Annotated in this window: 44 protein-coding genes (1 of these 44 cut by a window edge); 10 read left to right on the top strand and 34 right to left on the bottom strand. The window is 66.6% G+C overall.

Annotation, left to right across the window (positions count from 1 at the left end):
• Positions 1 to 89: 89 nt before the first annotated feature.
• A complete protein-coding gene (locus ACQ3DC_RS17195; protein WP_259460236.1) occupies positions 90 to 1,343 on the top strand; it encodes an IS256 family transposase in 1,254 nt (417 codons plus the stop codon).
• 278 nt (positions 1,344 to 1,621) lie between these two features.
• Here ACQ3DC_RS17195 and ACQ3DC_RS17190 read toward each other — a convergent pair whose 3' ends face one another.
• The 12 genes from ACQ3DC_RS17190 to truB all read right to left on the bottom strand — a co-directional run bounded on the left by ACQ3DC_RS17190 (position 1,622) and on the right by truB (position 13,410).
• On the bottom strand, positions 1,622 to 2,134 hold the full coding sequence (locus ACQ3DC_RS17190) for a DUF1579 domain-containing protein (protein WP_323057605.1): 513 nt from the start codon (positions 2,132 to 2,134) through the stop codon (positions 1,622 to 1,624).
• Between the two features lie 63 nt (positions 2,135 to 2,197).
• Entirely contained in the window at positions 2,198 to 3,541 is a 1,344-nt protein-coding gene (locus ACQ3DC_RS17185) for a M16 family metallopeptidase (RefSeq protein ID WP_430752811.1), read from the bottom strand.
• Positions 3,542 to 3,760: 219 nt separating this feature from the next.
• A complete protein-coding gene (locus ACQ3DC_RS17180) occupies positions 3,761 to 6,019 on the bottom strand; it encodes a polyribonucleotide nucleotidyltransferase (RefSeq protein ID WP_157242566.1) in 2,259 nt (752 codons plus the stop codon).
• A 243-nt stretch (positions 6,020 to 6,262) separates the two neighbouring features.
• Positions 6,263 to 6,532 carry a 30S ribosomal protein S15 gene (gene rpsO, locus ACQ3DC_RS17175; protein WP_321215859.1) on the bottom strand — a complete coding sequence of 90 codons (270 nt, stop codon included), beginning with the start codon at positions 6,530 to 6,532 and terminating at the stop codon, positions 6,263 to 6,265.
• A 181-nt stretch (positions 6,533 to 6,713) separates the two neighbouring features.
• Positions 6,714 to 7,973, bottom strand: coding sequence for a kynureninase (gene kynU / locus ACQ3DC_RS17170; RefSeq protein WP_157238592.1), 1,260 nt, complete (start codon positions 7,971 to 7,973; stop codon positions 6,714 to 6,716).
• The gene (gene kynA, locus ACQ3DC_RS17165; protein WP_323057607.1) at positions 7,970 to 8,824 is read right to left on the bottom strand and encodes a tryptophan 2,3-dioxygenase; all 855 of its coding nucleotides are present in this window, start codon (positions 8,822 to 8,824) and stop codon (positions 7,970 to 7,972) included. The genes kynU and kynA overlap by 4 nt, the downstream gene beginning before the upstream one ends.
• Before the next feature lie 26 nt (positions 8,825 to 8,850).
• The gene (locus tag ACQ3DC_RS17160) at positions 8,851 to 9,834 is read right to left on the bottom strand and encodes a bifunctional riboflavin kinase/FAD synthetase (protein WP_157238593.1); all 984 of its coding nucleotides are present in this window, start codon (positions 9,832 to 9,834) and stop codon (positions 8,851 to 8,853) included.
• Between the two features lie 134 nt (positions 9,835 to 9,968).
• The gene (locus ACQ3DC_RS17155; RefSeq protein WP_157238594.1) at positions 9,969 to 10,340 is read right to left on the bottom strand and encodes a helix-turn-helix transcriptional regulator; all 372 of its coding nucleotides are present in this window, start codon (positions 10,338 to 10,340) and stop codon (positions 9,969 to 9,971) included.
• A 21-nt stretch (positions 10,341 to 10,361) separates the two neighbouring features.
• Positions 10,362 to 11,393: a TerC family protein gene (locus tag ACQ3DC_RS17150; RefSeq protein WP_430752810.1), complete on the bottom strand. Its 1,032-nt coding sequence runs from the start codon at positions 11,391 to 11,393 to the stop codon at positions 10,362 to 10,364.
• Positions 11,394 to 11,628: 235 nt separating this feature from the next.
• Entirely contained in the window at positions 11,629 to 12,096 is a 468-nt protein-coding gene (locus ACQ3DC_RS17145; protein WP_321215855.1) for a hypothetical protein, read from the bottom strand.
• 19 nt (positions 12,097 to 12,115) lie between these two features.
• A complete protein-coding gene (locus ACQ3DC_RS17140) occupies positions 12,116 to 12,469 on the bottom strand; it encodes a hypothetical protein (RefSeq protein ID WP_321215854.1) in 354 nt (117 codons plus the stop codon).
• A 2-nt stretch (positions 12,470 to 12,471) separates the two neighbouring features.
• Positions 12,472 to 13,410 carry a tRNA pseudouridine(55) synthase TruB gene (gene truB, locus ACQ3DC_RS17135; protein ID WP_430752809.1) on the bottom strand — a complete coding sequence of 313 codons (939 nt, stop codon included), beginning with the start codon at positions 13,408 to 13,410 and terminating at the stop codon, positions 12,472 to 12,474.
• An 88-nt stretch (positions 13,411 to 13,498) separates the two neighbouring features.
• Between truB and ACQ3DC_RS17130 the strand changes: the two genes are divergently transcribed.
• A complete protein-coding gene (locus ACQ3DC_RS17130) occupies positions 13,499 to 14,656 on the top strand; it encodes a pyridoxal phosphate-dependent aminotransferase (protein ID WP_430752808.1) in 1,158 nt (385 codons plus the stop codon).
• Positions 14,657 to 14,675: 19 nt separating this feature from the next.
• Here ACQ3DC_RS17130 and trxA read toward each other — a convergent pair whose 3' ends face one another.
• Together trxA and ACQ3DC_RS17120 are read right to left on the bottom strand one after the other, a co-directional pair.
• Positions 14,676 to 15,113, bottom strand: a complete 438-nt coding sequence (trxA, locus tag ACQ3DC_RS17125; protein WP_430752807.1) for a thioredoxin — start codon at positions 15,111 to 15,113, stop codon at positions 14,676 to 14,678.
• Positions 15,114 to 15,115: 2 nt separating this feature from the next.
• A complete protein-coding gene (locus ACQ3DC_RS17120; RefSeq protein ID WP_321215852.1) occupies positions 15,116 to 15,601 on the bottom strand; it encodes a nucleoside deaminase in 486 nt (161 codons plus the stop codon).
• Positions 15,602 to 15,783: 182 nt separating this feature from the next.
• Between ACQ3DC_RS17120 and ACQ3DC_RS17115 the strand changes: the two genes are divergently transcribed.
• Positions 15,784 to 16,917, top strand: a complete 1,134-nt coding sequence (locus ACQ3DC_RS17115; protein WP_323057612.1) for a ScyD/ScyE family protein — start codon at positions 15,784 to 15,786, stop codon at positions 16,915 to 16,917.
• A gap of 77 nt (positions 16,918 to 16,994) precedes the next feature.
• On the opposite strand, the gene rbfA is transcribed toward ACQ3DC_RS17115, so the two are convergent.
• The 5 genes from rbfA to rimP all read right to left on the bottom strand — a co-directional run bounded on the left by rbfA (position 16,995) and on the right by rimP (position 22,935).
• Complete coding sequence (gene rbfA, locus ACQ3DC_RS17110; RefSeq protein ID WP_157238601.1) at positions 16,995 to 17,504, bottom strand: 30S ribosome-binding factor RbfA; 510 nt, start codon at positions 17,502 to 17,504, stop codon at positions 16,995 to 16,997.
• 247 nt (positions 17,505 to 17,751) lie between these two features.
• Entirely contained in the window at positions 17,752 to 20,667 is a 2,916-nt protein-coding gene (gene infB, locus ACQ3DC_RS17105; RefSeq protein ID WP_321215850.1) for a translation initiation factor IF-2, read from the bottom strand.
• A gap of 152 nt (positions 20,668 to 20,819) precedes the next feature.
• Entirely contained in the window at positions 20,820 to 21,161 is a 342-nt protein-coding gene (locus ACQ3DC_RS17100; protein ID WP_430752806.1) for a YlxR family protein, read from the bottom strand.
• 179 nt (positions 21,162 to 21,340) lie between these two features.
• Positions 21,341 to 22,321, bottom strand: a complete 981-nt coding sequence (gene nusA / locus ACQ3DC_RS17095) for a transcription termination factor NusA (RefSeq protein ID WP_104997387.1) — start codon at positions 22,319 to 22,321, stop codon at positions 21,341 to 21,343.
• Entirely contained in the window at positions 22,321 to 22,935 is a 615-nt protein-coding gene (gene rimP, locus ACQ3DC_RS17090; protein ID WP_321215848.1) for a ribosome maturation factor RimP, read from the bottom strand. Before rimP ends, nusA begins: the two co-directional genes overlap by 1 nt.
• 134 nt (positions 22,936 to 23,069) lie before the next feature.
• Here rimP and ACQ3DC_RS17085 point away from each other — a divergent pair, with 134 nt between their 5' ends.
• The 3 genes from ACQ3DC_RS17085 to ACQ3DC_RS17075 all read left to right on the top strand — a co-directional run bounded on the left by ACQ3DC_RS17085 (position 23,070) and on the right by ACQ3DC_RS17075 (position 26,185).
• The gene (locus tag ACQ3DC_RS17085; protein ID WP_430752805.1) at positions 23,070 to 24,191 is read left to right on the top strand and encodes a DUF4439 domain-containing protein; all 1,122 of its coding nucleotides are present in this window, start codon (positions 23,070 to 23,072) and stop codon (positions 24,189 to 24,191) included.
• A gap of 133 nt (positions 24,192 to 24,324) precedes the next feature.
• Positions 24,325 to 25,092, top strand: a complete 768-nt coding sequence (locus tag ACQ3DC_RS17080; RefSeq protein WP_430752804.1) for a VIT1/CCC1 transporter family protein — start codon at positions 24,325 to 24,327, stop codon at positions 25,090 to 25,092.
• Between the two features lie 49 nt (positions 25,093 to 25,141).
• The gene (locus ACQ3DC_RS17075) at positions 25,142 to 26,185 is read left to right on the top strand and encodes an aminoglycoside phosphotransferase family protein (RefSeq protein ID WP_430752803.1); all 1,044 of its coding nucleotides are present in this window, start codon (positions 25,142 to 25,144) and stop codon (positions 26,183 to 26,185) included.
• A gap of 12 nt (positions 26,186 to 26,197) precedes the next feature.
• On the opposite strand, the gene ACQ3DC_RS17070 is transcribed toward ACQ3DC_RS17075, so the two are convergent.
• From ACQ3DC_RS17070 to ACQ3DC_RS17060, 3 genes are read right to left on the bottom strand one after another with little or no spacing between them, the layout of a single operon-like run.
• Positions 26,198 to 27,589 carry a pyridoxal phosphate-dependent decarboxylase family protein gene (locus ACQ3DC_RS17070; RefSeq protein WP_430752802.1) on the bottom strand — a complete coding sequence of 464 codons (1,392 nt, stop codon included), beginning with the start codon at positions 27,587 to 27,589 and terminating at the stop codon, positions 26,198 to 26,200.
• Positions 27,590 to 27,646: 57 nt separating this feature from the next.
• Positions 27,647 to 28,441 (bottom strand): sulfite exporter TauE/SafE family protein, encoded by a 795-nt coding sequence (locus ACQ3DC_RS17065; RefSeq protein ID WP_321215844.1) that lies wholly within the window; start codon positions 28,439 to 28,441, stop codon positions 27,647 to 27,649.
• 7 nt (positions 28,442 to 28,448) lie between these two features.
• On the bottom strand, positions 28,449 to 30,260 hold the full coding sequence (locus ACQ3DC_RS17060) for a proline--tRNA ligase (RefSeq protein WP_323057619.1): 1,812 nt from the start codon (positions 30,258 to 30,260) through the stop codon (positions 28,449 to 28,451).
• 459 nt (positions 30,261 to 30,719) lie between these two features.
• Here ACQ3DC_RS17060 and ACQ3DC_RS17055 point away from each other — a divergent pair, with 459 nt between their 5' ends.
• From ACQ3DC_RS17055 to ACQ3DC_RS17045, 3 genes are read left to right on the top strand one after another with little or no spacing between them, the layout of a single operon-like run.
• Positions 30,720 to 31,556 (top strand): ABC transporter ATP-binding protein, encoded by an 837-nt coding sequence (locus tag ACQ3DC_RS17055; RefSeq protein ID WP_430752801.1) that lies wholly within the window; start codon positions 30,720 to 30,722, stop codon positions 31,554 to 31,556.
• Between the two features lie 11 nt (positions 31,557 to 31,567).
• Positions 31,568 to 32,311, top strand: a complete 744-nt coding sequence (locus ACQ3DC_RS17050) for an ABC transporter permease (RefSeq protein ID WP_430752816.1) — start codon at positions 31,568 to 31,570, stop codon at positions 32,309 to 32,311.
• The gene (locus ACQ3DC_RS17045; RefSeq protein ID WP_430752800.1) at positions 32,308 to 32,946 is read left to right on the top strand and encodes a TetR family transcriptional regulator; all 639 of its coding nucleotides are present in this window, start codon (positions 32,308 to 32,310) and stop codon (positions 32,944 to 32,946) included. Before ACQ3DC_RS17050 ends, ACQ3DC_RS17045 begins: the two co-directional genes overlap by 4 nt.
• Here the strand turns inward: ACQ3DC_RS17045 and ACQ3DC_RS17040 are convergent.
• From ACQ3DC_RS17040 to dxr, 7 genes are all read right to left on the bottom strand, one after another.
• Positions 32,943 to 33,833 carry a DUF4081 domain-containing GNAT family N-acetyltransferase gene (locus tag ACQ3DC_RS17040; protein ID WP_157242576.1) on the bottom strand — a complete coding sequence of 297 codons (891 nt, stop codon included), beginning with the start codon at positions 33,831 to 33,833 and terminating at the stop codon, positions 32,943 to 32,945. The genes ACQ3DC_RS17045 and ACQ3DC_RS17040 overlap by 4 nt on opposite strands.
• On the bottom strand, positions 33,796 to 34,962 hold the full coding sequence (gene ispG / locus ACQ3DC_RS17035) for a flavodoxin-dependent (E)-4-hydroxy-3-methylbut-2-enyl-diphosphate synthase (RefSeq protein WP_013600504.1): 1,167 nt from the start codon (positions 34,960 to 34,962) through the stop codon (positions 33,796 to 33,798). Before ispG ends, ACQ3DC_RS17040 begins: the two co-directional genes overlap by 38 nt.
• 34 nt (positions 34,963 to 34,996) lie before the next feature.
• Positions 34,997 to 35,290 carry a YciI family protein gene (locus tag ACQ3DC_RS17030; protein WP_157238606.1) on the bottom strand — a complete coding sequence of 98 codons (294 nt, stop codon included), beginning with the start codon at positions 35,288 to 35,290 and terminating at the stop codon, positions 34,997 to 34,999.
• A 76-nt stretch (positions 35,291 to 35,366) separates the two neighbouring features.
• Entirely contained in the window at positions 35,367 to 35,882 is a 516-nt protein-coding gene (locus ACQ3DC_RS17025) for a hypothetical protein (protein ID WP_323057622.1), read from the bottom strand.
• A complete protein-coding gene (locus ACQ3DC_RS17020; RefSeq protein WP_157238607.1) occupies positions 35,879 to 36,568 on the bottom strand; it encodes a MarR family transcriptional regulator in 690 nt (229 codons plus the stop codon). The genes ACQ3DC_RS17025 and ACQ3DC_RS17020 overlap by 4 nt, the downstream gene beginning before the upstream one ends.
• Positions 36,569 to 36,693: 125 nt before the next feature.
• Positions 36,694 to 38,025 (bottom strand): M50 family metallopeptidase, encoded by a 1,332-nt coding sequence (locus tag ACQ3DC_RS17015; RefSeq protein ID WP_430752799.1) that lies wholly within the window; start codon positions 38,023 to 38,025, stop codon positions 36,694 to 36,696.
• A 17-nt stretch (positions 38,026 to 38,042) separates the two neighbouring features.
• Complete coding sequence (dxr, locus tag ACQ3DC_RS17010; protein WP_430752798.1) at positions 38,043 to 39,227, bottom strand: 1-deoxy-D-xylulose-5-phosphate reductoisomerase; 1,185 nt, start codon at positions 39,225 to 39,227, stop codon at positions 38,043 to 38,045.
• 113 nt (positions 39,228 to 39,340) lie between these two features.
• Between dxr and ACQ3DC_RS17005 the strand changes: the two genes are divergently transcribed.
• Entirely contained in the window at positions 39,341 to 40,810 is a 1,470-nt protein-coding gene (locus tag ACQ3DC_RS17005; protein ID WP_430752797.1) for a lipase maturation factor family protein, read from the top strand.
• A gap of 10 nt (positions 40,811 to 40,820) precedes the next feature.
• Here the strand turns inward: ACQ3DC_RS17005 and ACQ3DC_RS17000 are convergent, their stop codons facing one another.
• The 5 genes in view from ACQ3DC_RS17000 to ACQ3DC_RS16980 are tightly spaced (at most 20 nt apart) and all read right to left on the bottom strand, a layout consistent with a single transcriptional unit that may run on beyond the window.
• Positions 40,821 to 41,660, bottom strand: coding sequence for an HpcH/HpaI aldolase/citrate lyase family protein (locus ACQ3DC_RS17000; RefSeq protein ID WP_157238610.1), 840 nt, complete (start codon positions 41,658 to 41,660; stop codon positions 40,821 to 40,823).
• Entirely contained in the window at positions 41,657 to 42,211 is a 555-nt protein-coding gene (locus ACQ3DC_RS16995) for a MaoC family dehydratase (RefSeq protein ID WP_321215835.1), read from the bottom strand. The genes ACQ3DC_RS17000 and ACQ3DC_RS16995 overlap by 4 nt, the downstream gene beginning before the upstream one ends.
• Complete coding sequence (locus ACQ3DC_RS16990; RefSeq protein WP_430752796.1) at positions 42,208 to 42,975, bottom strand: CoA transferase subunit B; 768 nt, start codon at positions 42,973 to 42,975, stop codon at positions 42,208 to 42,210. The genes ACQ3DC_RS16995 and ACQ3DC_RS16990 overlap by 4 nt, the downstream gene beginning before the upstream one ends.
• Before the next feature lie 2 nt (positions 42,976 to 42,977).
• Complete coding sequence (locus ACQ3DC_RS16985; protein ID WP_323057629.1) at positions 42,978 to 43,787, bottom strand: CoA transferase subunit A; 810 nt, start codon at positions 43,785 to 43,787, stop codon at positions 42,978 to 42,980.
• A 20-nt stretch (positions 43,788 to 43,807) separates the two neighbouring features.
• Positions 43,808 to 44,342: the end of an acyl-CoA dehydrogenase family protein gene (locus tag ACQ3DC_RS16980; protein ID WP_157238614.1), read on the bottom strand. Its footprint extends 641 nt past the window's final position; 535 of the gene's 1,176 nt are visible here — the last part of the coding sequence; the start codon falls outside the window, past its right edge — the gene reads right to left on this strand; the stop codon is at positions 43,808 to 43,810.

Below are 44,342 nucleotides of genomic sequence, written 5' to 3'. Positions count from 1 at the left end.
CGGGACTGTCTGAATAACGGTGTGTGGAGTCCGGCCTGATCCGAAAGGAGACGGCCGTGTCAGAGTCCACGTCCGAGATGGCAGGGGTGATGATCGATCCTGTGACGGGAGAGATCATCGATCAGAAGGAGCTTGCGGAGCGGTTGCTCGCGCAGGCCAAGGAGCAGGGCGTGAGCCTGGTAGGCCCGGGCGGGCTGCTGAACCAGCTCACGAGGAATGTGCTGGAGACCGCTCTGGAAGCCGAGCTGACAGAGCACCTCGGCCACGAGCACGGCCAGACACCGATCGCAGCCAACATGCGCAACGGCACCAGGTCAAAGACCGTGTTGACCGAGATCGGTCCGGTCGAGATTGAGGTGCCCCGGGATCGGGACGGCTCGTTCGCGCCGGTGATCGTGCCCAAGCGGAAACGGCGTCTGGACGGGATCGACCAGATCGTGCTCTCCCTCTCTGCCCGAGGGCTGACGACCGGGGAAATCGCCGCCCACTTCGAGGAGGTCTACGGGGCCAGAGTCTCTAAAGACACCATCAGCCGCATCACGGAGAAAGTCGCCTCGGAGCTGGCCGAATGGTCGGCCCGGCCTTTGGATCCGATCTATCCGGTGCTGTTCGTTGATGCGGTCGTGGTCAAGGTCCGTGACGGGCAGGTGCGCAACACCCCGTTCTACGTCGTTATGGGCGTCACCACCAATGGGGAGCGGGAGATCCTGGGCATCTGGGCCGGCGACGGTGGCGAGGGTGCCCGGTTCTGGCTGCAGGTCTTCTCGGAGCTGAAGAACCGGGGCGTGGAAGATGTGCTGATCGCCGTCTGCGACGGGCTCAAAGGCCTGCCGGAGGCGATCACGACCACGTGGGAGCGGACGGTGGTGCAGCAGTGCATCGTGCACCTGATCCGCAACAGCTTCCGCTACGCCGGACGCCAGCACCGCGACGGCATCGTCAAGGCGCTCAAGCCGGTCTACACGGCCCCGTCCGAGCAGGCGGCGAAGGACCGGTTCGCCGAATTCACTGCCGAGTGGGGCCAGCGGTATCCGGCCATCGTACGGCTCTGGGAATCCTCCTGGGCCGAATTCGTGCCCTTCCTGGAGTACGACGTGGAGATCCGACGGGTCATCTGCACGACGAACGCGATCGAGTCGATCAACGCACGCTACCGAAGGGCGGTGAGGGCCCGCGGGCACTTTCCGAACGAGACCGCTGCCCTGAAATGCCTATACCTGGTCACCAGATCTCTTGATCCAACCGGCGGTGGCCGTGCACGCTGGGTGATGAGGTGGAAGCCTGCGCTAAACGCGTTCGCTATTACCTTCGCTGGCCGGTTCGAAAGAACCACTCAACAATGAAAACCGGCCGGACTCCACACACCGTTTATCGGACAGTCCCCTCCAGCCGGCGGAACTTCCGCTTGAAGATCCAGTGGGCGACAACTTTGTGGATCCCGAGGTCTTTTCGCAAGAGGATTCTGTATGGGTCGACTTCTACGCCATGCCCCCGAAACTGCCCGAGGACCCGCTCAAAGAGTGGGAGTGGGGCTTGGTGCACTACTGACGTCGCTTTGAACCTGACTGAATCTGCCGCCATCTGGATCAGCCGTCATTTTGGTGTGCTTCGTCTGACCGCGTCAGCTCCGCTGGAACGACGACGTCATGAAGGGAACATAGGCCGGGCCGGTCCCGTCGTCCCCGCCGGACCCGTCCGTTGTGGTGCTTGTGGTCTTGCCGCCACGGGTTCGTAGCTCCGTGATGTGGGTGAGTACGTTGCCGTCGACGCGCAACGTATGGCGGGTCCACCCGGCACCGCCCCGGCGTTCCACCCTAAGGGCGCCGTCATGCCACGTGCAGCGGGCGGCGGCTGCAGGTGCCGGGCCCGCATTATCCACGTAGTACCAAAAAACATCCTGGTGATCCGGGTCGACAGTGAAGATCCCGTGGCCTTCGGAATGCGTCCCGTCCGGTTCCAGGTGGCGGTAGCTCTGGACGACGGCAGATCCGCCAGCCACCGGGGTGTAGGTCACCTCGGCGTCGACGGTCCGTTCGGGCCCCCAGGGACCGGCGGCGAACCGGGTACTCCCCCGCCAGCGGCCCAGGAAAGCGGCCAGAGCTCCCGGCGCACGGCTGGGAGGGGTCCGTTCCACTGTCCCCTCACCTCCAGAGCCAAGTCCTGCCGTTTGCGAGCTAAGTCCTGCCGTTCCGACGCGTCAGAGTCCGAACGTTTCCGTCTCCTCGAATGGTCCGACGACGGTCACAGTCCTGGGAGCGGCAGCGAGTTCGGCCGCCAATTCCTGGACCTGTTCGGTGGTGACAGCTTTGATCAGGCGCAGGGTTTCGTCAATGTCCTGGTACTCGCCGGACACAAGCTCGGCCCGGCCCAGCCGGGACATCCGCGAACCGGTGTCCTCCAGGGCCAACACGATCCCGCCGCCCAGCTGGCCTACCGCCTTGCGGAGTTCGTCCTCGGCGATGCCGTGCTCAGCCAGCTTGTCCAGCTCAACAGCGAGCAGGTCCAGCACCTGCCGTACCTTGGACGGCGTGCAGCCGGCGTACATGCCGAAGTAGCCGGCATCGGCATAGGAGGAAGCGAAGGAGTACGTGGAGTACACCAGGCCGCGCTTCTCGCGGATCTCCTGGAACAGGCGTGAGGACATTCCCCCGCCCAGCACGGCATTGAGGACGCTCATGACGTAGCGCCTTTCGTCCGTGGCCACGATCGTGGGGCAACCCATGATGATGTTCGCTTGCTCCACGGCGCGCTTGACGACGTGGAGCCCTGCGGTCCCGGCGATGAGGGCACGTTCGGTGGACCGGCGTTCCACCGGCGCCGCATCGGACTCAAGTGACCAGCCGGCAGACTCAAGCGCATCCACCACAAGGCCGCAGACGACGTCGTGCTCCAGGCCGCCGGCTGCGGTAATCACCAGTTCGTCCGGCCGGTAATAGCGCTGGTAGTGCTCCCACACAGAATCACGGGCCACCGCCTTGATGGCATCCGGTGTGCCGCCAATGGGGCGTCCGAGGGGATGGCTGCCCAGGACGGCTGAGACAAAGTGTTCGTGGGCGACGTCCGTGGGGTCGTCGCTGTCCATGGCGATTTCCTCAAGGATGACATCGCGTTCCTGCTCCATCTCGGCAGGATCGATGACGGCGCCTGTGATCATGTCTGCAATGACGTCGATGGCCATCGGCAGGTCGGAGTCCAGGACCCGTGCGAAGTAGCACGTGCTTTCCTTCGCCGTGGCCGCGTTCGACTCGCCGCCCACCTCGTCAAATGCAGAGGCGATCTCCAGCGCAGTCCGGCGCTTGGTTCCCTTGAACAGGAGGTGCTCGAGGAAATGCGTTGAGCCGTGCTGGCCCGGGGCCTCATCGCGGGAGCCGACCCCCACCCAAAATCCGATGGTGGCCGACCGCTGCCCGGGCATCGCCTCGGTCAGTACCCGCACTCCGCCGGGCAGCACCGAACGCCGCACTTCGGAGCCGCCGTCGGCCCCGTGGACCAGGGTATCGCCGCGGTGGTTCTGCTCAAGCGGCAGGGGTACAACAGTCATTGAGGCCTTTCAAGAGGGGCAGCCGGGATCTGGCTGCCATCGTAACAGCGGCGGGGCCGGTGGATCATCCACGGCCCCGCCTCTTCATGCTGCGGGCGAGCCCGCTGTGCGGTGTGCGGGCCGGGGGGGTGGGGGCGCTGCGACTCCCGGGGCGGGGGGGGGCCCCCCCCCCCCCCCCCCCGCCTCTTCATGCTGCGGGCGAGCCCGCTGTGCGGTGTGCTAGACCTCTGCGCCTTCAGCGGGCTCCGTGGCGTGAACGCGCTCGGTCTCCCCGGCGCCCTCCTCTTCAGCCACTACCGGAGACAGCGACAGCTTTCCGCGGTCATCGATCTTGGTGATTTCCACCTGGACCTTCTGGCCCACCGAGACAACGTCTTCGACGTTGTCCACGCGCTTGCCGCCTGCGATCTTGCGCAGCTCGGAGATGTGCAGGAGGCCGTCCTTGCCCGGGGTCAGCGAAACGAAGGCACCGAAGGTGGTGGTCTTGACGACCGTACCCAGGTAGCGCTCGCCGATTTCCGGGACCTGCGGGTTGGCAATGGCGTTGATGGCGGAACGCGCTGCTTCTGCAGACGGGCCGTTGGTGGCGCCAATGTAGACCGTGCCGTCGTCCTCGATGGAGATGTCGGCGCCGGTGTCTTCCTGGATCTGGTTGATCATCTTGCCCTTGGGGCCGATGACCTCGCCGATCTTGTCCACTGGGATCTTCACGGCGATGACGCGCGGTGCGAACTCGGAGAGCTCGTCCGGGGTGTCGATGGCCGAATTGATGACCTCGAGGATGTGCAGGCGTGCCTCGCGGGCCTGCTTCAGGGCTGCTGCCAGCACGGAAGCGGGGATGCCGTCGAGCTTGGTGTCAAGCTGGATGGCGGTAACGAACTCGGAGGTACCGGCAACCTTGAAGTCCATGTCGCCGAAGGCATCTTCGGCACCAAGGATGTCGGTCAGCGCAGCGTAGCGGGTCTGGCCGTCCACCTGGTCGGAGACCAGGCCCATGGCGATGCCGGCGACGGCGGCCTTCAGGGGCACACCTGCGTTCAGCATCGAGAGGGTGGAGGCGCAAACGGAGCCCATGGACGTCGAACCGTTGGAACCGAGGGCTTCGGATACCTGGCGGATGGCGTACGGGAACTCCTCGCGGGACGGCAGGACCGGCACGAGCGCGCGCTCAGCCAGGGCACCGTGGCCGATTTCGCGGCGCTTCGGGGAACCGACGCGGCCGGTCTCGCCGGTGGAGTACGGCGGGAAGTTGTAGTTGTGCATGTAGCGCTTGGTCTTCACCGGAGACAGCGAGTCGATCTGCTGTTCCATCTTCAGCATGTTCAGCGTGGTGACGCCCATGATCTGGGTTTCACCACGTTCGAAGATGGCCGAACCGTGAACGCGCGGCAGGACCTCGACCTCGGCGGTGAGCTGGCGGATGTCCGTGAGGCCACGCCCGTCAATGCGGATCTGGTCCTTCAGGATGCGCTGGCGCACAACGTGCTTGGTGACAGAGCGGAACGCTGCGGACAGCTCCTTCTCGCGGCCTTCGAACTGGCCGGCGAGGGAGGCGGTGACCTCGTCCTTCAGGGCGTCCGAAGCGTTGTCGCGCTCCTGCTTGTCCGCGATCTGGAAGACAGCGGCGAGCTTCTCAGCGGCAGCGGCCTCGACGGCGGCGTAAACATCGTCCTCGTAGTCCAGGAAGACCGGGAATTCAACGGTCGGCTTGGCAGCGCGGGCGGCGAGGTCGGCCTGGGCTTCGCACAGTGCCTTGATGAACGGCTTGGCAGCCTCGAGGCCCTCGGAGACAACCTCTTCGGTGGGGGCGGTGGCGCCCTGTTCCTTGATGAGGTTCCAGGAGTTGTCGGTGGCTTCGGCTTCGACCATCATGATGGCGACGTCGTCACCGGCAATGCGGCCGGCAACCACCATGTTGAAGACGGAGTGCTCCAGCTGGGAGTGCTTGGGGAAAGCCACCCACTGTGAACCGTTTTCGTCAGCAACCAGGGCAACGCGGACGCCGCCGATGGGGCCGGAGAACGGCAGGCCGGACAGCTGCGTGGACATGGAGGAGGCATTGATGGCCACCACGTCGTAGAGCTCGTCCGGGTTGATCGCCAGGACGGTGACCACGATCTGGACCTCGTTCCGCAGGCCCTTGATGAAGGCGGGGCGCAGCGGGCGGTCCATCAGGCGGCAGGCCAGGATGGCTTCGGTGGACGGGCGTCCTTCACGGCGGAAGAACGAGCCCGGGATGCGGCCGGCAGCGTACATGCGCTCTTCGACGTCGACCGTCAGCGGGAAGAAGTCAAAGCCTTCACGCGGGTGCTTGCCTGCAGTGGTGGCGGACAGCAGTGCGGTGTCATCGTCGATGTACACCATGGCTGCGCCGGCTGCCTGCTTGGCAAGGCGGCCGGTTTCAAAGCGGATTACGCGCTTGCCGAAACGGCCATTGTCAATGACTGCTTCCGAGAACTGGATTTCGGGACCCTCCAAGAGAGTCACCTCCGTTTCTGTTTTACGGAAGTCCAGCCGCATCAACCCAGCCAGCATCTGTCTACTGGCCCTGCACCCGGTCATCGATCGAGACCCACGGGCCGCCGGCTTCAGTCAACGAAGCCGTTCCCGGGGATCACTACCGAGGACCGCGAATGCGTGATGCGGTTGATCCTCCTGTTTAGTTTTTCTTTTGAAGAAGGCGGCCCGTTCCATGCTGGAATGGGCCGCCCCTAAGTCCGACTAGCGGCGCAGGCCGAGGCGCTCGATGAGCGAACGGTAGCGGGCGATGTCAGTCTTCTTGAGGTAGCCCAGCATGCGCTTGCGACGACCAACCATGGCCAGCAGACCGCGCTGGGTGTGGTAATCGTGCTTGTGCTCCTTCATGTGCTCAGTCAGATCCTTGATCCGCTGGGTCAGGACGGCAACCTGGACCTCCGGCGAACCGGTGTCGCCTTCGCCGGTTGCGTATTCCTTGATGATGGACTGCTTTACAGCGGCGTCAAGTGCCACAATAACTCCTAGGGATGTGCCGTGAGGGCCCAGGTCAGTAACTCACTGCCGGGTCTGCCGCCGCAGCCGTTGCCGGAAAACCGGGGCGGGCCGTACGCAACAGGAACCAGCCGCCACGGACTGCAGCTGGATCCATCGTCCAGTTTACCGGCCACTGCCTAATGTTGTCGAAACAGCCCCGTTATCCCTGCAGGCAGTCCCGCATCGCCTCCATGCCCCGCAGAACCTCCCGGTAGCTGGTGCTCAGCGGCGAAAGGCCCACGCGGATACCGCGCGGAGCGCGGAAGTCCGGGATCACGTCCCGGTCCCACAGCGCCTGAACTGTCGCCTTGGTGAAATCCGGATGGTCGATGGTGATGTGGCTGCCGCGCTCTGCCGGATTCCGCGGTGAGGCAAGTTCAGCGCCCAGCGGCGCGAGCCAGGCATCAAAGACCTCGACGGCGAAGGCCGTGAGCTTCTCCGACTTGGCCCGGATGGCGGCCATGGACGCTTCTTCAATGACATCGAGGGTGCCCTGCATGGCCAGCATCCCGAAAATCGCCGGCGTTCCGCTGAGGAACCCGCGGATTCCGGCTGCCGGCTCATAGCCGGCAGCCATTTCGAACGCGTCCTTGCGACCCATCCATCCCCAGATCGGCTGGTTGAGCGACGCCAGGTGGCGCTGGTTCACGTACGCGAAGGCCGGCGACCCCGGTCCGCCGTTGAGGTATTTGTAGGTGCAGCCGGCGGCGAAGTCGGCGCCGGCACTGTCCAGGGCGATCTCCACTGACCCCGCGGAGTGGCACAGGTCCCACACAACCAGCGCGCCGGCGTCGTGCACTGCGGCCGTGATGGCGGGGAGGTCCGCCAGGTGGCCCGAGCGGTAGGCGATCTGGCTCAGGAGTACGACGGCGGTACGCGGCCCGGTTGCCTGGCGCACCTGTTCGACGGTCACCCCGGCGGCCGGATCCGCCTGGATCCAGCGCAGGGTAAGTCCCTCCTCCAGTGCGATGCCCTCGACGAGGTACCGGTCCGTGGGGAAGTTTTCGGTGTCAAGGACCAGCTCGTTGCGGTCCGGATCGGCAACCGCTGCGAGGGCGGCACGGATCAGCTTGTAGAGCACCACGGTGGTGGAGTCGGCGATGATGGTCTGGCCCGGCGCGGCGCCGAGGACTGCCCGTCCGAGCTGGTCGCCGATGGACTGCGGCAGGCCCAGCCACTGCTCGTCCCAGCCGCGGATCAGCCGCCCTCCCCAGTCGTCGCGGATGAAGGTTGCGATGTCCTCCGCGGTCCGCTTCAGCGGCCGGCCCAGTGAGTTTCCATCGAGGTAGGACACGGCCGTGTCGGTGCCGATGAAGTGCTCGCGGTAGTGCCCCAGCGGATCCTCCCGGTCGAGTTCCGCGGCCCGTTGCTGCAACTGCTCCGCAGCCGGCGCAGCTGCATTCTCCTGGTGGATGCTCATTGTCCGATCTCCGTCCTGACAGCGAAAAGTTCCGGGAAGAAGGTCAGTTCGAGGGCCTTCTGGAGGAACGCAGCACCGCTGGATCCGCCGGTCCCGGATTTCATGCCGATGGTCCTTTGGACGGTCCGCAGGTGCCGGAAGCGCCACAGCTGGAAGTTGTCTTCCAGGTCCACCAGTTCCTCGCAGGCCTCGTAAGCCCCCCAGTTGCCCGCCGCGTTCTCGTAGATGTGCTTGAACAGCGGCACCAGTTCCGGCGTGTACTCGTGCGCTTTGGTGACGTCCCGTTGCAGGACGGACGCCGGCACATCAAAACCCTGCCGGGAGAGGTAGGCGAGGAATTCGTCGTAGATGCTGGGAGCCGCCAGCAGTTCCTCAAGCATGGCGTGCGCCTCCGGGTCCGACTCGAACACCGGGAGCATCTTGCGGTTCTTGTTGCCCAGCACGAACTCCACTGCGCGGTACTGGCTCGACTGGAAGCCGGAGGAATTGCCGAGGAAGCCGCGGAATTGGGAGTACTCGGTGGGGGTCAGGGTGGCCAGGACGGACCACTGCTCGGTGAGGGTTTTCTGGATGTGCTTCACCCGGGCAATGCCTTTGAGCGCCGACCCCAGGTCGTCTGCCCGGAGCCAGGCGGCGGCGCTGCGCAGTTCATGGAGCACCAGTTTCAGCCACAGTTCCGTGGTCTGGTGCTGGATGATGAAGAGAAGTTCATCGTGGTGTTCGGGCTTGCTGACCGGCTGCTGCGCGCTCAGGAGGGTTGGCAGCTGCAGGTAGGACGCGTAGCTCATCCGCGAGCTGAAGTCGCGGACAATCCCCTTGTCCAGCTTCCGGGTGTTCTTCTCGACGGACACGGGTACTGCCTTTCGTTGGTGGCGGCCTAGCGCCTGGCCAGCAGCCCGTGTGCCTGGATGACGTCCAGGCGCATCTGCTCCACGAGTGCCTCCGGCCCACGGTAAGCCACCATGCCCCGGAGCCGGGCAACAAATTCCACAACTACTGTCTGGCCGTAGAGATCGAAGTCCTCCACGTCCTCCTTGGGCCGGTCGATCACGTGGGCCTCCACCTGGCGGCTGACGCCGTCGAACGTGGGGTTCGACCCTACGGAAATGGCCGCGGGCCAACGGGTACCGGCCTGGTCCACCAGCCAGCCGGCGTAGATGCCGTCGGCTGGGATCAGGCCGCTGGCGTTGCTGGCGAGGTTGGCGGTGGGAAAGCCAAGTGCGCGGCCGCGTGCGGCGCCGTGAACAACCTCGCCGCGCATCCGGTGCGGACGCCCCAGGACAGCGGACGCCGTGGCGACGTCGCCTTCCTGCAGGGCCTCCCGCACCCAGGTGGAGGAGCAGCGGCGGTCCGTGCCGTCGTCGTCATGCAGGGGGTAGCCCTCAGAGCCGAACTCGCTGATCACCTGCACCTCAAACCCGAACTTCTGGCCGAGGGCCTTCATGGTGTCCAGGTCCCCCGAATTGTTGCGTCCGAAGCGTACGTCGTGGCCGATGACCACATGGCCGGCGTGCAGGCAGTCCACCAGGTACTGCTCCACGAACTCTTCAGGGGTGAGGCTGGCCAGGTCCAGCGAATACTTCATGACCAGGATGGCGTCCAGGCCCAGCTCCCCCAGCGCCTCGAGCTTGTCCTGCAGGCCCATGATCAGCTCGGGCGCGGACTCGGGACGGTGGACCAGGGCCGGGTGTGGATCGAAGGTGACCACAACAGCTTTGGACCTTGTGATCCGGGCCGTGCGGACCAGTTCGGAGAGCACCTGCTGGTGTCCCCGGTGCACTCCGTCAAAGTTTCCGATGGTGACAACAGATGGGCCGAAGTCCGCCGGGACCTCGGACGGATCGTTCCAGATGTAGACCATCACCCTCGCCTTAAACGCTTGCAAGTATCAATGTTCGGGCCGGTACCGGCCGCGGAACTCTCTAAGATTACCTGCATTCGCCTGGCCAACTTTGCCAAGCCGGGCGGGTGCCGGGAAAGCAGCGGGTTTGGCTGTTACGGTTCCGCCGGTGCCGCCGGAGCATCGCCCGGCGCAGCGGCTGTGAACAGGCGGATCAAGCCGTCCACTTCCTGCGCGGCAGTGGCGGGATGCCGGAAGTGCTGGTGGGGCCGGATGGTGTAGTGGGTCCTGCGCCCCACCCTTGTCCGCAGCAGATAGCCCGCACTTTCAAGGTCCTTGAGGATCTGCAGGGCGGCCCGGGTGGTGATGCCCACCCGCTCAGCGATGTCTGCAACCAGGATGTCCGGCTCCTGTGCCACGGACAGCAGGACATGCCCGTGGTTGGTGAGGAAGGTCCAGGCAGGCCGGGCAGGCCCGCCTGGACCCGGAGCCTCCTGACCGCTGTCGGCGGAACGTTCAGCTGTCATGGATGCTCCATCGTTTGGGGGTCACAGGTGGCTGGACCTGTTGGGCTGCCTGCGCCGCCACAGCGGTTCCAGGGCTTCCAGGTCCTCGGGGGCGGCGGATCCAAACGGTGCGCGCTCCGGTGCGGGCAGCGGCCGGCGCTCCTGGCCCCGTGTTGCCCACAGGCTGGCCCCTATCGACACGGAGAGGATCGCGGCAATAACTGCCAGGGACACCGGAGTGGGGATGTAGTAGATATCGATCTTCAGGAACATCTTGATGCCCACCCAGATCAGGACGAGGGCCAGGCCGGTCTTCAGGTAGATAAACCGGTGGATAAGGTCCGCCAGGAGGAAGTACATGGCGCGAAGGCCCAGGATGGCGAAGGCATTCGCGGTGAACACCAGGAACACGTCATCCGTGACGGCGAAGATGGCAGGAATCGAATCGACGGCGAAGATGATGTCAGTCGCCTCAACGAGGACCAGGACCGCGAGCAGCGGAGTGGCCAGGAGCACGCCGCGGCGCCGGATCAGGAACCTCTGCCCGTGGAAGTCGTCCGTCATGGGCACGTGCCGTCGGAAGAACTTCAATGCCCGGGACTTCTCCGGATCCACGTGGTCGTTACGGTGCCGGATCATTCGGTAGCCGGTGATGAGCAGGAACGCGGCGAACAGGTAGAGCACCCACCCGGCGCTGGCGATGATGGCGGCGCCGGCCGCAATGAAGATGCCTCGGAACACCAGGGCACCGAGGACACCGAAAAACAGGACGCGGTGCTGGTACTCCCGCGGTACGGCGAAGTACGTGAAGATGATTGCCCAAATAAACACGTTGTCCACGGCGAGGGACTTTTCAATCAGGTAGCCGGCAAAGTACTGCTGGCCAAACTCCGCACCGTACAGCTGCCACACCAGGACACCGAAACCAACGCCAAAGGCCACCCAGACGGCGGACCACAGCGCCGCCTCCCGCACGCCGATCACGTGCGCCTTGCGGTGGGCAAAGAGGTCCAAGGCAAGCATCAGGACGATAAAGAGCAGGACAGCCAGCCAGCCCCACAGGGGAACATACATGAAGGAACCCACTTCCAGTCAGATAAACCAACCGGAGGTCTTTCCCGGCTCCCGCGGGAGCCTGCTTCACCGGGCCGCTCAGGGGCGGCCGGACTGACGACGAAGCATTCGGGGATACTCCCCTCCATACGAAATAGTGAAGCAGACTTCATGTGTCCGGACAAGGGTTCTTGACGAGGTTTCCGGACGAAGTTTCAGGCGCCTTTCGCGGCCGCGGCCTGGTGGAAAGAGTGCCTCAGGCAGCAGCCCGTGCACCCGGGCGCCGCCGGTACAGCCATACCAGGCCCAGGACGGGCAGCAGCAACGGAATGAAGGCGTAGCCCCGGCCGAACAGCGACCAGACCGTCTCGTGCGGGAACTGGACGGGGTCGAAGAGGCTCAGGGCGCCCACCACCAGCACGCCCACCAGTTCAACCAGCACCGCGGCAACCGAAACCTTGAACCAGGTGGTGCCGGCTTTGGCCAGCGACACGGTGGCCACCACGTACACGAGGGCCGCGAAGGCGGACAGCAGGTAAGCGAGCGGAGCCTCTGAGAACTTGGTGAGGATCTGGTAGCCGGCACGGGCGGACGCCGAGATGGCAAAGACGGCGTACACAGCGATGAGCAGCCGCCCCGGGCCGGTATTGCGGCTGTTGACGCCGGCTTGGCTGTTGCCCGGGGTGTGCCCTCCGGCGGCGCTTGTTGCCTGCTGGTCTTTCACGTTGTGTGCTTCTTCCACTTCAGTACCAGATCTGGTTCATGCGGGCCGCCATCACCAGTGCGGTGACGCCGACGGCGGCCAGGACAAAGTTACTCCATCTGGTCCGCTCCAGGATGGACCAGTAGACGGCAGCCGGCGGCAGGAGCATGGCCGTGACCAGGTACCCCCAGAATTCCCATGCCTCGCCGGCGATGGGTTCGCCGGCGATGACCCGGATGATCGAGCCCACCAGGTAGACCAGGAGGGAGACCTCCACCGCCGCCACGGACAGGATAGTGACGTCGTTCGGCGCCTTCTTGAGGATTCCTGCCGTGAGGCACACGCCCGTGGACAGGAGCCCGACCACCAGGATGATGTAGAAATAGGCGTCCACGCTCAGCCTTCACCGGGGGTGCGGGTTGCGGAGCTGCCGTTGCCCGGGGCAAACACCAGCACGGGCTTGGCGAAGCTGCCGGCATCGGCAAGCAGTGCCACCAGGCTCCCGTCCGGTGCGAAGGCGGCGGCCGGGTGTTCGGCGGTGGCCGCCGCGGGACTGCCCGGGGCGGCGCCGGCAGCGATCCTCCGGCCGAAGGAGATCTCGGTGGCTTCCTCCGCGGTCAGCTCACGGTTGGGCATCAGTGCCCGGGCAGCCTGCGACATTTCCAGGACGTTGAGTTCCTCGGCGAGCTGCTCGAGCGTGCGCGCCTGTTCCAGGGAGTACGGACCCACATGGGTCCGGCGGAGCGCGGTCAGGTGCCCGCCCACTCCCAGCGCCTTGCCCAGGTCACGGGCGAGGGCGCGGATGTACGTTCCGGAGGAGCACTCCACGGTGACGTCCAGGTCCATGACGTCCGCTTCCGGGTCCCGCCGGATGCCGTGCACCTCGAAGCGGTGGATGGTGACGGGGCGGGCGGCAAGCTTCACATCCTCACCCGAGCGCACCCGGGCGTAGGCCCGTTCACCGTTGATCTTGATGGCGCTGACACTGCTGGGCACCTGCTGGATGTCGCCTGTGAGCGCGGCGACGCCGTCGTGGATTGCCTGCTCACTGACCCCCGAAGTGCCTGCCGTGGCAGTAACTTCGCCTTCGGCGTCGTCCGTGACGGTGGTCTGGCCCAGCCGGATGGTGGCGGTGTAGGTCTTGGAGGTGCCCACGATGTAGGTGAGCAGCCGGGTGGCCTTGTTGATGCCCACCACCAGGACGCCCGTGGCCATGGGATCGAGGGTTCCGGCGTGCCCTACTTTCCGGGTACCTGCAAGGCGCCGCATCCGGCCAACCACGTCATGGCTGGTCCATCCCTGCGGCTTGTCCACTATCACCAGTCCAGAAAGCACGCCTCCCAGTATATCGGCGCTGGTTGATGCCCCGGCGCACGCCCTGCAGCAACCTGCAGCGGCCTGCAGCGGCGCTAGGATGGCAGGCATGCCTGAGCTTGCCGCCCATGTCCGCGACGTGCCCGTCAACCAGATCCGCGAGATCACCGAAGCCGCGTGGCGGACTCCCGGCGCCCTGGTGCTCAGCATCGGCGAACCCGGCTTTCCGCTCCCCCGGCACGTCCTGGATGCAGGCATGGCGTGCCTGGACAGGGACGAGACCAACTACACCCCTAACGCGGGCATCCCGGGGCTGCGCGAGGCGTTCGCGGCCCGGTTCCGGGAGCAGCAGGGCTGCGACATTGCCGCGGACCGGGTGTATGTCGTGGACGGGGCGCAGCAGGGCCTGCACTTTGCCATGAGCCTGCTGCTCTCCCCCGGTGACGAAATCCTGGTCCCCAACCCTGGCTATCCCACGTTTGCCATGACCAGCCGCCTGCTGAACGCTGTTCCGGTGGGTTATCCGTTGTACCCGGACCACGGCTTCCAGCCCAGGCCCGGCGATATCGAGGCGCTGGTGACCGGCCGGACACGGGTGCTGGTCCTGAACTCTCCATCCAACCCGCTCGGCGCCGTGCTGGCGGAGGACCTCACCCGCGACCTGATGGACCTGGCCCGCCGGCACGATCTGTGGGTCATCTCTGATGAATGCTACGAGGCGTTCACCTACGACGTGCCACACATCAGCCCTGCCAGGTTCGACGGCGATACGCCGGAAGATGCCCGGGTCTTCACTTCGCTGACCCTGTCCAAGGCGTACGGGCTCACCGGGCTGCGGATCGGGGCGCTGATTTGCCCGCCCGGGATCAAGCAGGAGATGGACAACGTGATGGAGTCGATCGTCTCCTGCGTCGCGTCACCGTCCCAGTACGCCGCGCTCGCCGCCCTGACCGGACCGCAGGACTACGTCCAGCACGCGCACCGGCACTATCGGGCAAACCGGGACGCCGCATCCGCCGTCCTCGATGCCAAGGGAATCCCCTACCTGAAGGCACAGGGAGCCTTCTATTTGTGGGCGGATGTTTCCCACGCCAGCGGCGGGGACGTCCGCAGCTGGGTGCGCCGCTTCCTCGCGGATTCCGGCGTTGCCCTGGCGCCGGGGACTGCATTCGGTTCCATCGGCGAGGGCTGGGTCCGGGTTGCGCTGTGCGGAAAGCAGGATGACCTCGTAGAGGGCCTGAACCGGCTGCCCGGCCGTCACGGCTGAAGGGGCCGGTCCGGCCCGGCTAGCTCCGGCTTCCGGACAGGGCTCGGTCCAGCCACGTCCGCAGCGCCTCCGCGGGAGCAGCCCCGGCCTGGCGCGCTACCACCTTGCCGTCCACCAGGACCATCAGCGTGGGAATGGCCTGCACGTCGAACCTCCGGGACAGGCCCGGCGACTTGTCGACGTCCACCTTGACGAGCTTGATCCGGCCCGGCCGTTCCCTGGCCAGCTTGTCCAGCACGGGGCTGACCATCCGGCAGGGGCCGCACCAGGCCGCCCAGAAGTCCACCAGCACCGGAACGGGCGATTGCTCGGCGACGGCGGAAAAGTCCGCGTCCCCCGCGTCCACAATCCAGGGCAGGTCAGCTTTGCAGTTGCCGCACCGCGGCCGGCCGGCCGCCTGCGCCGGGACCCGGTTGGTCTTGCCGCAGGCCGGGCAGGCAGTGAGCGCAGCTTCCATTCCTAATACTCCTTTTTGTCTTCAAACGCGCCCCATGCCTGGAACGGCGCGTCCGACGACGGGATGTCGCTTCGGGTGACGGGCAACAGTTCCGGCCGGGTCCCGTCGAAGTACTCGTAGAAGACGGCGTCGTCGAAACCGGCCGCGGCCGCGCCATGGCGGTCTGCGGCGAAATGGACGCGGTCGATCCGGGCCCAGAGCGCGGAGGCAAGGCAGAGCGGGCAGGGTTCGCAGCTTGCATAGAGGACCGCTCCCTGCAGGTCATAGTTGGCTATCGCCGTTGCTGCCGCCCGAATGGCCACCACTTCGGCGTGGGCGGTGGGATCGTTGTCGCGGGTGACGCGATTAACGCCTTCGTGCACCCGCCCGTCCGCCGTCACAACAATCGCTCCGAACGGTCCGCCTCCTTCGCCGACGTTCCTGGTGGCCAGTTCCACGGCCTGCTCCAAGTACCTTGCGGTGTGGTCAGTGTCATTCGGCTCGGTCATAGCTTGATCCTAGCCAAGGGGTTGGCGTTAGGGGACGAAATAGGGGGCGGAATAGGGGGAAATCGCGGCGACAAACCGGCGGTCGGGGGCATACTCTTTCGGCCAGGGGTCCCTGAATCATTTCCTCCCGTTAGGCTTCATATCCCGGCCCACTTTTTGGGCGCCAACCCCGGAGTACCCAAATGACGAGAAGGCTAACCATCATCGCCTGCGTGGCGGCTGCAGCCGTCATCGCACCGGCAGCTCCGTCCTGGGCCCGCGACGAAGCCCAGGACCAGGACGTCCTGGCCGACGGCCTCGTTTCGCCCCTGCATCTGGCCGTGGGAACAAACAAGTCGGTCTACGTCACCCAGGACTTCGCGGGGACGCTGAGCCGCGTGGACCGTGACAGGACTGTCGATGCCGTTTACCAGGCTCCGGAAGGCTGGGGCGTGGCCGGGGTGGAAACACGTGGCGCCACGGCCTTCTTCCTTGAAGCCAAGGGGGCCGGCCAAGGTGTGCCGGCGGCGTTGGGCGGGTACCTGAAATCGATCCGCCCCGGAGGCGAGGCCGATACCATAGCGGACCTCGCTGAATACGAGCGGACCATCAACCCGGACGCCGGCCAGCATTACGGTTTCGCCTCCGGCACAAGCGGCCAGTGCCTTGAGGAAGCCGCCGGCATCCCGGATGCCCCGCCGCCCCAGTACACAGGCGCCCTGGATTCAAATCCGTACGCCACCTACGTGCAGGCCAACACGGCCTACGTGGCTGATGCCGGAGCGAACGCAATCCTCAAGGTCAACATCAGCTCGGGCGACATCACCACACTGGCGGTCCTGCCGCCGCGGCCCGCAGTGCTCACGGCGGAAGCTGCGGCCACGCTGGGGGCGCCTGGCTGCGCAGGGTTCGAGTACGCATTCGAGCCTGTTCCCACGGATGTGGAAATGGGTCCGGACGGCTGGCTCTACGTGTCGTCCCTGCCCGGCGGCCCGGAGGTCCCCTCGCTTGGTGACCGCGGCGCGATCTTCAAGGTCAATCCCTGGACCGGCCAGACGAAGCTCTGGGTCGACTACATCCTCAGCCCCACGGGCCTGGCAGTGGCGAATAACGGCGACGTGTACGTTGCATCGCTTTTCGGCAACCAGATCCTGAGGTTCATCGCATCGAAGGGACACCGTACCGAGTTCCTCGCAGTCGAATCACCGGCGGACGTCGAGATCCGCGGGGGCACGCTGTACGCCACGGTGAACGCATTGGCTGGACCCCCGCACGGTCCCGGCGGGGCGCCCGCAGGGCCGCCGGCCGGGAAGGTCATCGAGGCCGACCTCCGCTAGCGGGCGATAGAGATCTTCTGGGAAGCAGAAGGCCCGGACCACACATAGCGGTCCGGGCCTTCTGCTGCGCTCAACGGTTACTTGTGGCCGTCTTCGTCGAGTTCCTCGTCGTCACCGAGGTCAAGGTCCTCTTCGTCGAAGTCGTCCTCGTCGATGTCCACATCAGCGGAAGCGTCACTCTTGTAGGGGTCGGCGTCGCCCGCGTGCTTTGCCTGGGCGGCAAGCGCGGCCACCTCGGCGTCACGCTTCTTGGCCTCCCGCAGCAGTTCCTCCAGGTTGGAGGCAACCACGGGAATCTGGTCGGCGACGAATTCGAGGCTGGGAGTCAGCCGGACGGTGATGTTCCGGCCCACCTCCTGCCGGAGCACACCCTTGGCCTTCTCCAGTCCCTTGGCGGCGTCAGCCTGGACAGCCTGGTCGCCAAAGACGGTGTAATACACAGTGGCATGCTGCAGATCATTGGTCACCCGGGCATCAGTGACGGTAATGCCCTCCAGCCGAGGATCCTTAACCTTCCGGCCCAGGGCCTCAGCAACAACAACCTTAATCCGCTGCGCCAACTTGGCAGCACGTGCCGGATCAGCCATGAACAACTCCTAAAGAAAAAAATTTGGGACGTACGACGGCGCGAGGACAGTTCCGCTTTTGAGTTGCCTTCACTGCCGCGCGCCTTGGTAAGTCAGGGACGATGCCGGAGAGTTTTGGGGGCGCCCGGGAGTGGCATCGGGCCTACCGGAGCTGGGCGGCAGAGGATCGCAAGATCCTTTGCCGCCCAGCGTAGGGGCGGGGCGCCCCCAAAACTCGGAGGCTCCCGGCCGCTAGTGCGAAACCAGCCTAAACGCGCGGCTTCTCACGCATCTCGAAGGTTTCGATGATGTCGCCTTCGTTGATGTCGTTGTACGACCCAAGGCCGATACCACACTCGAAGTCCGTGCGGACCTCGGTGGCGTCGTCCTTGAAGCGCTTGAGCGTCTCAACGGTGAGGTTGTCACCGATGATCTTGCCGTCGCGGCTGATGCGTGCCTTGCTGTTACGGCGGATGATGCCGGAGCGGACGATCGAGCCTGCAATGTTTCCGAACTTGGAGGAGCGGAAGACTTCGCGGACCTCGGCGGTACCCAGCTGGAATTCTTCGTATTCCGGCTTGAGCATGCCCTTGAGCGCCATCTCGATGTCATCAATTGCGGAGTAGATGACGGAGTAGAAGCGCATGTCCACGCCTTCGCGGTCTGCCAGTTCGGCAACGCGCTCGGCAGGCTTGACGTTGAAGCCGATGATGACGGCGCTGTCCACTGTTGCCAGGTTGACGTCGTTCTGCGTGATGGCACCAACACCGCGGTGGATGACGCGCAGCTGCACGCCTTCGCCGACGTCGATCTTGAGCAGGGCGTCTTCGAGGGCTTCCACGGCACCGGACACGTCACCCTTGAGGATGAGGTTGAGGGTGTCGATCTTGCCTTCGGCGACGGCCTGGTCGAAGTCTTCCAGGCTGATGCGCTTGCGGCGCTTGGCCAGTGCGGCGTTGCGGTCCGCGGCTTCGCGCTTCTCGGCGATCTGGCGGGCGGTGCGCTCGTCAGCGGTCACGAAGAAGGTGTCGCCTGCACGCGGGACGTTTGACAGACCCAGCACCTGGACGGGGCGGGACGGGCCGGCCTCGGTCAGGGCGCTGCCGTCGTCGTCGAACATTGCGCGGACGCGGCCGTGGGCCGTGCCTGCAACGATGGTGTCGCCGACGCGCAAGGTACCGGACTGCACCAGGACGGTGGCAACCGCACCGCGGCCCTTGTCCAGGTTGGCTTCGATCGCGATACCGCGGGCGTCCTTGTTCGGGTTGGCGCGCATGTCCAGGGCAGCGTCCGCGGTGAGCAGGACGGCCTCGAGCAGCTCGTCGATGTTGAGGTTCTGGCGGGCAGAGACCTCCACGAACATGGTGTCGCCACCGTACTCTTCCGGAACCAGGCCGTACTCGGTCAGCTGGCCGCGGACCTTGTCCGGGTTGGCGCCTTCCTTGTCGATCTTGTTCACGGCCACAACGATCGGCACGTTGGCCGCCTGTGCGTGGTTGAGGGCTTCAACGGTCTGCGGCATAACGCCGTCGTCCGCTGCGACCACCAGGATGGCGATATCGGTGACCTTCGCACCACGGGCACGCATGGCGGTGAACGCCTCGTGGCCCGGGGTATCGATGAAGGTGATCTTCCGGTCGTCGCCTTCATGGTTGTGCGTGACCTGGTAGGCACCGATGTGCTGGGTGATTCCACCGTGCTCGCCGGCCATGACGTCGGACTTGCGGATGGCATCGAGCAGGCGGGTTTTACCGTGGTCCACGTGGCCCATGACGGTGACAACCGGAGGACGGGCCTCAAGTTCTTCGTCGCCTTCGGCTTCGAGCTCGGCATCGAAGTCGATGTCGAACCCGGACAGCAGCTCGCGCTCCTCGTCTTCCGGAGACACAACCTGGAGCTTGTAGCCCAGCTCCTCGCCCAGCAGGGCAAAGGTCTCTTCATCCAGCGACTGCGTGGCCGTGGCCATTTCACCGAGGTGGAAGAGGACAGTCACCAGCGCGGCGGGGTTTGCCTCGATCTTGTCGGCGAAGTCCGTGATGGACGAGCCGCGGCGCAGCCGGATCACAGTGTTGCCGTCGCCGCGGGGTACGCTCACGCCACCCAGCGACGGGGCACTCATCTGCTCAAGTTCCTGGCGCTTTGCACGCTTCGACTTGCGCTGCTTGCCACGTCCGGCGCCGCCCTTGCCGAAGGCACCCTGGGTACCGCCGCGGCCGCGTCCGCCCTTGCCGAAGCCACCGCCGGCGGGAGCACCGCCGCCGCCACCGGGACCACCGGTTCCTGGAGCGCCGCCCGGGCGTCCGGGACCACGGCCGCCGGCACCGGGACGTCCCGCACCGGCCGGAGCCGGGCGCTCAGTACGGTTGGGCATCATGCCCGGGGTGGGACGGTTTCCACCGGCACCACCTGGCCGCGGTGCACCCGGACGGGGACCGCCTGCACCTGCTGCGGGACGGGGGCCACCTGCACCTGCCGCGGGGCGGGGGCCGCCCGGACGGGGACCGCCTGCACCTGCTGCGGGGCGCGGACCACCGGGACGGTCGCCGTCAGTACGGCTTCCACCCGGACGGGGCATGCCCTGGGAGGTGGCAAACGGGTTGTTGCCGGGACGGGGAGCACGCTCGCCGTCGCCGCCACGGCCGCGGGGCATGCCCTGGGACGTAGCGAAGGGGTTGTTGCCCGGACGGGGACCGCCGGGACGTGGTGCCGAGCTGCCCTGCCCTGAACCGCCGGAGCGGGTGGGTGCAGCAGGGGTTTCGGCTTTGGGTGCCGGCCGGGCGCCGGGCTTTGCCCCGGTGGTCGGAGCGGCCTGGGCAGGGGCGGCCGGGGCAGCCGGTGCGCTGGCAGCGGGTGCTGCCGGAGCAGCCGCCTGTGCCGGTGCTGCCGGAGCGGCGGGGGCCGGTGCCTGCGCCTGCGGAGCGGGAGCCTTGGGGGCGGCCGGTCCGGGAGCGGGGGTTGAGGGGCGTGCTTCTGCCGCCGGGGCGGGAGCCTTGGGGGCTGTTGCCGGAGCTGCTGCCTTGGGGGCGGCATCCGGGAAGGCGTTGCGCAGCTTCCGCACAACGGGGGCCTCAATGGTGGAAGAGGCGGAGCGAACAAATTCGCCCAGTTCCTGCAGTTTTGTCACTGCATCTTTGGAAGTAATACCGAGCTCTTTTGCGAGCTCGTGTACGCGGACCTTGGCCACATTTCTCCTGTCTCGGTCCGCACCGAGCCAGGCACGAACCGTCTACTTCTTACTGCGGGCCCAAGCCGCGATTACTGCAGCAGGGCCCATTGCAGAGCGCAACAAAGTTGTCATCGTTACGCACTCATCGCTGGGAACTCATCGGGTTTCCATCAGATTTCTGACCCGCTTTCAGGTTGGACGGTTGGTGTTGCAGTTACCGGAGCGCCTGCAACGTACGCGCCTGACTTGATCCGGCGTTCGACGGCGGCGGTACCGGCCGCGCCCCCCAGGGCACGTCCGAATGCACGCCGCTTGATGGCCAGAGCCAGGCACGATTCGCTGGGATGCAGCCATGCACCCCGGCCAGCCATCCGGCGTCGTTCATCCACCAGGACAGCGGTTGAACCGCTGCCTTCGGCGACGAGCCGGAGTAACTCAGACCTCAGCCCCTTCTTTCGGCATCCGATGCAGGTACGCTCCGGCTGATTCCCGCTTGCTACTGGCACGGTCATCTTCCTGACGTTCATACTTGCTGGCCGCAGACGGCCCACTCCGCGGTAAGCGGAACGGGCACGCCCAAGGCGCACGACTGCCGGCCGTTAGGCGCGGTCTTTACTATTCTAGCCCCTCCCGGCCGTTCTGCCCGAAACTGCGGGGGCGTTTCCGGCGCGGGAGGACGGCGGGAGGCCGCCTAGTTGTCCCGGGCCTGGGCGGCGTCGGACACGATGTCAATCCGCCAGCCGGTGAGCTTGGCCGCCAGCCGCGCGTTCTGGCCCTCTTTGCCGATTGCCAGGGAGAGCTGGTAGTCCGGAACCACCACGCGGGCGGACCGGGTGGCCTCATCGGTGATGGTGACGGAATTCACTCGCGACGGCGACAGCGCGCTGGCAATGAAGGTAGCCGGATTCTCGCTGAAATCGACGATGTCGATCTTTTCGTCGTTGAGCTCGTTCATGACGGCGCGGACACGCGACCCCATCTCGCCGATGCAGGCACCCTTGGCATTGATGCCGGGAACGTTTGCCTTAACCGCAATCTTGGTACGGTGGCCGGCTTCCCGGGCCAGTGCCACGATCTCGACGGAGCGGTCGGCGATCTCCGGCACTTCCAGTTCAAAGAGCTTGCGGACCAGGCCGGGGTGGGACCTGGACAGGGTGACGGACGGGCCCTTTGAACCACGGTGGACGTCAATGACCAAAGCGCGCAGCCGGTTGCCGTGGATGTATTTCTCCCCGGGAACCTGCTCGGGCGGCGGCAGCAGCGCTTCGACGGAGCCCAGGTTGACCTGGATCATGTGGGGGTTGTTGCCCTGCTGGATGGTGCCGGACACCAGCTCGCCTTCGCGGCCCTTGAATTCGCCCAGCACGTTGTCGTCCTCAACGTCACGCAGGCGCTGCAGGATGATCTGGCGAGCGGTGCTGGCAGCGATCCGGCCGAACCCCTCAGGGGTGTGCTCGAACTCACCAATGGGGGCGCCGTCGTCGTCAATCTCCACAGCCCAGATGGTCACGTGGCCGCTCTTGCGGTCCAGTTCGGCACGGGCCTTTTCGAAAGCGCCGGGCGACTTGTGGTAGGCCACCAGGAGCGCTTGCTCAATGGTGGGGATCAGGAGGTCCAGCGGAATTTCACGCTCACGCTCCAGAAGTCTCAGTGCGCTCATGTCAATATCCATCAGGCCTCCTCAGAAGGTCCATTGTGTTCAGGTTCCAGACCGTCCTCAGAGAGGTGGCTGAATTCGATCTCGACTTTTCCGTTGCGGATCCTGTCGAAAGGAAGCTTGATGGGATCGCCCTGCTTGGGCTTCATGCCCTTTTTCACGGCGATCTCCGGGATGATCGTCACTCCCCCGTCATCCACTGACTGGATGCGGCCGGTGACGTTGTCCCCCTGGACAACATTGACCTTGACCATGCGGCCCTTCGCGCGGTGCCAGTGGCGCGGTTCGGTCAGGGGGCGCCCCACGCCGGGCGAGGAAACCTCGAGATCGTAGGGCCGGCCGTCGTCGGCGGGATCGTTGTCCAGGACGTCGGACAGGACTCTCGAGATGTCGGCAATGACATCAAGGCCGACGCCGCCGGATTCCTCCTGCGGCAGGTCCACGACGACGTGGACCACCCGGTGGGAACCCGCCAGGATGGCCACGTCCTCCAGGTACAGGCGGTTCGCCTGCACCGCTGGTTCAAGGAGCGCGCGGAGGCGGGCAGCTTCGGGGTTGTTTGCGGGTGCGGCATCAGCCTTACCCGTTCCGGTCAGGTCCGATGAAGCCGTGGCTTCTGAATTGCTCACGATGCCCGCCGCCTCCCTATAGATGATGTTGTGTGTACTAGCGTAGCTATTTTACCGGTCCGGCGGGACGGAGATTCCCAGCCGGCGTGACACCATGGTCTGTTGTGAAAGACGACAATCGGGAAAACCGCCCAGTGCTGCGCTATTTCCGGTACGCCGTTGTTTCGTTCACGGCCTTCCTTGTCCTCAGCCTCGGATTCGCCCTGATCCCCGCGGAACCGCCGCCGCCCGCGGATCCGCCGTTCTCCGAGCAGGCCAGGATGGCCGCGCTGGATGATGCGCTGGAGCTGCGGACTGCCGCCGGGCTGCTGTCTGCCCCGACCGCAGCCGGCGGCGCCCCGGATACTGCCGGAAAAACGGCCGCCGTGGACGCGGCTGTGACATTGCTGACGCTGCAGGCGCGCACCCTCCTTTCGCCGTCGGATTCCTCCCCTCTCCCCCAACCGGCGACGGCGCTTCCCACGACGCCGCTTCCCGGCCTCGCAGGGCTGGCTTCCGCGCTCTCGGCCAGCGGAGTGCAGCGCCTCGCTGACGCGGCAAAGGCCGACGGCGGGATGGCGCGGCTCCTGGCCGGCGCCGGCACCGCCCAGCTGCTTGCCGCCGAGGATGTGGCCGCGGCCGGCGGCATCGCCGTGGAAACACTGCCGCACGCAGCCGCAGGGACCCCCGCAGCCACCCCAACCTCGTCCCCCGCGGGATCCGCCTGCCCGTCACTTCCTCCGGCGCCAGAGGGCCCTCCCACGCCCGCGGCGCCTGCATCTGCTGGACAGGAAACAACCGGCGCAGGGACGCCTGCAGCTGCGGCCAGTGCGCTTTCAGCAGCCCTGGCCGCCGAACAGCAGAGCGTCTACGCCTACCAGGCGGCCCTCCCCCGCCTGGCGGCCAAGGACGCCGGCGCGGCGGGAGCGTTCCTTGCCGAGCATGAAGACCTTGCCGCCGAAGCGACGGCGCACACCCGGGCAGCATGCAGTGCCGCACAGGCGCAGCAGCCCGGCTACGTCCTGGACCCGGATTTCCTTGCCGCCCCGGCTGCCGGGCTTGCCCGCCTGGAGCTGGGGTCGCTGCCTGCCTTCGGGGACGTCATTGCCCTTGCCGACGGCGGCACGCGGGAGTGGGCCATCTCCGCCCTTCAGGCCACGGCACGCCGCGCTGGCCATTGGGGCGGCGACCCTGGGCCGGTTCCCGGCGTCGTCCTCGACCAGGACCAGCTGCCGGACCTTCCCGCCAGTTCCGCCACTGCGCCGACAGGACCCTGATCTCCGGAGGCGCGGCAGCACTTCTTCTCCCATCATTACGGCACCCACCCCCACTCCGACGAACGCTCCGGGCGGCGTCTTTCCTGCCAGGGCAGGGTGGCCCCGGAAGACTTCTAATGGTTTGCTGAGGAGCATGGATGCATACGAACCGGCCGAACAGGGTGCAGCGGACGCCGGGAGCCCGGAACTTCGCCGCCATCTGGAGACTGAACCGCACGGCAACGACACCGCCCAGCGGCTGAACTGGCTGCGGGCGGGCGTCCTGGGCGCCAACGACGGCATCGTCTCGGTGGCGGCCATCGTGGTTGGCGTGGCAGGGGCCACCGCCGAGTCCGGTCCCATCCTCGCCGCGGGGGCCGCGGGACTGGTGGGCGGAGCGGTGTCCATGGCGCTGGGCGAGTACGTATCTGTGAGCAGCCAGAGCGACAGCCAAAAAGCCCTGATAGAGAAGGAACGCCGGGAGCTGGCCGAGCAACCGGAGGAGGAGCTGGCGGAACTCACCGCCATCTACCTTGCCAAGGGCCTCAGCCCCGAAACAGCCGGCAAGGTGGCCGAAGAACTCACGGCCCATGATGCCCTGGCCGCGCACCTCACCGCCGAGCTCAACATCGACGAGACAGACATCGTGAGCCCCTGGCACGCGGCCTTCGCTTCGGCCGTGGCCTTTATCATCGGCGCGGTCCTCCCGATGCTGGCAATCCTTCTTCCGCCGCCGGAGATCCGTGTTCCCTTGACCTTTGCTGCTGTCCTGGTGGCCCTGGCCCTGACAGGAGCACTGGGCGCGTGGATCGGCGGCGGTTCCAAATCCAGGGCCGCGGTCCGGGTGGTGGTGGGCGGCGCCCTGGCCCTCGCCGCCACGTTCAGCATCGGCAGCCTGCTCGGCGCCACGGGCGTGGTGTAGGGCCTGCACCGCCCGGGGCAGCACGGCCGTTGCCCTTAGGCTGGGACTGATGAGCCAGCCAACGGTACTCCCCATCCCTCCGGACCTTGCCGCGCGCTACGGCGGCACCCCGGAAGGCCGGGCCTGGCTGGCTTCCTTGCCCGGCACCGCCGAAAGCCTGCTTGCCCGGTGGCGCCTTGCCTCCGGCCTTGGTCCCGGCGTCGCGCCCTGGAACGGCCATGGTGCGATCGTCATTCCGGTGGTCCGGGAGGACGGCTCCCCCGCTGCCCTCAAGATCGCCTTCCCCCACGACGAAGCGCGGGCGGAGCGGCATGCGCTGGAACTGTGGAACGGGCGGGGCGCCGTCGCGCTGTTGGCGTCGGATGCAGGCACGTGTTCCATGCTCCTCGAAAGGCTCGACGCCGGGCGCCCGCTCAGCGACCTGCCAATGGCTGGCGCCGCGGCGGTGTGGGGTGGACTGGTCCGCCAGTTGAGCCTTGTTCCCGACGACAGGCCGCAGTGGCGGGAATTCGAGCACATCGCCGCTCGTGCCGAACAGTGGAGCGATGACCTGCCTGCGGATTGGGACCAGCTGGGACGCCCTTTTCCGCGCTGGCTGCTGGAAGCGGCGCTGGAGGTCTGCCAGACGCGCGGCGCGGTGGGGCGCCGCTCGGGGCGGGACGTCCTGGTCCACACGGACCTGCACTTCCTCAACATCCTGGCCAGGCCGGATGGTGAGGCAACGGCTGGAAGGCCGGTGGCTGAAGCCTTCGCAGCCATTGACCCCCAGCCCATGATCGGTGAACCGGAGTTCGGCGTGGCCCCGCTGTTGTGGAACCGCCTGCCGGACCTGCCGCTGAACCAGCCCGAAGCCGGCCTGCGGCAACGCTGCGCGGACTTCAGTGCCGCAGCCGGCCTGGACCCCGATGCGGCCCGGCAATGGGCCGTGGCCAGGGAAGTGGCCAACGCGCTGGGATACGCCGGAAAGCCTGGCCATCGCGGCGACCTGGCGAGGTCCCTCTGGGTTGCCAGCACCCTCGCCGGGCGCACCCTGGAGGGGCTGCCGCCGGCCCACGCGTTGCCGGAGCCCGGCCAGGCCCCGGGGCCAGGCTGACCGGTTCCCGGGTCAGCTGCCGCGCACGGCGGCCAGTGCGGAACGGATCGCGTCCACGGCAGTGCCCGCCTCGTCCCCTTCGGTGCGCCAGTTGCTGACCGACACCCGGAGGATGTCCCGGTCCCGCCACCGTGAGCCGGACATCCATACCCTGCCGTCCCTGATGACGCGGGCCGTCACCGCCCGGGTGGTGGCGTCGTCGCCGAACGCCACGCAAACCTGGGTGTAGCCGACGTCGTTCAGCACTTCCACGCCGTCCAGCCCGGCCAGCCCCGCGGCGATTTCCGAGGCCGCGGCGGCCATTCCCTCCACCTGGGCTGCAACGCCGTCGGAGCCGAGGCTCTTCAGGGCTGCCCACACCGTCACGCCGCGCGCCCGCCGTGACAGCTCCGGGACCTTTTCGAAGGGATCGCCGGGACCTTCCGCGTCATGCACCAGGTAGCTGGCGTGCAGGCCCATGGCAGAGCGAAGGGCTGCAGCATCCCGGACAATTGCGATGCCGCAGTCGTAGGGAACGTTGAGGGTTTTGTGGGCATCCGTTCCCCAGGAGTCCGCATCCTCATAGCCACGGATCAGATGCCGCAGTTCGGGGGCTGCGGCGGCCCACAGGCCGAAGGCGCCATCCACATGGACCCAGGCTCCGTGTTTCCGGGCAACGCGGATGGCTTCGGGGAACGGGTCAAAAGCGCCTGAATGGACGTTCCCTGCCTGGAGGCAGACTAATGCGGGGCCTGAGCCTCCAGCCAGTGCTGCGTCCAGGGCTTCGGGAATCAACCGCCCCTGGCTGTCGGCGTCCACCACCGCGGGCTTGCCCAGGCCCAGGTAGCGCAGGCCAAGGTCCACGGTGTCATGCCGTTCCCGCCCCACCAGGCAGCGGATCCTCGGAGCGCCAAACAGCCCGTCACTGTCCAGGTCCCAGCCGGCGTCCGCAAGCAGCCGCCACCGTGCGGCCGCCATGCAGGTGAAATTCGCCATCGTCGCGCCGGTGACGAACCCGACGTCGGACTGTCCAGGAAGTCCCAGCAGGTCCAGGAGCCAGCTGCCCGCGCCCTCCTCGATTGCTGCCACCGCCGGGGCCGCGTAGCGGAGGCAGGCGTTCTGGTCCCAGGCACTCACCAGCCAGTCGGAGGCAAGGGCGGCAGGTAACGTCCCGCCTATCACCCAGCCGAAGAACCGGGCGGAGGGCATTGCCATGAGCCCCGGCTCTGCCGTCTTTGCCAGCAGGTCCACCACGTCTTCAGCGGGCATGCCCTTCCGCGGCAGCGGGCCGCCAAAGGCAGCTGTGAGGCGGTGGGCGCCCACCGCCGGACCCACAGGCCTGTCGGAAAGGCTTCCCAGCCAGGCCGTGGCGTGGCGTGCCGCTGCCGTCAGGGCCCGGTGGTACTCGTCGTCGCCGTGTGACATGTCTGCATGCTACGCCTCCGCCGGCCGGGCCTCCGAGCCTGCTTTTCCGGGGCGGTATTAGGCGAAGTTTTCCTGCCAGGCGTCGTAGCCGAGCTTGATGATGAGGGCCGACACCACCACAAGGAAGACCACGCGGACAAAGCGGCTTCCCTGTTTGACTGCTGTCCTGGCTCCGAGGTATCCGCCCGCCATATTGGCCGCCCCCAGCAGCAGGCCCAGGCCCCACAGGAGGGAGCCGTGGGGCAGGAAGAACAGCAGTGCGCCCGCATTGGTGGCCATGTTGACGATCTTGGCTTTGGCGCTGGCTTCCAGGAAGGCATACCCCATCGCCGAGACCAGCGCGATGACCAGGAAGGAGCCTGTCCCCGGACCGATGAGGCCGTCGTAGAAACCAATGACGGCCCCGATCAGGCAGGCAACCACGTAGTGCTTGCGGCCATCATGCCGCAGGGCGGTGATGCCGCCAACGTCCGGCTTCAGTGCTGTGAAAAGGGCGACGGCGACCAGCGCCGTGACGATGATGGGCTTGAAGACAGTGGCGGGCAGCGTCGCTGCCAGCACGGCGCCGCCAAAGCTGCCCGCCAGGGCGATCGCGGCCATCGGCAGCGCCGTCCTAAGGTCCGGTCCTACGCGCCGATAGTAGGTGGCAGCACTGGTGGCTGTGCCGAAGATGGACCCCATCTTGTTCGTCGCCAGCGCTTGGACGGGGGTGATCCCCGGGACCAGCAGCAGGGCGGGGAGCTGGATCAGCCCGCCCCCGCCTACCACTGCATCCACCCAGCCGGCGGCAAAACCGGCAAGCACGATTAAGAGGAGTGTTGTCAGCCCGAGCGATTCGAGTCCGAACTCCACTGCCGGGTCAGCTGGTGCGGACAGCGTTGACTACGTAGTCAACCGCCTTGTCCACTGCCACGTTTTCGGCGTCACCGCTGCGGCGGTCCTTGATCTCGACCACACCATCCACCAGGCCGCGGCCAACGGCCAGGATGGTGGGAACGCCCAACAGTTCGGCATCGCCGAACTTGACCCCGGGCGAAACCTTCGGCCGGTCGTCGAGCAGGACATCCAGGCCTGCTGCCTCAAGGTCGGCCGCCAGCCGCTCGGCGGTGGCGAAGATCTCCTCGCCCTTGCCCACGGCGACCACATGGACATCGGCAGGGGCAACGGCACGCGGCCAGACGAGTCCCCGTGCGTCGTGGTTGGCCTCGGCCAGCGCTGCAACGGCCCGGGTGACGCCGACGCCATAGGAGCCCATGGTCACGGTGACCTGCTTGCCGTTCTGGTCCAGGACCTTCAGCTCCAGCGCTTCTGCGTACTTGCGGCCGAGCTGGAAGATGTGCCCCATCTCGATGCCGCGGGCGGTCTCCAGCGGGCCGGAGCCGTCCGGGGCGGGATCACCTTCGCGCACTTCGGTGCACTCGATGACGCCGTCCCAGGTGAAGTCGCGTCCGGCCACCAGGCCGTACACGTGCCTGCCGGCCTCATTGGCGCCCGTAATCCAGGAAGTGCCGCGGACCACGCGGGGGTCCACCAGGTACAGAAGCTTCGTTGCACTTTCGGCTCCCAGCAGGGGCTCCTCCAAGGACAGGCCGGGGCCGAGGTAGCCCTTGACGATGAGCGGCTGTTTCTTGAGGTCGTCGTCGTTGGCCGCTTCCAGGCCGATCTCCCCGCCGATGGGCAGGAAGGATCCGATGTTCGCTTCGACGCGCTTCAGGTCCACGGCGCGGTCGCCCGGCACCCCGATGACCACCAGCTGGCGCTCCCCGGTGGGCAGGGTAACGGCGAGCACGACGTTCTTCAGCGTGTCGGCGGCGGTCCAGGCACCGCCGCCGGCCTCGCTGCGCGGGGCGAGTGTATTGGAGGCTGCCACCAGGGTGTCGATGGTGGGGGTGTCCGGGGTGTCGAGCACCTCGGCGGCAGGAGCATCGGTGAAGTCGATCTCCGCCGGAGCCACGGTGGTCACGGCCTCAACGTTGGCTGCGTAGCCGCCGGCGGACCGCACGAAGGTGTCCTCGCCGATGTCGGTGGGGTGCAGGAACTCTTCGCTCTTGGAGCCGCCCATGGCACCGGCCGTCGCGGTCACCGGGATGACCTCCAGCCCGAGGCGCTCGAAGATGCGCAGGTAGGCGCCGCGGTGGGCGGCGTAGCTTGCGTCCAGGCCGGCGTCATCCACGTCGAAGGAGTAGGAGTCCTTCATGATGAACTCGCGGCCGCGCAGGAGGCCCGCACGGGGACGCGCCTCGTCGCGGTACTTGTTCTGGATCTGGTAGAGGCTCAGCGGCAGGTCCTTGTAGGAGGAGTACAGGTCCTTGACCAGCAGCGTGAACATTTCCTCGTGCGTGGGGGCCAGCAGGTAATCGGCGCCCTTGCGGTCCTGGAGCCGGAACAGGCCCTCGCCGTATTCGGTCCAGCGGTTGGTGGCCTCGTAGGGCTCACGGGGCAGGAGGGCCGGAAAGTGGACTTCCTGCGCCCCGATCCTGGCCATCTCCTCGCGGATGACGGCTTCCACCTTGCGCAGGACGCTCAGTCCCAGCGGCAGCCAGGTGTAGATGCCGGGAGCGGCACGGCGGATGTAGCCTGCGCGGACCAGGAGCCGGTGGCTGGCCACCTCGGCGTCGACGGGATCTTCGCGGAGGGTGCGCAGGAATAGCTGGGACAGTCTTGTAACCACGGGTGGGTATCCGTTTCTGGGGAGTGCTGGAGAGCAGGGCCGGGATTTCGTCTGGTACTAATCTACCGGCTGGCAGGGCCACTCCCCGCTGACGGGTACGCAGCGCAGCCGGTGCGGGCACCGGCCGCCCGGCAGCGCTACAGCCGCCCGGCGCTTTCCCGGAACGCAGTTGAGCCACGCCCGGAGATGCAAAGCCCCTGGCCCCCCATGAGGCTGGTCATCGCATCCGGGCGTGGCTCGACGCCGTTATCGCCTAAGTACTGGTGAGGACTGGTGAGACCGCCCACGCCACTCCAGCGCAGCTAGATCGAACCTATGTGATGGGAGGCACATTGACAAGTGTTTCTCATTTCTTGCTGTTGACCGGGCCTTTCCGGCGCCCTAGCTTTAATTCATCAGGCGATGAATTACGGCGCCACCAGGCGCCGGCAGCCCTGCTCCTGGCAACGGAGGGCGATCATGTCCCATGCGGCAGCGACACCGGAAGTTCAGGGCCGAACGGGCGGGGACGCCATTGTCGCCGCCGGCCTGAATGTCACGCGAGGCAAGGTCCCTGTGCTTCGCGGGCTGGACTTCACCATCCCGGCCGGCAGGATCACCGGACTGCTGGGACCCTCGGGCAGCGGAAAGACGACCCTCATGCGGGCCATCGTCGGAGTCCAGCGGCTTGCGTCCGGAACGGTTCAGGTCCTGGGCCTGCCCGCCGGCAGCGCTGCCCTGCGCCATCGGGTGGGCTATGTGACCCAGTCGCCGAGTCTGTACCCGGACCTGACTGTGGAAGCGAATGTCCGCTACTTCGGAGCCATGCACCGGAAAACGAAGCTTGAGGCGGCGGAGGCGATTGCCGCCGTCGGGCTTGAACGGCAGGCCCGGCAGAAGACGGCGGACCTGTCCGGCGGCGAACTCAGCCGCGCCTCCCTCGCCTGCGCACTGGTGGCGCATCCCCCGCTCCTGGTGCTGGACGAACCGACCGTAGGACTGGACCCGGTACTGAGGGCGGACCTCTGGAGCCGGTTCCAGGCCATGGCAGAGGCTGGGACAACCCTCCTCGTGTCCAGCCACGTGATGGAGGAAGCCAGCCGGTGTGACGACTTGCTGCTCCTCCGTGGGGGCAGGCTGCTCGCCCGGCTGACGCCCGGGGAACTCAGCCGGCGCGGACACAGCAGCGACCTTGAGAAGGCGTTCCTCCACATCATCCAGGAGACGACGGCGACTGCGACGACGGCGCCGGAGACGCCGGGGGCAGCGGCTGCCGGCACCCGGGAACCCAAGGCACGGACCAGGAGCGTGCGGTGATGGACGTCCGAATGATGCTCGCCACGACGCACCGGGTGCTGGACCAACTCCGCCACGACCACCGGAGCATCGCGATGATCCTGGTGGTGCCCGCGCTGCTGCTCACTGCGGTCTACTTCCTGTACGAGAACGAGACGCTGCCTCCGGGAGCCTCCCGGACCTTCGACCGGGTAGGCCTGATGATGCTGGCCATCTTCCCCTTCGTGGTGATGTTCCTGGTCACGTCCATCACCATGCTGCGCGAGCGCACCTCCGGAACCCTGGAACGGCTGCTCACCACACCCGTGCACAAAGCCGACCTCCTCTTTGGCTACGGCCTGGCGTTTTCGATCATGGCCGCCCTGCAGTCGCTGGTGGCCACCGCCGTTGCCTACTGGATCTTCGATCTTGATATCCAGGGGCCGCCCGGCTTCGTGGTCCTGATCGCCGTGATCAACGCGGTCCTGGGGGTGGCCCTGGGACTGCTGTGTTCAGCTTTCGCCAGGACCGAGTTCCAGGCGGTGCAGTTTATGCCCGTGGTGGTGGTGCCGCAGATCCTGCTGTGCGGACTGTTCGTGGCCCGGGACCGCATGAACGATGTCCTTGAAGCGATCTCCAACGTCCTTCCCCTGACATTCTCCGTGGACGCCCTGCAGGAGATAGCTGCCAACACGGAAGCCACGGAACAGCTATGGCAGGACGCCGGGATCATGGTGGCGATTGTTGTGGGAGTCCTGGTGCTGGCCTCCCTCACCCTGCGCAGGCAGAGCCCGTGAGCGCACCGGGCGGACAGCCCCCGACTGTGCGGCGGGGACGCCGGGGCGGGACAAACGCATCGCGGGGCCACATCCTCGAGGCGGCCCGGCGGCTTTTCGCCGAGCACGGCTTTGAGGGCACCAGCCTGCGGCAGGTGGCGCGGTCGGCCGGGGTGGATCCGGCCATGATCCACCATTTCTTCAACGGGAAAGACGAGCTCTTCGCCCTCAGCGTGGAGCTTCCGGCGGATCCCGGGGAGGTGTTGGCCGGCGTGGAGGATTCTCCCCCCGGCGAGCGGGCCGAGCTCATCGTCCGCGCAGTGCTGCGCCTGTGGGAGAGCCCTGCCCAGCCAGGACTGGTGGCATTCTTGCGCGGGACCATTGGATCGAAGGCGAAGACCGCCCTCCTCCGGGAGACCGCCACCCGGGCCATCATCAGCCGCATCATGGCGGGCGTGCCCGGGCCGAAGGAGGACGTGGCGCTTCGCGGCGGCCTGGTGGCGACGCAGATGGTGGGATTGATGATGGTCCGCTACGTGGTCCGGCTGGAGCCGCTGGCGTCCGCGGCACCCGAGGACGTGGTCCGGCTGGTCGCACCCAATGTGCAGCGCTACCTGACGGGAGACCTGGACGGCAGGAAGGGGACGCAGTCCTAGAAGAGAACGGTGGCGAAGGTCCCCACCTGCTGGAAACCGACCCGCTCGTAGGTGGCCCGTGCGCGGGTGTTGAAGCCGTTGACGTAAAGGCTTGTGGTGGGCGCCACCCTTTGTGCCTGCTCCACCACTGCCGCCATATACCCGGGGCTCAGCCCCTGGCCGCGGTAGAGGGGGTTCATCCAGACGCCCTGGATCTGCGTTACGTCAGAGGTGACGGCCCCGAGTTCGGCCTTGAACACCACTTCGCCGGCGTCGTTCAGGTGCACGAGGGAGTGCCCTTGCCGAATCAGGCTTTCCACCCGGCGGCTGTAGAACTCCCTGCCGCCCAGGAAAGGGGAATATCCCACTTCTTCCTCGAACATCGCGGCGCACGCCGGCAGGATGCGGTCGAAATCCGCTAGGTTTCCCAGCCCCAGCCCCGGGTTCGGCTCAACGGACGGGGGCCCGCCGATGGTCATCAAAGGCTGGTCCGGGCGCACCTCGTGGGCCCGGTGCCCCAACTCCACCAATTCTGCGTGAAGGGCCAGTACGGAACTGGCGGGGCCGAAGGCGGAGGCGTAGCGGCGTCCGGATGCGCTGGCCGCCGCAGCCACCACTCCGGCCAGGTCCGGGTCCAGCTGCACGGGAACCAGGTTGGCCCCTGCCCAGCAGGCACCCGCCAGGACGCCGTCGTCGAACACGCCGAGGACCCCGGCTCCGCCGCTGGTGGCTGCGGCGGAACCGGCGGCACGCAAGTGCGCCAGGATGAACACGTTCGTGACCGGATCACGCTGCGCCAGTAGCCTCAGCGCTGCAGTGTCCTCCCGGTCCAGGGTACGGACGGAAATCCCCGGCGGGGCGGGGACGTCCTTACGAGACGCTAACCACGGGGCTACCCTTGACAGCATCTTCGCCATCGGCCTCCCCCATCTCTTCCGCGATACGCATGGCCTCTTCGATCAGTGTCTCAACAATCTGGCTCTCAGGGACAGTCTTGATGACCTCGCCCTTCACAAAGATCTGGCCCTTGCCGTTGCCCGAGGCAACGCCAAGATCTGCTTCGCGGGCTTCGCCCGGGCCGTTGACCACGCAGCCCATGACCGCCACGCGCAGTGGAATCTCCATTCCTTCAAGCCCGGCCGTAACCTGCTCGGCCAGCGTGTAGACGTCCACCTGGGCGCGGCCGCAGGAGGGGCAGGAGACGATTTCCAGCTTGCGCGGACGCAGGTTGAGGGACTGGAGGATCTGGTTTCCCACTTTGATTTCCTCCACCGGCGGAGCGGAGAGGGAAACCCGGATGGTGTCGCCGATGCCCCGGGACAGAAGCGCCCCGAAGGCCGTGGCCGACTTGATGGTTCCCTGGAATGCCGGGCCTGCCTCGGTGACGCCGAGGTGCAGCGGCCAGTCGCCCTTTTCCGCCAGCATCTCGTACGCGGCCACCATAATGACGGGGTCGTTGTGCTTCACGGAAATCTTGAAGTCGTGGAAACCGTGCTCCTCGAAGAGAGATGCTTCCCAGACGGCAGACTCCACGAGCGCCTCCGGGGTGGCCTTTCCATACTTCTTCAGGATTCCGGGCTCCAGGGAGCCGGCGTTCACGCCGATGCGGATGGACGTCCCGTGATCGCGGGCAGCCGCTGCGATCTCCTTGACCTGGTCATCGAACTTGCGGATGTTGCCGGGGTTGACCCGCACCGCCGCGCAGCCGGCCTCGATCGCCGCGAAGACGTACTTGGGCTGGAAGTGAATGTCCGCGATGACGGGAATCTGGGACTTCCGGGCGATGATGGGCAGCGCCTCGGCGTCGTCGGCGGACGGGCAGGCAACGCGCACGATGTCGCAGCCCGACGCCGTCAGTTCCGCGATCTGCTGGAGGGTGGCGTTGATGTCCGTGGTGGGCGTGGTGGTCATGGACTGCACGCTGATGGGCGAGTCCGAGCCGACCCCCACGGAACCGACTTTGATCTGCCGCGTCTTGCGGCGGGGGGCAAGGACGGGTGGCGGTGCTGAGGGCATTCCCAGGCTGACCGAGGTCACGAGGACTCCTAGAGGTTCGAAAAGTGGAGGCGGCTTAGGCGGCGAGGCCGGCCAGCACGCCGGTAATTGGCGACCATTCGGTGATGCGGGTTCCGGCGATGACTCCGGCTGCTGCGAACGGATCCTGTTTCAGGATCGAGTTGAGGGCGGCTTCATCAGCTGCCTTGAAAATCAGCAGCGCCCCGGCACCGTCACCGTACGGCCCGCTGGCCAGAATGGCGCCGTCCTGGGCCAGGCCGGCGGTCCATTCACGGTGCGCGGGCCGAACGGCATTGCGTTCGTCAGTGGATTCGGCGGCATAAACGTACTCAACGGCAAAAACTGTCATACCGCTACCCTATCGCCCTGCAGGCCTCCGGACGCATCCGGTGGGCCGCCTGCCACCGGACGGGCAGACCCTTTTGTCACGCCAGGAAGATGACCTTGACGGCCGCGGCCGTTCCGGCCGCCCACAGCATGGACGCCAGCGTTCCGATGATGAACCGTTCAGCAGCCACAGGGGTTTCCTTCAACTCCGCGAACCTGCCCAGGCCCTTAATGGCCACGATATAGGCGATGGCCACCGGCTGGCCGGTGAGGATGGCAAGGCAAACTCCGAGCCGCTCCAGGACTCCAATGATGGCGCCGCCCCGAAGGATCCGCTGGGTGGGAGCCGCCGGTCCGGAGCCAGGACCGGCCGACGGCGGTGCGCTGGCCACGGCGGTCAGCTCATCGTCCACATTTTGGCCCCGGCCGGAAGGCGGAGGGTCGACGGTGACGTCCGCGGACGGATCGTCGGCTGCCCCTCCGGCTTCCTCGGCCGCCTTGGCTGCGTCTGCCTTGTCATCAATGGTCTTGGCGAGCCGGAACACCAGTGCGGTCACGGGCCAGCCGGCGAATCCTGCCACGAGCAGTGCAACCGTGATCCAGAGTGCGTTCACTGGTTTCCTTCCGTCCGGGTGCCCGCAATCAGGGACTGCGCATAGTCAAGGAGCATTGCCGCTGCGGGCCTCGCCGCCCATTCTTCCTGCCAGCCGGACCTCAGCACGGCACGGCTCACCGACTGCTCGGTGATTCCCAGTTCCCGGGCCACCTGCTTCTGGCTGCCGTGCCTGCCGTCCCCCTGCGCGCGCAGGTGGTCCACCACCCGCCACTGGGCCTCCGTGCGCTGCTGCACCAGGCGCCCGATCAGCCGAAGCACTGCCTGTGCGTTGGAGCAGGCCATGACGCCTTCCTGTGCTGCATCATTCTGTTGCGGGGACCGAATGTCCCTCCCACGGACCATGGTGCCGGACACCACTGACAACGGGACCTGGCCGGCCGCGCTTTTAGCGAGTTCCACTGCCTTGCGCGCCGCCACGAAGCCGCTTCCGGACCCTTCCCGCGGGCTGGCACCCGGAGCGAGGTGCACGGCGCCTATGCCGATGCCCACGTACCAGTACCCGCTGCGCAGTGCATGCAGGGCGACGTCCACCACGTCTTCAGCCTGTTCCACTACACCCTGGAGTTCGTCACCCACTGAGCGCTCAAACGGAACCGGGGTGCGGCTCTGCAGTGCGGCGATCAGGTCCGGGACGCGGTCCACGTCCGAGGTGCTCCCCCGCTGGTCAATGGTGAGAACGAACATGTTCCAACCTTAGGCAGCTGATTCCTCCGAATCAACCATCTGCGGCTGATTATTAAATATCAGTCATATTTAGCTGATAATTGGAAATCAGCTGCCGGGTCTGCTCTCCCGAGGAGCCGCAGGCGTCAGCCGAAGAGGTTCACGGGCTTCACAATGTCGGCATAAATGAGGAGCGCGCTCATGCCCATGAGCAGGGCGGCCACCACGTAGGTCACCGGCAGCAGCTTGGCGATGTCGAAGGCGCCCGGGTCCGGCTTGCCGAGCAGCTTGGCCACGCGGCGCCGCGCACCCTCGTACAGGGCGCCGGCTACGTGTCCGCCGTCCAAAGGCAGCAGCGGTACCAGGTTGAACACGGCCAGCGCGAAGTTCAGGCCGGCGAGCAGCCCGATCAGTGCGGCCAGCCGGGACTGCACCGGGATTTCTTCCATGGCGGCCACTTCACCGGCCACCCGTCCCACGCCCACCACGCTGATGGGGCCGTTGGGGTCGCGGGGCTCCTCGCTGAAGGCAGCCTTCGCCACGCCCACAACGCGTGCGGGCAGGTTGAAGACCACCCCTGCCACCTGGCGGATGTTCTCCCCCGCCACTGGAAGAACGGACGACGCCGGCTGGGCCACCAGTTCAGTCCGGGAACCGATGCCCAGGAAGCCGACGTCCTGGTAACGGAGGTTGCCGGCGTCGTCCGTTTCCTGGCGTCCGTCCGTGCCGATGACGGGGCGCGCCGACAGCACCGGAGTCACCGTGGCGGACACCCGGGTGCCGTCCCGCTCCACGGTGATGGCTACCTCGCGCCCCGCGGAAGCCCGGATCCATTCCGTCAGCTGGTCCCAGCTGGCCACCGATTTGCCGTCGAAGGCGATGACCCTGTCGTTGGGCCTGAGGCCGGCCGCCGCGGCGGGGGTGAGCCGGCAGTCCGCAGAGTCGGGATCCACTGTCTCCCCCGCCGCCACCTGGCATTTGGAGACGTCGGAGATGGTGGTGGTGGCCGTGGCGACGCCAAAGCCCATCAGCAGGACGGCGGTGAGGAGCACGCCAAGCACCATGTTCATGGCCGGCCCGCCCAGCATCACGATGATCTTCTTCCAGACCGGAAGCCGGTAGAACACCCGGCCCTCATCGCCGGGGCCCACTTCCTCATGGGCCGCGGACCGGGCTTCGGTGGCCAGGGTCTGGAACATGCCCGTGCTGGAGGGCCGGACCGAACCGTCCTCCTTGTTGGGCGGATACATGCCAATCATGGAGACGTAGCCGCCCAGCGGGATGGCCTTGACGCCGTACTCGGTTTCGCCTTTCCGCCGCGACCAGAGCGTAGGGCCGAAGCCGATCATGTACTTGGTGACGCGGACCTTGAAGAGCTTCGCAGGCAGCAGGTGGCCCACTTCATGGAGCGCGATGGAGGCAGCGATGCCGATCGCCACAAAGACGACGCCGAGGACAAAAAGGAGAACGGGGGTCATTGACGTGCTGCTGCTTCCTAGAGACTGCTGACTGCTAAACGTTCGTGGGCGCGGGCGCGTGCCCAGTCCTCAGCATCCAGCACGGACTCCACCGTCAGCCCGGAGGAGCCTGAATGTTCGCTGAGGACGGACTCGATGGTGGCCACGATGTCGGTAAACCTGATGCGCCCGGCATGGAAGGCCGCCACGGCTTCCTCGTTGGCGGCATTGAACACGGCGGGGAACGTGCTGCCCTGCTTCGCGGCGTCCTTGGCGAGTCCGACGGCCGGGAAGGCTTCCGTATCCAGCGGCTCGAATGTCCACGAAGCGGCCCGCGTCCAGTCACAGGCCGCGGCCGCGTTGGGCACCCGGTCCGGCCAGCCCAGTCCCAGGGCAATGGGGAGGCGCATGTCCGGCGGGGACGCCTGGGCAATGATGGACCCGTCGATGAACTGCACCATCGAGTGCACCACGGACTGCGGATGCACCACCACATCGATCCGGTCCAGGGGAACATCGAACAACAGGTGCGCCTCGATGACTTCCAGGCCCTTGTTGACGAGGGTAGCGGAATTGGTGGTGACCATGACACCCATATCCCACGTGGGATGCGCCAGCGCCTCCTGTGGAGTTACCCCGTGCAGTTTGTCCCTGCCCCTGCCGCGGAAGGGACCGCCGGACGCGGTGAGGATCAGTTTTTCCACTTCCGCCGCAGATCCGGAACGCAAGCATTGGGCGATCGCCGAGTGCTCGGAATCGACCGGCACGATCTGGCCTTCGCGGGCAGCGGCCTTCACCAGCGAACCGCCCACAATCAGGGACTCCTTGTTGGCAAGCGCCAGCGTGGCACCGGATTTGAGGGCCGCCAGGGTGGGCGCCAGGCCAATAGAACCGGTGATCCCGTTCAGGACCACGTCAGCCTCGACCCCCGCAATACGGGTGGACGCGTCCGGTCCGGCAATGATTTCCGGCCGGTAACCCTGCTTGCCGGCAGCGGCTGCGGCTTCGGCCACCAAGGAGGCCAGCTGACCGGGGTCCCCGGCGGCTATGCCAAGCACAGAGGCACCCGTGTGCACCGCCTGGCGCGCGAGGAGCTCCAGGTTGCCTCCCCCGGCGCTGAGGGCCACCACCTCGAAAAGTTGCGGGGCGCCGTCGACGACGTCAATCGCCTGGGTGCCGATGGAACCGGTGGATCCGAGGAGGACGATTCTGCGTGGCTGCATTGCTTAAGTATCCCGCACCGCACTGCCGGACAGCCGCCGCCTTAAGCGGGGCCCCTCAACATCCCTTTGGCCCCAGTGGCAGCACTGTTGGGAGCGGGCGTAACGTGGACTGCGTGGACTGGCTCTCCTGGTTTGATGCGCCGGAATACGAATTCGCCCGGCAGGTGCTGCAGCGAGGCGTGGCGGCACTGTATTTCGTTGCGTTCCTCTCCTCGCTGAACCAGTTCCCGGCGCTGCTGGGTGAACGCGGCCTTCTCCCCGTCCCCGAATACCTTTCCGGCTTCAGCCGCCTGCGCCGGCCTACCCTGTTCCGGTGGCGGTACTCGGACCGGCTGCTGCGTTGGGTGTGCGCCGCAGGGCTGCTGGTATCGGCTCTGCTCGTGGCCGGCATCCCGCAGCAGGGCCCGCCGTGGGTTCCGCTGATAGCGTTCCTTGTCCTGTGGCTGCTGTACATGTCCATCGTGAACGTAGGGCAGACCTTTTACGGGTTCGGTTGGGAGATGCTGCTCCTGGAGGCCGGCTTCACGGTGGCCTTCCTGGGCTCGGACCAGACGGACCCTCCCCGCACCATCCTGATCCTGATCGTGTGGCTGGTGTTCAGGCTGGAGTTCGGCGCGGGGATGATCAAGATCCGCGGCGGCCGGGAATGGCGTGACCTGACTGCCCTCTACTATCACCACGAGACGCAGCCCATGCCGGGTCCGCTCAGCCGGCAGGCGCATCTCCTGCCCAAGCCGCTGCACAAGGTGGAAGTGCTGGGCAACCACTTCGCCCAGCTGGTGGTGCCGTTCTTCCTGTTTGCTCCGCAGCCTGTTGCCAGCGTCGCGGCAGGCATTGTCATTGCCACCCAGCTCTGGCTGGTGGCCACAGGCAACTTCGCGTGGCTTAACTGGATTGCCATTGTGCTGGCCTTCGCCGCCGTGAGTGATCCGGTTGCCCACGCCGTCCTGCCGGCCATTCCGTTGGACTGGCACGGAGCGCCGGGCATGGACCGGGAGACGCCGCTGTGGTGGCTGGCCATCACACTGGCTGCCACGCTGCTGCTGGTTGTGCTCAGTTACTGGCCGTTGCGCAACCTCTTCTCGCGCCGGCAGCTGATGAATGCCAGTTTCAACCGGTGGCAGCTGGTCAACACCTACGGCGCGTTCGGCACGGTCACCAAGCAGCGGATTGAAATCGTGGTGGAGGGCACCTCCGACGAGGACCCGGACGACTCCTCCGAGTGGCGGGAGTACGGCTTCAAGGGCAAGCCCGGCGATCCCGGCAGGCTCCCGCGGCAGTGGGCGCCCTACCACCTCCGCCTGGACTGGCTGATGTGGTTCCTGCCGCTAAGGACCGTCCATGAGGAGTGGTTCTACGCCTTCCTGGGCAAGCTCCTGGAGGCGGACCGGCAGACGCTGCGGCTCCTCCGCCATGACCCGTTCGACGGCGCCCCGCCGCGTTGGGTGCGAGTGCGCAGCTACCACTACCGGTTCGCAAGCCGCAAGGAGTTCCGGGAAACCGGAAACCGGTGGGTGCGGACGCTGCTGTACGAGCCGATCCCCCCGCTGTCATTGCGGCGGTCGCACGGGCGGCCGGGATGAGGCGGAACAGCTAGCCCATGCCCTGGGCCCGGCGGATGATTTCCTGGGCATGCTTCAGGATGGGCCCGTCGATCATCTTTCCCTGGTACTGGAACACTCCTGACCCTGCCGACTCTGCAGCCTCCAGGAGGGCTTCAGCCGCCGCCACTTCGGCGTCGGAGGGCGCGTAGGCGGCCCGGACCACGGCTGCCTGGCTCGGATGGATGCACGCTTTGGAGCTGAAGCCGGAGGCGACGGCGTCGGCCGCCTCCTCCTCCAGCCCGGCAAGGTCCGGGATGTTCGTGTAAACCGCATCCACCGCCTCCTTGCCGCAGGCGCGCGCGGCCAGCAGCACGGCGGAACGGGCGTGCAGCGCCACCGCCCGGTAGCCGCCGTCGGCCTTCCTGCTGGACGTACCGCCCAGCGATGCCAGCAGGTCCTCTGCCCCCCACATCAGGCCCACCACGTTGGGGGCGGCGGCAATGGCGGGGGCGTTAAGGACTCCGAGCGCTGTTTCACACAGCGCAATCACCTTATAGCCCTCCAGGGCGTCGAGCTGCTGGACGGTTTCCGCCTTGGCAAGCATGACCGTCCGGTAAGGGGTGTGGGCGAGGCAGTGAAGGTCCTTCTCGAAGTCCTCGGTGCCCACCGGATTCACCCGCACGATAGTGCAGCTGGGTTCCAGTTCCGGCTCCACGCCGGTGGTTCCCAGCTGGGCCAGGATGGCACCGCGGGCGCGCTGCTTATCGGCGGGAGCCACCGCATCCTCAAGGTCCAGGATGACGGCGTCGGCCCTGCGGGCCGCCTTCTGGTAGCGCTCCGGCCGGTCGGCAGGGCAGAAGAGCAGGGCGGGGCCCATCACAAAGGTCATGACTGCATTGTCTCCTGTCCGTGGTCCTCCTGCTTGGCATGGGCCTCGCGGGTCCACATCAGGCAGCTTCGGGTGGCCAGTGCCACCACTGTCCCGTCCTGGTTCCGGCCGGTGTGCTCCATGGTGACGATCCCCTGCCCCGGCCGGGAACCCGAGAGCCGTTTTCCGCTGATCACCGTCTCGGTGTAGAGGGTGTCGCCATGGAAGAGCGGATGCGGGAACGAGACATCGGCCAGGCCCAGCTGGGCGATGATGGTGCCCTGGGTCAGCTGCGAGACGGACTGCCCCACCATGGTGGCGAGGGTGAACATCGAGTTCACCAGCCGCTGGCCGAACGGCTGGCCGGCGCTCCAGGCGGCGTCCAGGTGCAGCGCCTGCGTGTTCATCGTCAGCGTGGTGAACAGGACATTGTCGGCCTCCGTCACGGTGCGGCCGGGACGGTGGGCGTAGGTGACGCCCTCCTGCAGCTCCTCGAAGTACAGCCCGCGCTGCTCAATCACCTGCGGCTCGCCGCCGGTTGGTCCCGCCGCGGCGCCGTCACCGCCGCTCATACGGTCAGTTCCCGGTCTTCTTCGAACAGGTCTGCCCCGGTGGCGGCGGCCACGTCCTCCACCGAGACGTTGGGTGCCAGTTCGCGCAGCACCAGCCTGGACCCGGACCCGTCCGCAACAACGTCGATGACCGCCAGGTCCGTAATGATCCGGTCCACGCAGCCCTTGCCGGTCAGGGGCAGGGAGCACTGCTGGACAATCTTCGGGTTTCCGTTGCGGTCCACGTGCTCCATCATCACGATGACCTTCTTGGCGCCGAACACCAGGTCCATGGCGCCGCCCATGCCCTTGACCATCTTGCCCGGGATCATCCAGTTGGCCAGGTCACCGTTGGCCGCAACTTCCATGGCGCCCAGGACAGCCACGTCCACATGGCCCCCGCGGATCATTCCGAAGGAAGAAGCCGAGTCGAAGAAAGCGGCACCCTTGTTGACCGTGACAGTTTCCTTGCCGGCGTTGATGAGGTCCGGGTCAACGGCATCCTCCGCGGGATAAGGGCCGACGCCGAGGATCCCGTTTTCGGAGTGGAGCACCACTTCCACGCCGTCGGGAATGTAGTTGGGGATCAGGGTTGGCATGCCGATGCCCAGGTTGACGTACTGGCCGTTGCTGAGCTCCTTCGCCACGCGGGCGGCGAGTTCGTTGCGGGTCCAGCCTTTGGCGGCAGTCCCGTCTGCCTGGACGTCGTGCTGCTGGGCTGCCGCCCGGCGGTATTCGGGGCGCACGCCTTCGGGCCGTGGAGCGTAGGGGCTGTTGGGATCCATGGCTATGCTCCTGCCTGCTGGTTGGTGCCGGTTCCGGTTCCGGGCGCTCCAGTGCCTGGCCGGGGAAGGGCAACGGTCCGTTTTTCGATGCGCTTCTCCGCGTTGGCGGCCAGCACCACCCGCTGGACGAAGATTCCCGGAGTGTGGATGTGTTCCGGGTCCAGTTCCCCCGGCTCCACCAGTTCCTCCACCTCGGCGATGGTGATCCTGCCGGCCATGGCGCAGAGCGGGTTGAAGTTCATTGCGGTGGCATGGAACACCAGGTTTCCGTGGCGGTCGCCCTTCCAGGCGTGGACCAGCCCGAAGTCCGGCGTCAGCGACTCCTCAAGGACGTAGTCCACTCCGCCGAAGGACCGCACCTCCTTCGGCGCGGAAGCAACCGCGATGCCGCCGTGGGCGTCGTACTTCTGCGGCAGGCCGCCGTCGGACACCTGCGTGCCAACTCCCGCCTTCGTGTAGAACGCCGGGATGCCGGCGCCGCCGGCGCGGAGCTTCTCGGCCAGGGTGCCCTGCGGGGTGAGCACCACCTCCAGTTCGCCGGCCAGGTACTGGCGGGCAAACTCCTTGTTTTCGCCCACATAGGAGCTGATGGTGCGGCGGATCCGGCCGTCCCGGAGCAGGATGCCCAGGCCCCAGTCGTCCACGCCGCAGTTGTTGCTGACGGTTTCGAGGTCCGCCGTTCCTGCCCGGTGCAGCGCATCGATGAGGGTCACCGGGATACCGCAGAGGCCGAATCCACCCACGGCCAGGGACGCTCCGTCCGGTATGTCCGCGACGGCTTCGTCAGCGCTGGCAACAACCTTGTCAATCATCAGTGATCCTCTCAGGCCGGCTACAGTCCCAGTTCGCGGGCGATCAGCATCAGCTGGACCTCCGTGGTGCCCTCCCCCACTTCAAGGATCTTGGAGTCGCGGTAGTGCCGTGCCACGGTGAACTCGTTGATGAAGCCATAGCCGCCGAATACCTGGGTGGCATCCCGCGCGTTGTCCATGGCTGCCTCGCCTGCGACCATCTTAGCGATGGCGGCCTGGGTCTTGAACGGCTTGCCGGCAAGCATGCGGAACGCCGCGTCGTAGTAGGCAAGGCGGGCGGTGTGGGCGCGGGCTTCCATGCGCGCGATCTTAAACGAAATGGCCTGGTACTTGCCGATGTTTTGCCCGAAGGCGCTGCGCTCCCGGGCGTACTTGACCGACAAGTCCACGCAGCCCTGGGCTGCGCCGGTGGCGAGTGCAGCGATGGCGATGCGGCCCTCATCCAGGATGGAGAGGAAATTGGCGTAGCCGCGCCCTTCCACCCCCAGCAGGTTGGCCTCCGGGACCCGGACATCCTTCAGGGTCAGCGGATGGGTGTCCGAGGCGTTCCAGCCC

It is taken from the genome of Paenarthrobacter sp. NEAU-H11, from assembly GCF_050573415.1.
Classification (GTDB): Bacteria; Actinomycetota; Actinomycetes; order Actinomycetales; family Micrococcaceae; genus Arthrobacter.
This window is presented reverse-complemented; position numbering and strand designations above follow the sequence as displayed.

Excerpts from the sequence above, each read along its gene's own strand:
- ACQ3DC_RS16985 (WP_323057629.1), bottom strand. The coding sequence starts at position 43,787 with ATGATTGACAAGGTTGTTGCCAGCGCTGACGAAGCCGTCGCGGACATA.
- ACQ3DC_RS17075 (WP_430752803.1), top strand. The coding sequence starts at position 25,142 with ATGAGCCAGCCAACGGTACTCCCCATCCCTCCGGACCTTGCCGCGCGC.
- rbfA (WP_157238601.1), bottom strand. The coding sequence starts at position 17,504 with ATGGCTGATCCGGCACGTGCTGCCAAGTTGGCGCAGCGGATTAAGGTT.
- dxr (WP_430752798.1), bottom strand. The coding sequence starts at position 39,227 with ATGCAGCCACGCAGAATCGTCCTCCTCGGATCCACCGGTTCCATCGGC.
- ACQ3DC_RS17040 (WP_157242576.1), bottom strand. The coding sequence starts at position 33,833 with ATGCTGTCAAGGGTAGCCCCGTGGTTAGCGTCTCGTAAGGACGTCCCC.
- ACQ3DC_RS17115 (WP_323057612.1), top strand. The coding sequence starts at position 15,784 with ATGACGAGAAGGCTAACCATCATCGCCTGCGTGGCGGCTGCAGCCGTC.
- ACQ3DC_RS17030 (WP_157238606.1), bottom strand. The coding sequence starts at position 35,290 with ATGACAGTTTTTGCCGTTGAGTACGTTTATGCCGCCGAATCCACTGAC.
- ACQ3DC_RS17195 (WP_259460236.1), top strand. The coding sequence starts at position 90 with ATGATCGATCCTGTGACGGGAGAGATCATCGATCAGAAGGAGCTTGCG.
- ACQ3DC_RS17160 (WP_157238593.1), bottom strand. The coding sequence starts at position 9,834 with ATGGTCTACATCTGGAACGATCCGTCCGAGGTCCCGGCGGACTTCGGC.
- ACQ3DC_RS17015 (WP_430752799.1), bottom strand. The coding sequence starts at position 38,025 with ATGACCCCCGTTCTCCTTTTTGTCCTCGGCGTCGTCTTTGTGGCGATC.
- ACQ3DC_RS17020 (WP_157238607.1), bottom strand. The coding sequence starts at position 36,568 with ATGTTCGTTCTCACCATTGACCAGCGGGGGAGCACCTCGGACGTGGAC.
- ACQ3DC_RS17000 (WP_157238610.1), bottom strand. The coding sequence starts at position 41,660 with ATGACCTTTGTGATGGGCCCCGCCCTGCTCTTCTGCCCTGCCGACCGG.
- ACQ3DC_RS17100 (WP_430752806.1), bottom strand. The coding sequence starts at position 21,161 with ATGACCGTGCCAGTAGCAAGCGGGAATCAGCCGGAGCGTACCTGCATC.
- ACQ3DC_RS17070 (WP_430752802.1), bottom strand. The coding sequence starts at position 27,589 with ATGTCACACGGCGACGACGAGTACCACCGGGCCCTGACGGCAGCGGCA.
- ACQ3DC_RS17185 (WP_430752811.1), bottom strand. The coding sequence starts at position 3,541 with ATGACTGTTGTACCCCTGCCGCTTGAGCAGAACCACCGCGGCGATACC.
- ACQ3DC_RS17150 (WP_430752810.1), bottom strand. The coding sequence starts at position 11,393 with ATGTATGTTCCCCTGTGGGGCTGGCTGGCTGTCCTGCTCTTTATCGTC.
- ACQ3DC_RS17120 (WP_321215852.1), bottom strand. The coding sequence starts at position 15,601 with ATGACCGAGCCGAATGACACTGACCACACCGCAAGGTACTTGGAGCAG.
- ACQ3DC_RS17080 (WP_430752804.1), top strand. The coding sequence starts at position 24,325 with ATGGATGCATACGAACCGGCCGAACAGGGTGCAGCGGACGCCGGGAGC.
- trxA (WP_430752807.1), bottom strand. The coding sequence starts at position 15,113 with ATGGAAGCTGCGCTCACTGCCTGCCCGGCCTGCGGCAAGACCAACCGG.
- ACQ3DC_RS17155 (WP_157238594.1), bottom strand. The coding sequence starts at position 10,340 with ATGACAGCTGAACGTTCCGCCGACAGCGGTCAGGAGGCTCCGGGTCCA.
- kynU (WP_157238592.1), bottom strand. The coding sequence starts at position 7,973 with ATGAGCATCCACCAGGAGAATGCAGCTGCGCCGGCTGCGGAGCAGTTG.
- ACQ3DC_RS16995 (WP_321215835.1), bottom strand. The coding sequence starts at position 42,211 with ATGAGCGGCGGTGACGGCGCCGCGGCGGGACCAACCGGCGGCGAGCCG.
- ACQ3DC_RS17055 (WP_430752801.1), top strand. The coding sequence starts at position 30,720 with ATGTCCCATGCGGCAGCGACACCGGAAGTTCAGGGCCGAACGGGCGGG.
- ACQ3DC_RS17050 (WP_430752816.1), top strand. The coding sequence starts at position 31,568 with ATGATGCTCGCCACGACGCACCGGGTGCTGGACCAACTCCGCCACGAC.
- nusA (WP_104997387.1), bottom strand. The coding sequence starts at position 22,321 with ATGGATATTGACATGAGCGCACTGAGACTTCTGGAGCGTGAGCGTGAA.
- ACQ3DC_RS16990 (WP_430752796.1), bottom strand. The coding sequence starts at position 42,975 with ATGGATCCCAACAGCCCCTACGCTCCACGGCCCGAAGGCGTGCGCCCC.
- ACQ3DC_RS17130 (WP_430752808.1), top strand. The coding sequence starts at position 13,499 with ATGCCTGAGCTTGCCGCCCATGTCCGCGACGTGCCCGTCAACCAGATC.